This is a genomic window from Pseudomonas sp. FSL R10-0056 (assembly GCF_009600105.1).
In the GTDB taxonomy this organism is placed as follows: domain Bacteria; phylum Pseudomonadota; class Gammaproteobacteria; order Pseudomonadales; family Pseudomonadaceae; genus Aquipseudomonas; species Aquipseudomonas bubulae.
On sequence record NZ_WIWL01000166.1, the window covers coordinates 1 to 56,521 of the forward strand.

A 56,521-nucleotide genomic window follows, 5' to 3' on the forward strand; every position below is an offset into this window, starting at 1 on the left:
GCCCTGACCACGGGGGCCGCGACCGCCGCCCTGGCGCTGCTCGCCGCTCGGGGCATCGGACAGGAGTTTTTGCAGGCCCTGGTTGTACCACTCATAGGACCACGACAAGCCGGTCAGTGCGGCCAGCAGATAAAAGACCATACACCAGGTGCCCGCCACGGCGTGCAGGTCCCAGTTGAAGCTGCGACCTTTTTTCGCCCAGTCCAGGGTCAGCCAGGTGCGCCAGTTAAGCGCCTGGCGCGGCCAGCGCAGGTACAGGCCCGACAGGCAGAAGAACACCAGCATCAGGGTGCAGGCGCCGGTGATCTGGCGACCGCTCTGGCCCATGGCCAGGAAACGGTGCAATTGCAGCATCAGGTCGAAAAAGCCCTGGCCGTTGGCCTCGCCCTGATAGGTACCGGTATAGGGGTCAACATAACGCAACTGGCCACGACGCTCGCCCGGTGGCGGGGTGAAGAAGATGCGTGCAGCGGTGCCGCTGTCCACGCCCACCCAGAGCATGGCGACTTGCTTGCCCTCGGTGGCCTCGACCCTGCGCACCAGCTCGGCCGGTGGCAGCACGCCGCTGTCGAGTTTCTCGACCTTGAGCACTGAAGGGTTGAGCAAGTTCAGCAGCTCGTCCTGAAACGACACCGTGGCACCGGTTATCCCCATCAGGGCCAGAACCAGCCCGGCGGTTATGCCGAAAAACCAGTGCAGCTGAAACAGTGTTTTCTTGAACACAACGACCGCCTTGCTTGCTCAATTGAATTCATCACGGCGCAGTATGCCGTGTACGTCTTTTTACACACAAAAGCCCCGACCATTGAATGGACGGGGCTTGGTTCAGCTCAACTTCGAGTTAGAAGTGGAAGCTGGTGGTCAACAGGGCAGTACGGCCCGCTGCCTGGCTGGCGAAATGCGCAGCGTAGGCTTTGTCGTAGTAGGTCTTGTCGGTCAGGTTTTGTACGTTCAGTTGCAGGTCGATATTTTTGGTCAGCTTGTAGCTGGCCATTGCGTCGTAGCGAGTGTAAGCCGGCACGTAAACGGTGTTGGCCGTGTCGCCGTAGACTTCGTCAACATAGAACGCGCCGCCGCCGATGGTCAGCTTTGGCATCACTTCATAGGTTGTCCACAGGCTGAAGCTGTTTTTCGGGGTGTTCGGCATTTCGTTGCCTTTGTCCGAAACCGCTGCGGTATTGATAGTGCCGTTACGGTTGGCTTTCTGGCCTGGATCAACCAGCTCGCTTTTCAGGTAGCTGTAGCCTGCAAACACTTGCCATTTGTCAGTGATTTTACCGCTGGCCGACAGTTCCAGACCGTCAACGCGGGATTCACCGGCGTTTTCGTAGGTGAACGAGTCAGTCAGGACGCGAGTGTTCTTTTTCTCGGTACGGAAGATGGCTGCAGTCAGCGACAGACGATCGTGGAACACGTCCCACTTGGTGCCCAGTTCGTAGTTGACGGTTTCTTCCGGCTTCAGGTCGCTGGTGATACCGCTGCCTGGAGCAGGTATGCCGTTACCTTCGACCCCTTCACCCACCACGCCGCCTGGCGGGGTAGCCGAGGTCGCGTAGGACAGGTAAACGCTGCCGTTATCCAGTGGCTTCCAGACCAGGCCGGTCTGCCAGTTGAAGAAATGGCTGTCGTTTGAGGCTTTGGTACGACCGCTCGCCGCATTGGTATTGGCGGTGGTGCTGAATGCGTCGTAACGCAGGCCGGCGTTCAACAGCCACTTCGGATCCAGCTCGATGGTGTCGAACACGTAGGCAGCTTTGGTCACACCCACGGTGTTGGTGCCGTAGTAGTTGCGTGATTCGGAGCCACCCCAGACATCATTCGGGTTAGGGTTATCAAGCGAGGTGCATACGCCGCCACTATTGCCTACCATGCTAGGCGTGCATCCGTTAGGTTTTGGATTGCCCTGAATCAGACCATCTGGACCATATACGTTGTAGCTGCTGGCCCGAGTCTCTTCACGAGTGAATTCAACACCTGTGGAGTAGTTGTTCTTGAAACCCATGACCTGGAAGTTGCCGAACAGATCGGTCTGGTTGGTAGTGGTTTCAGTGGTCGAAACCCGGGTGTTGGCGCGACGCCATACGGTACCGTACTGGTTGACGTTGTGCTGGCTGTCGTCCGGCTGGGTGAGAATGTAGTCCTGGCCGGTGTTGCCGTGACGGAAGGTGTTTTTCAGGGTCATCGCATCGTTGAAGTCATGCTCGAACGAGATGGTGCTGATGTCCACGCGGGTCTTGCGGAAGTCACGGTCTTTCAAGCCGTAGAAGTTTTTGCTGTCGCCGCCATCGTCCGGTTTGTCGTGGGCGTGAACAGCGGTCTTGGAGCTGTTGCTGTAGCCGTATGGAATGCCCGAGTCCGGCAGGTCGTTGCTTTCCAGGTGGTAATAGCTGACGTTCAGGCGGTTTTCAGTGCCCAGGCCGAAGGTCAGCGATGGCGCTACGCCCCAGCGGTCGTAGTTGACCGACTCACGGCCAGCGACATTCTGCTCGTGGCTCATCAGGTTCAGGCGGAACGCTGCGGTGTCCAGGAACTGGCGGTTTACATCCAGGGTGTAGCGGCGGGTCTGGTCGGAGCCATAGGTGAAGCCGCCGTTGAGGAAGTCACCCGCCTTGGCGGTCTTGCTCACCATGTTCAGGCTGCCGCCAGCCGAGCCACGACCACCAAAGGTGGAGTTCGGGCCTTTGCTGACTTCGATCGATTCGATGTCGAAGATTTCCCGGGTCTGGCCGCCAGCATCGCGCACGCCGTCCAGATACATATCGGATTGTGCGTCAAAACCACGGATAAATGGACGGTCGCCCTGTGGGTTGCCGCCTTCGCCTGCGCCGAAGGTGATGCCCGGTACGGTGCGCAATGCATCCTGCAGCGAAGTGGCTGCGGTGTCCTGCAGCACTTGCTGTGGGATCACGGTGACAGAGCGCGGGGTATCTACCAGGGGCGCTGTGTATTTTTGGGAGCTGGCTTTTTCGGTTTGATAAGACTGCTCGGTCTGTTCACCGGTAACTGTGGTCGCGCCAAGGGAAATACTGCTGCCCTGTGCCTTGCTGTCAGTGCTCTCGGCAGCCTGAACCATATGGCCTGCCGAGGTCGCGGTAATCGCGACACCGATGGCCGAAGCCAGTAAACGCGGTGAGCTGACGGGTATTTTTATTTGTTGGCGCGACATTTGAAGATCCCTTCCCCCAGAATTTGAGCCGCGAAATATATGGCAAACAATTCTGACTATCAATTGAGAGGCATTACTATTTGCGCTGAATTTACATTCTTTACAAATTGCCTTTACGGTTTTTTCACACTCGTTCGTCTACAGGTCTCTTAACAAAGTTTTACATAGACAATAAGAATCAATACCATTGCCATCCCTTTGCTATCAGGTATTGCGTCATGTTGCTGCATATCCCCGGCTTGTTCTCCCGTGAAGAGGTGCAGCGCATCCGTGAGGCGCTGCAGCAGACGCAATGGGCTGACGGTAAAATCACCGCCGGCTTTCAATCGGCCAAGGCCAAGCACAATCTGCAACTGCCCGAAGACCATCCCCTCGCCAAGGAGATCGGCGCGGCGATGGTAGACAGGCTGTGGAAAAATCCGCTGTATATGTCGGCGGCCCTGCCACACAAGGTCTTCCCGCCGTTGGTGAACTGCTACACCGGGGGCGGCAGTTTCGACTTCCATATCGACAATGCCGTGCGCCAGCCCAAGGGCAGCCCTGAACGGGTGCGTACTGATCTGTCGGCGACCCTGTTTTTCAGTGACCCCGAGGAGTACGACGGCGGCGAACTGGTGATTCAGGACACCTATGGTGTGCAGCAGGTCAAACTGCCTGCTGGCGATATGGTCTTGTACCCCGGTACCAGTTTGCACAAGGTCAATGCCGTTACCCGTGGGGCACGTTTTGCGTCGTTCTTCTGGACTCAGAGCCTGGTACGCGAGGACAGTCAGCGCACGTTGCTGTTTGAAATGGACGGCGCGATCCAGCAACTGACCCGTGACGTTCCTGATCATCCTTCGCTGATCCAGCTCACCGGCACTTATCACAACCTGTTGCGTCGATGGGCCGAGGTGTAATTCATGAGCTTTCAATTACGCCGCGAAGAAGTACTCAATGGTGACCAGCTGAGCGCCATGTTGAGCGAGAACCCGGCCAAAGCGGCCCAGGCCATTTTGATGGCGGCCAAAGAGGGCATCGTCGATGGTCAGGCGTTGCTGGGGCAGATCCTGCTCGACGGCCAGGGCATCGAGCGCGACCCGGTGCTGGCCAAGCGCTGGTTTCAGATTGCGGCCAATGCCGGCCACTTGATGGCCCGCAACATGCTGGGTCGCTGCTGGGAGCATGGTTGGGGCGGGCCCGTCGACTGCACCCTGGCAAGCCTGGAATATCGACAAGCCGCTGAAGCTGGACTGGATTGGGCGCTCTACAACTACGCCAACTTGCTCGCTACCGGTCGCGGCGTAACCCAAGACCAGAACGCGGCGTACCAGCTGTACCGGGTGGCGGCACAGGCGGGCCATGCCAAGTCGATGAACCTGCTGGGGCGTTACCTCGAAGAAGGCGAGCATTGCCCGGCCGACAAAGCCGAGGCCTGTCTCTGGTACGAGCGCTCGGCACGCGGCGGTGATTTTCGTGGCCAGTTCAGCCATGCCTCGGTACTGGCCGAAGACGGCAATATTGATGACGCGTTGCGCTGGTTCGAGCGTGCTCTGAATGGCGGCAATCTGAACTTCTTGCGGGTGACCCTGGGCACCCTGCTAGAGGCTCGGGAACCCCGTATCCGGGCACTGAGCGCTGCCTGGCAAGTGCGTATCGATGCCTTGCAGGGCAACAACGGCTGACCGTGATTACACCGTCAAAGTTAATGCTCGTACGCGGCTTTCAAGCGTGTCCTAGCCAATAACTGTTTATTCGGGTAATTATTCATTTTTATTTTTGTCCCGGTCTTACAGGTACTCGGGTAGTTCTGTTATTGATGGATGCTCTTTGAGAAGTGATGCTGTTCGAACAGGATCATTTTTTAAAGGGAATTAATATGCAGGTTGATAATAAGGCGTTCAGCAACAGTGCTGAGGAGGCCAGATCGCTTGAGAAAATGAGCGCTCTGGAAGCGGCTATCTATTTGCCATCGCATTATATTCAAATGCTGGCCGGTGAAAAAGATTCCGCTGTTTCAAAGGAAGAATTGGGTTTTATTATCCGGCGCAGTGATATTCACAGTGTTCGAGCCTATGTGAGTGAGTCACGCAAGTTACCCGTGGACTACAACAAGATTGTGGCCTGGTTTGGTCTGGACACTACAAGTATTCCGGGGCTAGAACCCGCCAGTATTCAGTCTTTTCATCAACGCGTCGTGCAGCATGCCGGCAGCTGGTCGGCGCTCGAGCGGGAAACAAAGGAACTTGCTCGCCAACTGAACCGGTTCTCGGACAGTTTCATTACCCATGCCAATGGCATCATTGAATTAATAAACAGGCTGGATTCCGATCGGCTGTTCTCTGGTGGGCTGGACGATCTGACGGCCGCGGAAACCGCGCAGTTGGCTGATGGGCTTAGCTCTACAGAACTCAAGGCAGTCACCATCATGCGCGAACATGTAAAGTCGATCAAAAGCAGCACCGATTCCTATATAAAAAGAGCCTACGCAGTGGGGGCATTGGCGGCCGAGTTTGAGCGCGTCCTGTCCGATGAATTGACTCATGAAGTCAATGCCAAACTGGATGCCTATGCCAAAGCGGGCCTTTCCAGGGACCGTGAAACACTGACTGCGCGCATCAAAGAGCTGGACAGCGAAATCGAGCGATTGATAAGGGATTACAGGTCTCAGGTTTTGTACGGGCACTCAGGGATTTTTCTGGGGCCTATCGGCTTGGCTGTCACAGGCGGGATATTCGGGGTAAAGGCCGAAGCAATACGCACACGAAAAAACAAACTGATTGCCGAGCGTGACATTGCCAGGCAAGGCAGCCAGGAGCAAGAGCAACTCGCGATGGTGCTGGATGCCACCCAGCAGCGTTTTACCGACTTGCGCAGTCGCATGCTGGGAGCAGAAGAGGGCGCCAAGCGTCTGGCGCAAGTATGGAGCTATATAAGTAACTACCTGGATGAAGTTGATCATGAATTGGGGTGCGTGGATTCTTTTGGTCGCTTATACAAACTTAAAGTTGATTTTGCACAGCTGCTGAATCCGTGGAAGCGTGTTAAGGATTACAGCGTGCAAATATCCAATGCATTTAATGAGATTATTGAAAAGCGTATTTGAAAAGGAAGTCACAATATGAATGCGGGCGTCGATGAAGTGGAGTATGAAACCCCTGATATGCCAGGTGTTTTCAGCGGGCTAAAAAAGTTTAATGCAGTGGCGGTCAGTCATGAATACGATTTTATTCCATCGTTGCAGGAGCGTTTAAGCCTGGCGGCCAGATGCTTGAGTCGTGGTGCGCGCAGTATTGTCGACAAGGTGCGTAGCCTTGAAGTAATGGTGGACAGTGCGGGTTTTGATGAACTGGCGGAACAATGGGCAGCCATTCACACTCATGGCCCATTAACGCCTGAGGCTCGCACCTCTGCAATCCATATTCTGAATGAAACTTTCACTCAGCGAAGCCGGCGCCTGGTGAGTGCTGTTGCGGCGGCCAAAGCGCAAATAGCATTGCGTACTGCCGAAGGCGAGGGACTGAATCTCGAACACTATTCCGATCCGCTGCTGGCGTATGACGTGGCCAGGCTGGATGAACTGGAGCAACAGGCGATTACGCTGCAACTGGAAGAAGATCAATTGCGTGCGGACAAACAGGTTGTCGTCGCGGCTCTGGAGATCCTTCAGTCCAGGACCTGGCTTGATCATGCAAGGGATTTGCTGCCTGGTATTGAACAAATTCAGGTACTTGTGACAACAGCTGCAGTGGGAAAGGTCGAGGCGGATGTGGTGACTGCCGCCATTGAGCGTATAACGCAGTACCTGGGTTTTATTGACAGTGGGTACAGGATGTTTTCGCTGATTGAAGCACGCAACAAAATCACCGACAAACTGGCTGATTTGAGCATGCGTAAATCCAGGGACAAGTCAGACAGGCGCGTGCTCAAGGAGCGCGCTGAAAAAATAAGGCGTCACGCAGAGCTGGTTGAAGCGCGGGCGTACTGGGTCGACAACATGAAGCGGATTGCCAACGGGTTGACCGTGTTTTCCACTCGGGTCAATGCAGCCATTGATGCAAATGAGCACTCGATGGTGCAAGCCTCGGCAGAGCTGGCGGGTTTTCTGCGTTTCTTACGGCACATCAGCCGATAGGGGCTGCCCCCCGCACGCTTGCGCGGGGGGCCAGTTGTTACAGGTAGAACGATTTCAGCGGCGGGAAGCCATTGAACTCAACGGCGCTGTAGCTGGTGGTATAGGCACCGGTCGACAACCAGTACAGGCGATCGCCGATGGCCAGGTTCAGGGGCAGGCCGTATTTGTAGTTTTCGTACATGATGTCGGCGCTGTCACAGGTTGGGCCGGCGATGACCACTTCTTCCATCTCGCCTTTCTTTTCAGTCCAGATCGGGAACTTGATGGCTTCGTCCATGGTTTCGATCAGACCAGAGAATTTGCCCACATCGGTATACACCCAACGCTCGACGGCGGTGCGCGATTTACGTGCGACCAAAACCACTTCACTGACCAGGATGCCTGCGTTGGCGATCAGCGAACGGCCCGGTTCCAGAATGATTTCTGGCAGGTCGTCACCGAAGTCTTCTTTCAGGAAACGAATGATTTCTTCGGCGTAGGTTTCCAGGCTGTTGGTACGGGTGATGTAGTTGGCCGGGAAGCCGCCGCCCATGTTGATCAGCTTGAGGACGATGCCGTCTTCTTCTTTCAGACGCTCGAAGATCACCTTGACCTTGGCGATGGCTGCGTCCCACACGCTAATGTCACGTTGCTGCGAACCTACGTGGAACGAAATGCCGTAAGGCACCAGGCCCAGGTCACGGGCCAGAATCAGCAGGTCCATGGCCATATCGGTCTGGCAGCCGAATTTTCGCGACAGAGGCCAGTCAGCGGTGGTCGAACCTTCGGTAAGGATGCGCACGTAAATCTTGGCGCCCGGTGCGGCCTTGGCAATGTTGCGCAAGTCGGCTTCGGAGTCGGTGGAAAACAGACGCACGCCTTTCTCGTAGAAATAACGAATGTCTTTGGATTTCTTGATGGTGTTGCCGTAGCTGATGCGGTCCGGGCTGACGCCGCGGTCCATGACTTTATCCAGCTCATAGATCGACGCGATATCGAAGCTCGAACCTTTGTCGCGCAGCAGATCAATGATTTCGACGGCCGGGTTGGCCTTCACCGCGTAATACACCTTGGCGAATTCGAAGCCTGCGCGCAGGTCATCGTAAGCCTTGCTGATCATGGCGGTATCGATCACCACGAACGGTGTTTCCTGGGTGTCAGCGAACGCCTTCATTTTGTTGAAGGTGTCGCGCGCGTAATAGTCTTCGACCTGGATCGACATGCTGGGGAACTCCTGTGGCAAACGTCATCAATAAATGGGTGCAGCTGAACATCCTCCGTATCCCCACTTTGGTTCGCCTACTTCCCAAGGCATGTCCGCCGAAAGCAAATAAGGTAAATGGACCTTGCTGTCTCGTCGTCAGTACTTGAGCCGGATGGATCGTTTCCAGCATGGATGTTCGGCGCGAACTTTAGGGCGTGACTGCGCTTAGATCAACAAAAAATGTCGCAATTTTATAAGCCTTCGTCGTGGGGCCAAAGTGAGCCATTTAAGTAACCGACCTTGATGACGGTGTGATGTTCCCCCAGTGGCTTTTTTGGCCGTTGCCAAACAGACGAAGCCCGCCATTGGGCGGGCTTCGGTAGTTGCATGTTGAAGCAGGGCTTACCTTGGGGGAAGGAACAGGCCAGGTCTCAAAATGCAGTACTCAGGGTCAACGACAGGCTGCGCGGATCACCGTATATGGCGCCAGCGTAGAAGCCGTAGCGGGTGTAGTAGGTTTTGTCGAAGAGGTTGTTGGCGTTCAGGGTAACGGCCGTATCTTCGGTGAGGTCGTATTTGGCCATTGCGCTCCAGATGGCATAACCTGCCCAGGTCACATCGGTGGGGCCGCGGCTCACACCGTCTGTGGGAATGCCTGCCGGAGTAGAGGTGGCGCGAATGCTGGTTTGCGCGGTGACACCGGTACCCACGGTCAAGCGATCAAGAGCACCCGACAGGCGGTAGGTGGTTGAAGCCTTGAACAGGTGCGACGGGTCACTTTGGCCGTCGGCGTTAAGGCGACGAAAGTGCAGATAGGTGTAGCCACCGTAGACATTCCAGTTGGGCGTCAACGCGCCGGAGACTTCGAGGTCGATACCTTCTGTCTCTACGCCGGTGCCGGTCGTGTAGGCCTGGGCTCCGGTGGGCGTCAGGTTGGCGCCATCGGTCACTGCCTTGTTTTCCTGGCGGGTCAGGAAGTAGGCCGCTTGCGCATTGACCTGACCGTCAAACCATTCTCCTTTAATACCGGTTTCATAACTCTGGCCGCGAATCGGCTCGAGCTTGTTGCCGCTGGCGTTTTCTTCGCTTTGCGGGTTGAAGATATCGGTGTAGCTGGCGTACAGCGAGTAGGTGTCGTTGAGGTCATACACCGCCCCCAGGTAAGGCGTGACGATACCGTTTTGTTGCTGATTGCTGCGCACTCCGGCGGTCGACACCGTGGTGCTGCTGTAATCGCTGATGCGCGCGCCCAGGATCACCGACAACGGGTCGGTAATACTCAGGCGGGTGGCCGCATACATGCCTTGCAGGCGGGTGGTGGTTTTGCTGTGCAGGCCGGTTTTGTAAGCGTTGATCCGGTAGTCGCTATCGACCCCGTTGTGCCAGTCGGTAATCGGGAAACCGTTGTTTGCCCGGAACTGGCACCCCAGCGCGCTAGGGCTGGTGCGGTCATCGCTGACCATATTGCAACGATATTGAGGTGACCAGGCGACGGTGCGACTGTCGTTGTAGCCGAACATGGCCTGGTGGGTGCGTCCGAACAGGCTGAAAGGTCCGGTCACGTCGACTTGTGCCGATTGCTGGGTCGTGTCGGTGGAGCTGTGCAGGCCATTGAGAATGGCCCCGGTACCATCCTGGTTCCAGTAACCGCCGAATGCGCCGCCACCTATGGAGTTGACCTTGGCCAGCCCGCGGTGATTCAACGCATCGGTGGTGCTTTGCGCCGCTTTGACGTTGAGCGTCCAGTCATTATCAAAACGATGCTCCAGCGAGCCGAACGCTGTACGCGTGGTGTACTCGCCAAAACTCCAGCTGGGCACCACGTTGGTGCTGCGCGGCAGGCTTGTTTTACTGCCATCGCCGTACCAGATAGGGATGTTCGCGCCCCAGCCGCCGCCCACGATCTTGTAGTACTCATATTGATAGCCGGCACCGAGGGTCGTGGCATCCGTCAGGTCAAACTCGACATTGGCCAGCGCGGCCCGTGAACGCTCGGACTGTTGATCGCGGAAAGAGTTGGCGTCCTCTTGCGTCATGACCAGGCGAGAGCGCAATCGGCCATCTTCAGACAAGGGCAGGTTCAGGTCAGCGCCCAGGCGTCGCTTGTCCCAACTGCCATAGGTGGCGTATGCACTGCCGCCGAACTCGTAGCCAGGGCGTTTGCGGATCAGGTTGACGGTGGCCGATGGGTCGCCGGTGCCGCCCAGCAGGCCATTGGCACCGCGTACGATGTCGATACGCTCGTACATATCCATGTTCAGCGAGCTGCCTGCGCCACTGAAGTCCGAGCCGCCCTGAAACTGCAGGCCGTCGGTTTTCCAGTTGGTAATCGGATAGCCGCGTGCGCGGTACTCGGTGCGTCCGCCCACTTCTGACTTGCTCATGGTGACGCCGGGTGCGCTGTCCAGCACTTGCTCGATATTGGTGATCTGGCGGTCTGCCATTTGTTCCTGGGTGATGGTGGTGACCGATTGTGGCGTTTGGCGCGGGGTGAGTTTCATGCCCGTGGAACTGGTGGTGCTCTTGACGGTGTAACCCAGTTGGCCGGTGTTTTCATCGGCTGATGGCTGGGTACCTTCGACATTCAGGGTGTCCAGTTCAATCGTCCCCGCTATTGCCGGTTGGCTGGCCAAGCCGACCATGGCGCTGAGGCTGATAGCGGCCATGAGCGCGGCCTGGTTGCGGGGTGCATTTCGGCGAGCCGGGGTGGTTAGCATCAAAGGTCGTGCTGAGAGATCCGTCATCATGCCCTGCGTTGTCATTGGTAATACTTCGTATTTGCAGATAATGTTTGGTAGCATTTTAGGTATCACGCCGCCAGGCACTATTACGGATATGTGTGGGTATGTAATGGAATGTAATGAGCGCCATGTTTTACCCACGTCAAAACCTCCCGTGGCCGCCAAAACGCTGTTGGTGGTGGATGACGATGATGAAATTCGCGAGTTGTTATGTGATTACCTGAGTGAGAACGGCGACCATGTGCTGGCAGCAGCCGATGGCCTTGAGATGTGGGCGCAGTTGGAGCGCCAGGCTGTCGATCTGGTCGTGCTGGACGTCATGCTGCCGGGAGAAGACGGCCTGAGTCTGTGTCGCCAGCTTCAATCGCGCCCCGGCCTTAGCGTGATCATGCTTTCCGCCAAGGGATCAGCGCTGGATCGCATCATTGGCCTGGAGGTAGGCGCCGATGATTATTTGACCAAGCCTTTCGAGCCCCGTGAGCTGGTGGCCAGAATCAAGGCGGTGCTGCGCCGGCAAGCACGGGCCGAGCCCATCGCGGATCGCCCGGTCACGACCCACCGCGACTTCGTCGGCTATCGCCTCGATTATGTAAAGCGCCTGTTACACACCCCGGGTGGCCAGACCCTGACCTTGCCGCGCTCCGACTTCAGGGTGTTGCGTGATTTGCTCCAGGCCCGTGAACAAGTGTTGTCGCGTGATCAATTGACACTCAGTGCGATGGGACGAGAATACTCGCCCGACGACCGCTCGATCGACATGTGCATCAGCCGTCTGCGCCAGCATTTCAAGGAGGGGCACGTCCAGATACTGACCGTGCGTAATGAAGGTTACCTGCTAAGTGTCTACAGCCCTGAAGCGGCGGTTTAACCAGGTGCGCGATGCTCTGGTGCGGGGGGTGATGCGCCTGTGGCCCAAAACCCTGTTCGGCCAACTGACGCTGATTCTGGTCAGCGGCACGCTGGCTATTCAATTGTTGTCGAGCAGCATCTGGTTCGACGTGCGCTATGCGCAAGTCCTCGAAGCGCCTGTCCGGTTGATGGCCAGCCGAACGGCACAATTGATTAACCAAGACAGTTGCATTGCGGGGCAACCCCAGACAGCACCGGCCAATTACACGGCCAGGTGCCTGGCCACGAAACCCGATACTCAACCCGGCAATGATCGCGCGGCCCGACGCACGGCTTTGCTGTTGAAACAGGCACTGGCGTATGAGTTGGGATACGCGCCAGCGATTGAGATGATAGAGGTCGACCTGACCGATGCATCCGGTCAGCCGCTGGTCTGGCGCAGCCTTTTTGGCCTGCAAACGGCCACCGCCCATGTGGATTTCGCCGTGCCCCTGGCCGATGGTCATTGGTTGAGCATCGAGGGGCACGAGTTGCAGGGCTGGAGCGGCGAGTCAGCATGGGCGTTAATTGCCGACTACATTCTGCGGGTCTATGTGGTGCGCATTATCGGCGTCATCGGGATGTGCTGGTTGGCTGTGCGACTGTGCCTGCGCCCTCTAAAACGGCTCAGTGACGCCGCCAATGCGTTGGGCGATAACCTTGATCAGACGCCGTTGGCGATTGAAGGGCCTCTGGAAGTCCGCCAGGCCGCCCAGATGTTTAACACCATGCAGAAACAGATTGTCGCGATGGTCAATGACCAGAGTTTTTTTCTGGCGGCAGTGTCCCACGATCTGCGAACGCCCTTGACCCGCATGCGTTTACGCATTGAGCGGTTGAACGATCTCGATCAGCGTGAGCGCTTGAAGCAAAACATTTATCAAATGGACAAGATGATTACTCAGGTACTCGTCTATCTGCAGAGTGCCAACCAACACACATGCCAGTTTATTGATCTCGACAGCGTATTGCGCAACCTGTGTACCGAGTTGTCGACACCCGCCGAGCCATTGCCTGTCAGTGGCCGGGGCGGGATGATCTACGCAAACGGCGTGTTGCTGCACCGTTGCTTGCAGAATTTGCTGGTGAACGCGCAAGCCTATGCCCGGGAAATAACGATTGAGGTCGAGCGCTCGTCAAGCGGTGTGACATTGCGAGTCAATGATCGCGGGCCTGGTATAGCGCAATCTGTTCTGCATTCAGTCACCGATCCGTTCGTACGTGCGGATACCTCACGCAATGATCAATCTGGCGGTTTTGGACTGGGGCTTAGTATCGCCAGGCGTATTGCCGTCAGCCATAAGGGCAGCCTGGTGCTTGGCAATCGTGAAGGAGGAGGTTTGACCGCCTGTATTTTCTTGCCGCTCAGGGAGGGTGAGGGCGCAAGCGCTCAGGCAAAGGCTTGAGATCAACTCAACAAGTCGGAACTTCAAAAGCCTTGATCCGGGGGTAGAGAGATCTATTTAAGTCACCGACCTTGATGCCGAGCTGGTGTACCACACTTCATGAATCAAGCCGCCACGGTTTGGCCCTTGTCGCCGAATCTGGGAGCTCTAGCATGGGCTGACCATTAGAAGGAGCAGCCTCATGTTCGCCGGTTTTAACACAGTACAGCGCCAGGTCAATGGCGTGCAGATTGCCTTCCGGGTCGGCGGTCACGGGCCGGGGTTGCTGTTGATTCACGGGCACCCGCAGACGCACGTGATCTGGCACAAGGTTGCCGGGCAATTGGCCGAGCACTTCACAGTGGTCGTGGCCGATTTGCGTGGCTACGGTGACAGTGAAAAGCCCGAAGCGGTAGCCGACCATAGCAACTACAGCAAGCGTGAAATGGCCCGTGACTCGCTGAGGCTGATGAGCAGCCTGGGTTTCGAGCAGTTTTCGGTACTGGCCCATGACCGTGGCGCGCGAGTTGCCCATCGTCTGGCGCTGGACCATCCGCAGGCGATTAACCGCCTGGTCATGCTCGACATTGCGCCGACGCTGGCCATGTACGCGCAAACCAATGAGGCCTTTGCCCGTGCTTACTGGCACTGGTTCTTCTTGATTCGCCCGGCGCCGTTGCCTGAACGCCTTATCGAGGCCGATCCTGAACAGTACCTGCTCAGCGTGATGGGCAGCCGCAGTGCGGGCTTGCAACCGTTTACGGCCCAAGCGCTGGCTGAATACGTGCGCTGCATCAAACTGCCGGGCGCGGCGCGGGGGATCTGCGAAGACTATCGTGCCAGCGCCGGGATTGACCTTGAGCATGACCGCGAGGACATTGCCGCAGGTCGGTATTTGAATATGCCCGTGTTGCTGTTGTGGGGCGCGGAGGGCACGGTGGGGCGTTGTTTCGACCCGCTTGGCGAATGGCAGAAAGTCGCGACCGATGTGCGTGGCCAGGCGTTGCCGTCCGGGCACTACATTGCCGAAGAAGTCCCTGAACTGCTGCTTGAACATGTGCTGCCTTTTCTGCGCTGAGCTATTCTGTACGCTCTTGCCGCCAAGCCGCTCATGACCATGCCGCCAATAAAATACAGTGCGCCGTTGCCTGAAGACCTGCGGGTCTTCCTCACGGTGGTGCGCAAAGGTGGCTTTGCCGCAGCGGCAGAAGAGCTGGGGTTGTCTCCAGCCTATGTCAGCAAACGTATTCAAATTCTCGAAACTACCCTGGGCAGTCGCTTGCTGCATCGCACCAGCCGCCGTATCGCGCTGACCGATGACGGTGAGCGGGTGCAGCGCTGGGCGGTACGGATTCTGGATGATGTTCAGCAGCTACAGGATGAGCTGTCCGAAGCGCATTCGGCCCCGCGTGGACGCTTGCACGTATGCAGTACTTTCGGTTTTGGCCGCAACCATGTGGCGCCTGCCATTTCCTTGCTGGCCGAGCAGTACCCCGAGCTGGAGATTCGCCTCGACGTGTTTGATCGAGTGGTGAATATCGTCCATGAAGGCTTCGATCTGGAGATTCATGTGGGCGATGACATTCCGGGCCAGCATATCGGGCGCCGGCTGGTGACCAACAATCGCGTGTTGTGCGCTTCCCCTGACTACCTCAAGCGCCGGGGTGTACCTCAACATCTGGAAGACCTGGGGCAGCACGATTGCCTGGTGCTTAAAGAGCGCGACAACGCGTTTGGTATCTGGCAACTGCAAGGCCCGGAAGGCGAAGCCAGCGTGCGCGTCAGCGGGCCGTTGTCGTCTAACAGTGGCGAGATAGTGTTGCAGTGGGCACTGGACGGGCGTGGCGTGTTGCTGCGCTCGATGTGGGATGTCAGGCCACTGCTGGAACAGGGCAGGTTGGTGCAGGTACTGCCTGAATACTGGCAAAGCGCTGACGTGTGGGCGGTGTACCCGACACGGCTGGCTAACTCGGGCAAGCTGCGGGTGTGTGTGGAGTTTTTGCAGACGCAATTGGGGCGCTTGTGACCTCTGCCGTGAGGGCGCTTTTCAGCTCAACCAAGGGTTGGCCTGCAAGTGCCGCTCTTGGAACTCGCGAATCTGCCGACTGCGTTGCAAGGTGCTGCCAATGGCATCCAGCCCCTGCAACAGCGCGGTTTTACGCAGGCCGTCGATCTGGAACTCAACCGTTGAACCATCGGCCAGACAAATGCTTTGGCTCGGCAGGTCAACGGCAATTTCAGCCATATCTGCGTGGCTGACAGTGTGCCCTAGCGCCTGCACCTGCGCCTCTTCCAGGGTAATCACCAACACCCCGTTACGCTGGCAGTTGTCATAAAAGATCCCGGCAAAGCTGCTGCCAATCAAGGCCCGGATACCGAGTTGCTTCAATCCCCAGACCGCATGTTCACGGCTGGAGCCACAGCCAAAATTCGGCCCGGTGACTAAAAAGCGTGCCTCTTGCCAGCCCGGCTGATTAAGGACGAACGCCGGGTTCGGCTCGCCCGAAGGCAGGAAACGCAGGTCAAAAAACAGACCGCGATCCAGTCCGTTGCGATCAATGCCTTTAAGAAACTGCTTGGGCATGATCACATCGGTATCGATGTTGGCCGCGAGCATCGGTGCTGCCTTGCCGCTGACGGTGGTGAAAGGTTGCATGCTCAGACTCTCCCTGACAGTTGGCGAACGTCGACCAGATGGCCGGTAATGGCGGCGGCCGCGACCATCGCCGGGCTCATCAAATGGGTGCGTGCCCCGGCGCCCTGGCGGCCTTCGAAGTTGCGATTGGTACTGGAGGCGCAGCGGTCGCCGGGGGCGAGTACGTCATCATTCATGGCCAGGCACATGGAGCACCCGGACTGGCGCCACTCAAAACCGGCGTCGATAAAGATCGCGGCCAACCCTTCGGCCTCGGCCTGATCACGCACCTGAGTCGACCCCGGCACGATCATCGCCCGCACATGCGTGGCCACTTTCTGGCCGCGCACCACCTGTGCGGCGTCACGTAAATCTTCAATGCGGGCGTTGGTGCACGAACCGATAAAGGCATGGCTGATCACCACTTCATTGAGCGGCGCGCCAGCCTCCAGGCCCATGTAGTTCAAGGCCCGGCGCATGTCCTGACGCAAGATCAAGTCGCTGATCGCCTGCGGGTCCGGTACGCGGCTGCCAATGGCGGCGGCCTGATCGGGGCTGGTGCCCCACGTGACCATCGGTTGCAGGTCAGTGGCGTCCACTTGCACCTCTTGATCGAACTGCGCGTCGGGGTCGCTATAAAGCAGGCACCAATGCTCAACCGCTTGTTCCCACAACTCGCCTTGTGGGGCACGGGGTTTGTCTTTGAGGTAGGCGTACACCTTGTCATCGGGCGCCATAAAAGCACCGCGGGCACCGGCTTCCACGGCCATGTTGCAGATGGTCATGCGCGCTTCGACGCTCAATGCATCGATGGTCGAGCCGGTAAATTCAATGGCATAGCCGGTGGCGCCTGAAGCGCCGATTTTGGCGATCAGGGCCATGATCAGGTCTTTTGACGTCAGCCCCAGGCCCAGCGCGCCCTGGACGGTCACTCGCATGCTTTTCAGACGTTTGTAGACCAGTGTCTGAGTGGCCAGCAGGTGCTCGATTTCAGAGGTGCCGATACCAAAGCCGAAGGCACCCAGCGCGCCATAAGTCGTGGTGTGACTGTCGCCTGCGGCGATCATCATGCCGGGCAGGATGAAGCCTTGCTCGGGGGCGATAACGTGTTCGATCCCCTGGCGCTGGTCGAGCACATCGAACAGCTCGATGCCAAACTTTTCGCAGTTCTGTTGCAGATACGACACCTGCAAAGCGCCGCCTGCATCGGCCATGGCGGCCACGCGCACGGGGGCGGTCGGGTTCACATGGTCAACCACCGCCAGGGCGGTTTCCGGGCGCCACACTTCGCGCCCGGCTTCACGCAAACCACTGAAGGCTTGCGGGCTGGTGTATTCGTTAATGACCTGACGGTCTATGTATAGCAAGACGTGACCTTGATCATCGAGCGCGCACACGGTGTGCGCATCAATGTGCTTGTCGTAGAGGGTTTTGGCATGGGGCATGGTGATGGCTCGCAGCGGGAGGCGTGCGAACCATCATAAGGACGCGGGGAGCACCATCAATGGCGATGCAGTGATGGCTCAGAACATGATTCGTGTTGGATACAACAGGTTGTAGCCGCTGCCGCAGGCTGCGCAACCCGGCGCAGTCTGCGGCAGCGGCTACAGGGCTCAAGCGGAAGCTATTTCAGCCGGTGAAACAATGCTGGTCTTGGCGCCACGCGAACGACCCGAACTCAGGTACGCCGCAATCGATTCTTGCGTCACTTCGCCCTGGAATACGCGTTCGGCGTCCATCACCGGCAACCACGAGCGGTTGAACTCGTACATGCGCGACAGCAGGATGCGCAAATGTTCTTCCGACGCAGCGGTCGCGGTGAACTCCCGCAGGAACTGGCCACAGGTGCCTGTCTGGCGATGCAGGTCACGACGACGTACATACCCCAGTGCCTTGTTGTCGGCACAGGTGACCACCACATAGCGACGGTCCAGTTCGTCCATCAGCTCCAGGGCTTCGGCCACCGGGGTTTCCGGGCTCACCGATGGCGCGTTGTCCGCGGCATCTTCGGCCTTGACCAGCAGCAGGCGCTTGAGGGTGCTGTCCTGGCCGACAAAGTTGCTCACGAAGTCGTCCGCCGGGTGAGCGAGCAGGGTATCCGGGTGGTCCATTTGCAACAGTTTGCCGCCACGGAAGATGGCGATCTTGTCGCCCAGTTTGATCGCTTCGTCGATGTCGTGGCTGACCATGATTACGGTCTTGTTCAGCGCGCGCTGCATCTCGAAGAATTCGTTCTGGATCATCTCGCGGTTGATCGGGTCCACCGCACCAAACGGTTCATCCATCAGCAGCAGCGGCGCATCGGCCGCCAGGGCGCGAATCACGCCGATTCGTTGCTGCTGACCACCAGACAGTTCGCGCGGATAACGGTTGAGGTATTGCTTGGGCTCCAGCTTGATCATGCTCATCAGTTCGCGGGCACGGTCATGGCACTTTTGCTTGTCCCACCCCAGCAGGCGCGGAACGATGGTGATGTTCTCCTCGATGGTCATGTTGGGGAACAGGCCGATCTGCTGGATCACATAACCAATATTGCGACGCAGGGTTACCGGGTCGAGGTCAGTGGTGTCTTCGCCATTGATAAGGATCTTGCCCGACGTGGGCTTGATCAGACGGTTGATCATTTTCAGCGTGGTGCTTTTGCCGCAGCCCGAAGGCCCGAGGAATACGCAGATTTCGCCTTCATTGACGGTCAGGTTTACCGAGTCCACGGCCTTTACATCTTTGCCGTTGCTTTGGAATGTTTTGCTGAGGTTTTGAAGTTCGATCATTTGAGCAGTCCTTTTGGAGTCAGCGAGCGTTGCAGCCATTGCAGAAGCAGGTCGGCGATGATGGCCAGAACACTGACCAACACGGCGCCTACGATCAGCATCGACATGTCGCTACGGCTGATTGCAGCAAGAATAAGTACACCCAGACCACCGGCACCGATGGTGGCGGCAATGGTCATGACGCCGATGTTCATGACCACGGCGGTACGCACACCGGCCAGAATCACCGGCACGGCGATGGGCAGTTCAACCATGCGCAGGCGCTGGCTGAAGGTCATGCCGATACCGCGAGCGGCTTCGCGAATACCCGGTTCCACGCCGGTGAGGGCCAGGAAGGTGTTACGCATGATCGGCAGCAGTGAGTACAAAAACACGGCGGTAATGGCCGGCATAGGGCCAAGGCCCTGGCCGAACTTCGAGTAGAACGGCAGCAGCAGGCCGAACAGGGCAATTGACGGAATGGTCAGCAGCACCGTGGCGCTGGCTTGCAGCGGGCCGGCCAGTGACGGAAAGCGTGTCATCAGCACGCCCAGCGGCACGCCGATCAGGATTGCCAGAATCACGGCAATGCCGACCAGGGTGATGTGCTGCAAGGTCAGATGCAGAACAAGCGACCAGTCCATGTGGGAAAAGGCGTTTAAAAATTCCATGTCTTCTCCTCTTTTCAGTTCAGTGGATGCTGGCGCAGAAAGTCTGCGGCGACTTTGGACGGGCTTTCGTGGTTTACATCGACCCGGGCGTTGAGTTGACGCATGGTTTCATCGTCAAACAGATCGGCCAGTGGCTTAAGCAGCCCCGCAAGGTCGGGGTGCTGATCCAGATAGGCCTGACGCACTACCGGCGCGGCGGTGTAGTCCGGGAAGTAGTGCTTGTCGTCTTCAAGCAATTTGAGATTGAAGGCGCTCAAGCGACCGTCCGTGGTGTAGACCAGTCCGGCAAACACCTGGCCGTTTTTCAGCGCGGTGTAGACCAGCCCGGCGTCCATCTGGCGGATATTGCGACGGGTCAGGTCCATGTCGTAGAGCTTGACCATACCCAGCAAGCCGTCGGAGCGGTTGGCGAACTCGGTGTCCAGGGCCACCAGCGCATTTTTGTTGTCCGGTTCGCGCATTGCCTTGTTCAGGTCGCTGATGCTGTTGATGCCCGGAAACGCTTCGGCCACCTTTTGTGGCAGTGCCAGCGCATAGGTGTTGCTGAACTTGGACGGATGCAGCCAGACCAGTCCTTTTTTAGCATCGACCTCTTTTACCCGGTCGTAGGATTGCTGGCTGTCGAGTTTGTCGGTGATGTGGTTGTAGGCCACCAGCGAAACGCCGGTGTATTCCCACACCATGTCCAGTTGCCCCGACTCCTGGGCCGAACGCGCCAGGCTGCTGCCCAGCCCGCCGGTGACCTGAGCGTTATAGCCCTTGCTGTTGAGGTATTGCGAAGTGATTTCCGCGAGCAGGGTTTGCTCGGTAAACACCCGCGCCCCAATGCGAATCAAGGGTTTTTCCGCAGCCTGGGCAATTCCTGCACACAGCAGGATGCAGCCTAGTAAAAAGCTAATTTTTTTCATGGTTATTCCTTTGCTCAGCCAGACCTTAAGCAGGTCGCAGACCGCGTTCCAACCACTGGCGGCTGATGAGTATCACCAGGCCGTCGAGCAGCAGTGCCAGCAGCGCAGTACAGGCGGCGCCGAGAATCAGTTGCGGCTGATTGTTGAGGGCAATGCCTGGAAAAATCAGGCTGCCCAGGCTGTTGGCGCCGATCAGGAACGCCAGCGGGGCGGTACCGACGTTGATCGCCAGTGCCACGCGCACACCGCCCATGATGATGGGCACGGCGTTGGGCAACTCGACCCGCCACAGCACCTGGCGCGGGGTCATGCCGATACCGACGGCGGCTTCCTTGAGCGAACCCTGGACGTTTTTCAAGCCTTCGTAGGTATTGCGCACAATGGGCAGCAACGAGGCGAGAAACAGGGCGAAGATGGCAGGGCCGCTACCGATGCCCAGGAAACCCAGGGCAATGGCCAGTACCGCCAGAGGAGGCACGGTGTTGCCGATGTTGAAGACTTGCATGAAGCGTTCCGCACGTCCGGCCATTGAAGGTCGGCTGAGGAAAATGCCGGCAGGTATCCCTACAAGGAGGGCGGCGAGCATTGAAGCGAGTACCAGGTACAGGTGGGCTTGCAGGTAGAACAACAAATCATCTTGATAGTGTTCGATAGTGCTGATGCCGATCCAGTGGACCAACAGGGCCAGAAGCGCGATAACGACCGCGCATCCTATAAGCCCTTTTCCATAGCGATTCGCCATAGACGGACTCCTTTTTTTTCAGTCGGCGAACACATCGTCGTGTGGCAAGGCCATTCCTGGCTGCCGGCAATATGTTCGCGAAGAGCAACAGGTGGTGGCGAAAATGCGCCCTCAACACCTGTCATTAGCGCAGCCTCGTCAGGCTAACTTGCTGATATTTCAGCCCCTGACGCTTTGTCGTATCAGGAGAGTGGACGCCTCCACTGTTTAAAAGGTTCACATTTTTTACGGCACATTGCCACCCTTGTCCGACGAGCCACGGTTCCAACGGTGGCTGTAGGCGCCTGATTTGAGCTATAATCCGCGCCCTTTTTTGAATCAATCGTCAGGCGATTTCCCATGACCAACCAGGCCGCCGAAGTCGCGAAACGCCGCACTTTCGCCATTATTTCCCACCCCGATGCGGGTAAGACCACCATCACCGAAAAGCTCTTGCTGATGGGTAAGGCGATTGCTGTCGCCGGTACGGTGAAATCGCGAAAGTCCGACCGCCATGCCACCTCCGACTGGATGGAAATGGAGAAACAACGGGGTATTTCGATTACCACGTCGGTCATGCAGTTCCCGTATCGCGACAACATGATCAACCTGCTCGACACCCCGGGCCACGAAGACTTCTCCGAAGACACCTACCGCACGCTGACCGCGGTCGACTCGGCGCTGATGGTCCTCGACGGCGGTAAGGGCGTTGAGCCACGTACCATCGCCCTGATGGACGTGTGTCGTCTGCGTGACACGCCAATCGTCAGCTTTATCAACAAACTCGACCGCGATATTCGCGACCCGATCGAGTTGCTGGACGAGATCGAAGCGGTCCTGAAAATCAAGGCGGCGCCGATCACCTGGCCGATCGGCTGCTACCGCGATTTCAAGGGTGTCTACCACCTGGCAGACGACTACATCATCGTCTACACCGCCGGTCATGGGCATGAGCGCACCGAAACCAAAATCATCGAAAAGCTCGATTCCGATGAAGCCCGTGCCCACTTGGGTGACGAGTACGATCGTTTTGTTGATCAACTGGAACTGGTTCAGGGCGCTTGCCATGAATTCAACCAGCAGGAATTTCTCGACGGCCAGTTGACCCCGGTGTTCTTCGGTACCGCACTGGGCAACTTTGGTGTCGACCATGTGCTCGACGCGGTAGTTGACTGGGCCCCGAAGCCGCTGGCCCGTGTTGCCAACGAGCGTACCGTCGAGCCGGTTGAAGAGAAATTCACCGGTTTCGTGTTCAAGATCCAGGCGAACATGGACCCGAAACACCGCGACCGTATCGCCTTTATGCGCATTTGCTCGGGCAAATACGAAAAGGGCATGAAAATGCGCCATGTGCGCACCGGCAAAGATGTTCGTATCGGCGATGCGCTGACGTTCTTCTCCTCCGAGCGTGAACAGCTCGAAGAGGCTTTTGCGGGTGATATCATCGGTTTGCACAACCACGGCACCATCCAGATCGGTGACACCTTCACCGAAGGTGAGAGCCTGAGCTTCACCGGTATTCCGCACTTTGCCCCGGAACTGTTCCGTCGCGTACGTCTGCGCGATCCACTCAAGTCCAAGCAATTGCGCCAGGGCTTGCAGCAACTGGCCGAAGAGGGCGCCACCCAGGTGTTCTTCCCGGAGCGCAGCAACGACATCATCCTGGGCGCCGTGGGTGTGCTGCAGTTCGACGTGGTCGCCAGCCGCTTGAAAGAAGAATACAAAGTGGAATGCTCCTACGAGCCGATCACTGTGTACTCGGCTCGCTGGATTGATTGCGACGATAAGAAGAAGCTCGAAGAGTTCAGCGTCAAAGCTGTGGAAAACCTGGCCGTGGACGGTGGCGGTCACCTGACCTATCTGGCTCCGACCCGCGTCAACCTGGCGTTGATGGAAGAGCGCTGGCCGGATGTGAAGTTCCGCGCAACCCGCGAGCATCACTAAGCACTCAGGTGTCTGGTTGATAAAAAAGCGAAGCCCTTGGGCTTCGCTTTTTTTTGCGCAAATTTTGTAACCGCTGCCGCAGACTGCGATCGAGCCCTTAGGAGCGCAAAGGCCTGCGGACCTATTCGCGCCTTGTCCGGTTTATTCGCAGGCACAGCTTCGGGGTTTTTGGTGGGGGTGTCTGCCTTGGTGTATTCGCCCAAACTGGCAAATGGCGAATTGCCTGAGCGCTATGCATTTAGTAGGCCGCTCTCGGATCTGGCACCTGGGCTCAACGACGATCTATCAGCAATTGCTGCCGCCAATGGCAATGTTGATCTGCCAGTGCGTATCAGTTCAAAAACAGCCGCAGATGGGCAGTCTGAAGTTTTTGTCGCTTTGGCGGATGGCATAACTGTGCCGTCGAATGTCAGGGTTGTAGCTGCAACGTTTAACGCACAGCTGAATGTTTACAGCGTAACCACTGAAGATGTACCGCCAAGGACGTTGACCTGGACACCCATCGTCGATCCGGGGAATAGCTCGACTACTTCCCCTGCCGAGCAACCAGTGCCAACGGTTTACACTGGCGCCACTGTCACGCCAGTACGGGTATCTGGCTGGGGGCTGCGGCGCAGGGTGAGGGTGCTGCGGTGCCGTCACAGATTGCTGATCGGCTTCGGGGAAGGGAGTTCAAGAATTTCAAGGCGTTTCGAGAGGCGTTTTGGGTAGAAATAACGAAAGATCCGGTGCTGTCACAGCAGTTTATAGCTCCAAATAGAGCCCGAATGAGCATCGGTAATGCAGCTAAGACCAGGAAAAGTGATGCAGTGGGCAAGCGGTCCTCATTTGAAATACATCATGTCCATGAAGTCGCTAAGGGGGGAGATATTTACAATGTTGAAAATATGTTGATTTTGACCCCTAAGCGTCACCTGGATATTCATAAAGGAGCGAAATGATGGAGCTGAAAAGTAGTTTCTCTGAGTATACGGAAGCCGAGTTCTTGGTGTTTATGAAAGAAATATTCCAGGAGAACATTGCTGAAACTGATGAACGCCTTGACAAGCTTCTGGCGCATTTTGAAAAAGTCACTGAGCATCCTGAAGGTACAGACCTTATCTACTATGCCGCATCTGATTTGGACAGCACTCCAGAAGCTATAACCAAGAAAGTCAGTGAATGGCGAGCCGCCAACGGTAAGCCTGGCTTCAAATCTGCTTGATTTTTGCTTGTTCAGCCCAGCCATCCAGTGATCATGGGTGGCTGGGCTTTTTATTGGCTAAATGTCTACGGCTATCAATTCAACTATCTAACGCACGTGTCTTCAGTAGTCGCTGCCGAAGGCTGTGATCGCGTCCGAAGCAGTTTACGACTGCTACGCAGTCGGACGTAGCCTCGCGCTGCTCGTCAACGGCTACAAGTGAGCGTATGGCCCACCACATAGTATCGACAAACGCGGCTGCGTTACTCCGAATGGGTATATCCCAGCCTGTGAGTTTCTGGAAAAGCTGAAAGGGGCGAACTAGGTTTAAAGGGTGCTTTTCTCATAACAGGATGGAAATCGCGATGAAGCTTTTTCAACGCATTGTGCTGTTGCTCAAGGTGCTGGTGCTGCTGACGGTGAGTGCCTCGGCGGCTTGGGCGAGCAACCCGCTGAGCAGCACGGGGGCCGGGTTTTCAGTAACAGGCGTGCCGGGGCCGACACTTCATGCCATCTACAAGTCGGATTCCGAACCTGGGGACCAGGGGCAGGGCGGCAGTTCGGGGGATGATGACCAGACCGATGGTGATGGCGGCGGTGACGGTGGGGATAACGGCGATGAGGGCGATGAAGGCGATAGCCAGACGTAATGCATTACCTCTATGTGTAGCCGCTGCCGAAGGCTGCGTTCGATTGCGAAGCAATCGTAAAACCTGAGCTTGCGGTATGTCTGTTACTCCGCGGGCCTCGATTTTACGACGGCTGTGCCGCCGAACGCAGCCTTCGTTCCTCGGCAGCTGCTACGGGTCGTGTTTAGCTCTGCAAAAACTGCTCCGCGTGATGGCAGGTAACCTGGCGGTTGTCGAGCAGGCGCAGTACAGGTTCGTCTGTGCTGCACAACTCGGTCGCATACGGGCAGCGCTTGTGAAAGGCGCAACCTGATGGCGGGTTCAGCGGGTTGGGCAGCTCGCCGACGATCTTGATTTTTGGCTTGAGCGGATCGGGGTGGATCGTCGGCGTGGCCGACAGCAGCGCCTGGGTGTAGGGGTGCAACGGCCGGGTGTAGATCTCCTCCTTGGGGCCCATCTCTACCGGGCGACCGAGGTACATCACCAGTACCGTGTCGGCCACATGTCGCACCACCGCCAGGTTATGGGAAATGAACACGTAGGCAGTGTTGAACTCCTGCTGCAAATCCATAAACAGGTTAAGCACCTGCGCCTGGATCGACACGTCCAGCGCCGAGGTTGGTTCGTCCGCCACCAGCACCTTGGGTTGCAACATCATGGCCCGGGCCAGGGCGATACGCTGGCGCTGGCCCCCCGAGAACATATGCGGGTAGCGCTGGTAATGCTCGGGGCGCAAGCCGACCTGTTTCATCATGGCCTGGACTTTTTCGCGGCGCTCGCTGGCGCTCAGGCTGGTGTTGATGAGCAGCGGCTCGGCCAGTTGATCGCCGATTTTCTGCCGCGGGTTGAGCGAGGCGTAGGGGCTCTGGAACACCATCTGCACGTCTTTGCGCAGTTGTTTGCGCTCGGCCTTGTTGGCCCCTGCAACTTCTTGCCCGGCAATTTTCAGCGAGCCCGAGGAGGGCTCTTCAATCAAGGTCAACGCGCGGGCCAGGGTGGATTTTCCGCAACCGGACTCTCCCACCACGGCAAGGGTTTTACCGGCTTCCAGTTCAAATGACACGCCGTTGAGTGCGCGCACCAGCGCATGGCCTTTGAACATGCCACGGGATACTTCGTAGTGACGGGTTAGGTCGCGGGCGGTAAGAACAACAGTCATTACGCCACCTCCTGATTCAAGGGGAAGAAGCAGCGCACCTGGCTGTGAGCCTGTTGCTCCAGCGCAGGACGTTGTTGACGACATTGCTCTTGTACATACGGGCAGCGCGGTGACAGCAGGCAGCCTTTGGGCCGGTCATAGCGACCGGGCACGATGCCGGGCAAGGTCGACAGACGGGCAGCGCCCATGCTGTGTTCCGGGATCGCAGCCAGCAGCGCCTCGCTGTACGGGTGCGCGGGCACATCAAACAGCCCCGGCACGTTGCCGACTTCCACGGCCTGGCCGGCGTACATCACGCATACCCGCTGGGCGGTTTCGGCGACTACGGCGAGGTCGTGGGTAATCAGCACCAGGCCCATGTTCTGTTCGCGTTGCAGGCTCAGCAGCAGGTCCATGATCTGCGCCTGGATGGTTACGTCCAGGGCCGTGGTAGGTTCGTCGGCGATCAGCAGTTTGGGTTCACCGGCAATCGCCATGGCAATCGCCACGCGCTGGCTCATGCCGCCTGACAGTTGGTGCGGGTAGGCGTCCATGCGGCTGGCAGCCCCCGGGATTTCAACTTTTTCCAGCAGCTCGATGGCCCGTTTGCGCGCTGCCTTGGCGGACATTTTCAGGTGCAGGCGCAGCACTTCCTCGATCTGGAAACCCACGGTGTAGCTGGGGTTCAGTGCGGTCATGGGGTCCTGGAAGACCATCGCCATGTCCTTGCCGACGATCTGGCGGCGCTGACGCGCGCTGAGGGTCAGCATGTTCTTGCCGTCGAAGGTCAGCGCGTCGGCGCTGACGATACCAGGGTGCTCGATCAGGCCCATCAGCGCCATCATGGTCACGGACTTGCCCGACCCCGACTCACCGACAATTGCCAGTACTTCGCCTTTATCCACAGACAGGCTCAGGCCGTCTACCACCGGCACGGCCGTAGCGTCGCCAAAACGGACATTGAGATTCTTGATTTCTAACAGTGACATGGGAATCTCCTCAGGCGGCGTTCTTGAGTTTCGGGTCCAGCGCATCGCGCAGGCCGTCGCCCATCAGGTTGATTGCCAGCACGCTGAGCAAAATGGTCAAGCCAGGCAGGCTGACGACCCACCACGCGCGTTCGATATAGTCGCGGGCCGAAGCCAGCATGGTGCCCCACTCAGGGGTTGGCGGTTGTACGCCGAGGCCAAGAAAGCCCAGTGCTGCGGCGTCGAGGATCGCCGAGGAGAAACTCAGGGTGGCCTGCACGATCAGCGGCGCCATGCAGTTGGGCAGCACAGTGATAAACATCAGGCGCGGCAGACTGGCACCGGCCAGGCGGGCAGCGGTCACATAGTCGCGGTTCAGCTCGCCCATCACGGCGGCACGGGTCAGACGCACGTACGATGGCAACGACACCACGGCAATGGCGATCACGGTGTTGATCAGGCCAGGGCCGAGGATGGCGACAATCGCCACGGCCAGCAGCAAGGAAGGCAGGGCCAGCATGATGTCCATCAACCGCATGATGCCCGGGCCGAGAAGGCGCGGAAAAAAGCCGGCAAACAGGCCCAGGATCACGCCCGGAATCAGCGAGATGACCACAGACGACAAACCGATCAACAGCGACAGCCGTGAACCTTCGATCAGGCGTGACAGCAGGTCGCGACCCAGTTCATCGGTGCCCAGTAGAAATTGCCAGTTGCCGCCTTCCAGCCAGACCGGCGGGGTCAGCAGAAAGTCGCGGTATTGCTCACTCGGGCTATGGGGGGCGACCCACGGGGCGAAGATCGCGCAGAACACGATGATGGTCATGAAAATCAGACCCGCCACAGCGCCCTTGTTCCGGGAGAAGGCATGCCAGAATTCTTTGTACGGTGATGGATAAAGCAGGCTTTGATCCACTTCGGTCGTGCTTGGGGAGGTGCTCATGGTCAGGATCTCAGCGCTGGTGACGGATGCGTGGGTTGGCAAAGCCGTAGAGGATGTCGACTACGAAGTTGACCAGAATCACCAGGCAGGCGATTAGCAGGATGCCGTTTTGCACCACGGGATAGTCCCGGGCGCCAATGGCTTCGATCAGCCATTTACCGATACCAGGCCACGAAAAAATGGTTTCGGTCAGGACTGCACCGGCCAGCAGGGTGCCCACTTGCAGGCCGACCACGGTCAGTACCGGGATCAGGGCGTTGCGCAGGCCGTGCACGAACACCACGCGGGCGGGTGACAGGCCTTTGGCGCGGGCGGTACGGATGTAGTCTTCGCGCAGCACTTCAAGCATGGATGAGCGGGTCATCCGCGCGATCACGGCCAGCGGAATGGTACCCAGCACAATGGCCGGCAGAATCAGGTGGTGCAACGCGTCCCAGAAGGCTTCGGGCTCGTCGCTGAGCAGGGTGTCGATAAGCATGAAGCCGGTTTTGGGCTCTATGTCGTAGAGCAGGTCGATACGCCCGGACACCGGGGTCCAGCCCAGGCCCACGGAGAAGAACATGATCAGGATCAGGCCCCACCAGAAGATCGGCATCGAATACCCCGCCAGGGAGATACCCATCACGCCGTGGTCAAACAATGAGCCGCGTTTGAGTGCCGCGATCACTCCCGCCAGTAGCCCGAGGATGCCGGCGAACAACAGGGCGGCGCTGGCCAGTTCCAGCGTGGCGGGGAAAAGTGCGGAAAATTCGCTCCACACGCTTTCACGGGTGCGCAATGACTCGCCCAGATCGCCATGTGCCAGTTTGCTGACGTAGTCGATGTACTGCTCGTGCAGCGGCTTGTTCAGACCCAGGCGCTCCATGGCCTGGGCGTGCATTTCAGGGTCTACCCGGCGCTCACCCATCATGACTTCGACCGGGTCACCCGGGATCATGCGAATCAGGGCAAAGGTGAGCAAGGTGATGCCGAAGAACGTGGGGATCAACAACCCCACTCGGCGGGCAATAAAACTAAACATCGTGTGGTGTTCCTTATCAGCCGGTCAGGCAGGTCCGCCGGGGTTGAGGTAAACCCTGGCGGGTTTTTATTGTTCTACTTCACCTGGGTTGTGGCGAAGTTGTTGTTGGTCAGGGGGCTAAGGGTATAGCCCTCGACGTTTTTGCGCATCGCCGTGAACAGCATAGGATGGGTTACGTTGATCCAGGGTTGGTCCTGATTAAAAATCATCTGTGCCTGTTGATAGAACTCGGCCCGTTGCGAGGGTTCAGTGATACCACGGGCTTTGGTGATCAGGCTTTCGAAGTCCTTGTTGCACCAGCGGGCGTAGTTCTCGCCGTTTTTGGCCGCCTCGCAGCTAAGCAGCGGGGTCAGGAAGTTATCCGGGTCGCCGTTATCGCCGCCCCAACCGGTCGACACCAGATCATGTTCGCCATTTTTGGCGCGCTTGAGCATTTCGCCCCATTCCATGACCCGGATATCCAGCTTGAGGCCGATTTGTGCCAGGTCGGACTGCAGCAACTGCGCACCCAGCATCGGGTTGGGGTTGGTCGGGCCGCCGCCGTTGCGGGTGAATAGGGTCAGTACCGTGCCTTCAGGTACCCCGGCTTCCTTGAGCAAGGCCCGGGCCTTGTCCAGGTCGCGGGGCGGCCGCTGAATGCTGGTGTTGTAGCCCAGCATGGTCGGCGGGTAAGGGTTGACGGCCAGCAGTGCGTTGCCTTCGCCGTGGACGGAGTTCAGATAGGTCTGCTTGTCGAAGGCCATGTCGATGGCTTTGCGTACGCGCACATCGCTCAGGTACTTGTGACTGGTATTCATGGCGATATAGCTGGTCATCAGGGCGGCCAGCTCATCGACCTTGAGGTTGGGGTCCTTGCGGATGTTCTTGAGCTCATCAGGCTTGGGGTACAGCGCGATCTGGCATTCGTTGGCCTTGAGCTTTTGCAGGCGCACGTTGCTGTCGGTGGCGATGGCGAAGATCAGCGCATCACTGGGCGGTTTGCCACGGAAGTAGTCCGGGTTGGCCTTGAAGCGTACCTGGGCATCCTTGTTGTAGCGCACGAAGATAAACGGGCCGGTGCCGATCGGCTTGGCATTGAGGTCGGCGGTTTTGCCGGACTTGAGCAACTGGTCGGCGTATTCGGCGGAGTAGATGGAATTGAACGGCATGGCCACGTCGCGCAGAAACGGCGCTTCAGGGTGGTTGAGAGTGATTTTTACCGTCAGGTCGTCAACTTTCTCGACGCTCTTGAGCAGGTCCTTGAAACCCATGCTTTCAAAGTAGGGGTAACCGACCAGCGACAGTTTGTGCCACGGGTGATTCGGGTCCAGCTGGCGCTGAAAACTCCAGACCACGTCATCGGCGTTCAGGGTTCGGGTCGGTTTGAAATAATCAGTGGTGTGAAACTTTACGTCGGGACGCAGGTGAAATGTGTATTCAAGCCCGTCCGGGCTGATGTCCCAGCGCTCGGCCAGGGCGGGCTCCACATCCGTGGTGCCGGGGGCAAAGTCGACCAGGCGGTTGAGTATGGTCTCGGCCGAAGCATCGGCAGTCACGGCGGTGGTGAACTGGACGATGTCGAACCCTTCAGGGCTGGCTTCAGTGCAGACCACCAGGGTTTTCGCGCTGACACTCACAGTGGTGCAGAGCAGTGCCGCGGCCAGGGCAGTGCGTAGTGGGAATCTTTTCATAGCAACCCTCTCCAGAGTCGGGTGAGCCAGCGTAACGGCTGCGGCTGATTCGTCGAATCAGCCGCAGCCTTCGGGTTTGAGCAGTTTTTTACAGAATGTTGAACGGAATGGTGGTCACCAGGCGGAATTCGTTGATGTTGCCGTCAGACTGGTTTTTGCTGGCGCGGTGCGTGGTGTACGTCGCGCGAATCGCGGTGGCTTTCAGCGGGCCACTTTGGATTGCATAGGACGTGCCAACGCTGTACTCGTAATGGGTTTCGCCGTCCATGTTCTTCACGTCGTAGGCGGTGCCGGTGTACTTGGTGCCATCGATATCCCAGCCGCGGGCGTGGTAGGCGTTGAACTTGAGGCCCGGAATGCCGTACTGGGCCATGTTGATGCTGTAGGCCAGTTGCAGGGATTTCTCGTTCGGGCCGTTGAAGTCCGAGAGCAGGGAGTTGGCCAGGTAGATGCCGTTTGTTTCGTGCAGGTAGTCGAAGTATTCGTCGCCGACGATCTGCTGGAACGACAGGCTCAGGGTGTGGGCCTGGTGGGTCAGGGCAAAGGCCAGGCTGTAGGCGTCGTTGTTGATGTTGCCCAGGGCCTTGCTGCCGGTATCCAGGGTCTTGTAGTAGTTGAAGTTGGTATTCAGGCCCAGGGTGGCGTTGTCGCCCATGTCGTGTACGGCGCCGAAGTAGTACTGGTTCCAGAAGTCTTCAACGTGGGTTGCGTACAGCGTGGTCTTCAGGCTCTTGAACGGCTGGTAGTTGAGGCCGGCGACGCTGGCGCGATCGGTTTCAACCCCGGTTGCGCCGTATTCGCTGCGGAACTTGCTCAGGCTCGACTCGGTACGCGGGGACACGCGGTCAAAGGAGCCGGCATCGAACGACAGGTTGTTGAACTCTTCACTGTGCAGGCCCACCCCTTGAAAGCTGGAAGGCAGTGCGCGGTTACCGATCACGTCGATGGTCGGGCTGCTGAAGTTCTGTCGGCCTACGGTCAGCGTGGTGTTGGAGATGCGGGCGCTGAGGTTGGCCAGGCCCAGCTTGCTCCACTGGCCGACGGCGTCGCCGTCGCTGTGGGTCAGGGTGCGGTTGTTTGGCCCGGCGATGTCCTTGGCGTCGCGATCCAGGGCAATGGCGTTGTAAGCCGCGACCTGGGTGCTGAAGCCTACGGTGCCTTCGGTGAAGCCCGACTTGTAGTCGAGGATGGTGCCCTGTACCCAGTTGATCCGGCGCGGGGTGGATTCACGGGTGCCGTGGTTGTTGTAGCTGAAACGGTCATCGCGACGCTTGAGCTCGTTGGCGTACCAGTTGCGGGTAGTGCCGCCCAGGGTCTGGTCTTCGACAAAGCCCTTGGTCTCGCTTTGAGCGCTGCTGGCTTTGAGTTCGGTCGGCATGAATTCATCGGCATTGGCCATCGCAGTGATGCTGCTGATGGACAAGGCCAATAACGCGCGGCTGGTGAGTTTCATGGTTGAGGCTCCTCTTTGGTTTCTTCTTTTTATGGCCGGTCTTTTTTTGTGATGACTCGGCTGTTGTAAAACGATTTAAAGCATTGCAAACGTTTGCCTGGTGCAGATTTGGCGAAGTTTTAGCGGGCCATGGGTTAAGTGACCTGCTGAAAGAGCGGTGTTGTTTGTGATCTCTGTTGTGGGAGCGAGCCTGCTCGCGAAGGTCGTTGGCGATACCGCGCTGCTCTTGAGGACTTCGCGAGCAGGCTCGCTCCCACAGTGGCACTGTTCTATTGGAGTAATCAGTCCTTGAGGCTGACACCTGAGAAGGCGTTACGGCCAAAGGGGCTGACCGTGAACCCTTCGACTTTGGCGCTCAGCGGCTGGTTGACTGTGGAGTGCGCAATGGGGGTGATCGGCACCTGTTGCTTGAGCAACTGCTGGGCCTGTTTGTAGAGCACCGTGCGCTGATCGCGATCGGTCACGACCTTGGCATTCTTGACCAGGGTGTCGTACTCCTTGTTGCACCACATGGAGTAGTTGTTGCCACCAATCGCGTCGCAGCTGTAGAGGGTGCCGAGCCAGTTGTCCGGGTCACCGTTGTCGCCGGTCCAGCCAATCAGGCTGATGTCGTGCTCACCGTTTTTGGTGCGCTTGATGTACTCGCCCCATTCATAGCTGACGATCTTGACCTTGAGGCCGATCTTGGCCCAGTCCGACTGCAGCATTTCGGCCATCAGCTTGGCGTTCGGGTTGTAGGGGCGCTGTACGGGCATGGCCCACAGGGTTATTTCGGTGCCGTCCTTGACCCCAGCGGCTTTGAGCAGCTCTTTGGCTTTTTCCGGGTTGTAGGGGGCGTCGGTAATGGTTTCGTCGTAGGACCATTGCGTTGGCGGCATGGCGTTGACGGCTTTTTGGCCTGCGCCCTGATACACCGCCTTGAGGATCTCGTCCTTGTTGACCGCCATGTCCAGGGCCTGGCGCACCTGCAACTGGTCGAACGGTTTGTGCTGCACGTTGTAGGCTATGTAACCGAGGTTGAAGCCGGGCTTTTCAATCACCTGCAGCTTCGGATCGGCCTTGAGGCCGGCAACGTCGGCCGGGCGCGGGTTGAGCGAGACCTGGCATTCGTTTTTACGCAGCTTTTGCATGCGCGCCGAGGCATCGACGCTGATCGAGAAAATCAGGTTGTCGAGCTTGACCTGGCTGGGGGCCCAATAGTCCTTGTTGGCGGCGTAGCGGATGTTCGAGTCTTTCTGATAACGCTGGAACACATACGGGCCGGTGCCGACAGGCTTCTGGTTGATATCGCTGGGCTTGCCGCTCTTGAGCAACTGGTCGGCGTATTCGGCCGACAGGATGGCGGCAAAGCTCATGGCCAGGTTTTGAATAAAGGCGGCGTCTACCGAGTTGAGTTTCATGACCACGGTCATGGGACCGGTTTTTTCGACGCTGGCGATGTTCTTGTCCAGGCTCATGCCGTTGAAGTACGGGAACTCGGTGGGGTAGGCCTTGCGGAAGGGATGGTCCGGGTTGAGCATACGGTTGAACGTAAAGAGCACGTCATCGGCATCGAAGTTGCGGGTCGGGGTGAACCATTTTGTGGTGTGGAACTTGACCCCGTCACGCAGGTGGAACGTCCACGTCAGGCCGTCTTCGGAAACATCCCAGCTCGTTGCCAGGGCCGGAACGGCTGCGGTGCCACCTTTTTCAAACTCAGCGAGGCGGTTGTAAATGGGCTCGGCCGCGTCGTTGTCGGTGGCGGTGGTGTACTGCGCGGTGTCAAAACCGGCCGGGCTGCCTTCGGAACAAAACACCAGGCTGTTGGCTGCGTTTGCGAGTGGGCTGCCGGCAAGTACGCCGGCGCCGATCAATACTGATAAAACCAGAGGGTTGCGCATGGCGTTCCCTATCCTTTTTTTATTTTTGAGTCCTGAGCGCGCCTTGATCGAAGGCGTACGGTTCAGGGCGTCGATGCCATCAACTACTGCGCCTCACCCGCTGCAATAGACTGCCCTTGGCCGAAGTTAAGCAGCCGGCGCTCAGCAGTAAATACATGGGATCTGACAATCTTGTAGGAATCGTCTTGGCTTCCTATAGCCTCTGATGTAGTCAGATATGGCTTTAGGCTGTAGGTGATTTCCACCGTCCTGGTAGATAAGTGAATGCAGCCTTGTAGCCGCATTCACCGGTCCTTGTTATTTGCCGACGCTGACCCCGTAGAAGGAGTTCAGGCCAAACGGGCTGATCTTGAAATCTTCTACGTTTTTGCGCATCGGTTGATACACCGTCGAGTGTGCGATAGGTGTCATCGGAATCTGGCTTTTGAGTCGTTGCTGCGCCTGTTGGTACAGTTTTGTGCGCTCTGCAATATCAGTGGTGGCCTTGGCGGCTTTGACCAGTTTGTCGAACTCCGGGTCGCACCATTTGGAGAAGTTGTTGCCTTCCAGCGAGTCGCAGCCAAACAGGGTGCCGAGCCAGTTGTCCGGGTCACCGTTGTCGCCGCTCCAGCCAATCAGCATAGCGCCGTTCTCGCCGCCTTTGGAGCGCTTGATGTACTCGCCCCATTCGTAGCTGGTGATCTTGGCCTTGATGCCGATCTTGCTCCAGTCCGACTGGAGCATTTCAGCCATCAGCTTGGCATTGGGGTTATACGGGCGTTGCACCGGCATGGCCCACAGTACGATCTCGGTACCTTCCTTGACGCCTGCTTCCTTGAGCAGTTGTTTGGCTTTTTCCGGATCGAAAGGTGCGTCCTTGATGCTGGTGTCATAGGACCATTGGGTCGGAGGCATGGCACCCACCGCCAGTTGGCCTGCACCCTGGTATACCGAGTCGATGATCTGCTGTTTGTTCACCGACATGTCCAGGGCCTGGCGGACCTTGAGCTGGGACATCGGGTTTGGCTCGTTGCTGCCCTTGATCTTGTCCATCACGTTGTAGGCGATGTAACCGAGGTTGAAGCCCGCTTGATGGGGCATCTTCAGATTCGGGTCTTCACTCAGGGCCTTGAGGTCGGCCGGACGCGGGAAGAGGGTGACCTGGCACTCGTTCTTCTTGAGCTTCTGGACGCGTACCGAGGGGTCGGTGGTGATGGCGAAGATCAGGTTGTCGATCTTGACGTCTTCTGGCTTCCAGTAGTCCTTGTTGCCGGTGTAGCGGATGTTCGAGTCTTTCTGGTAGCTCTTGAACACAAACGGGCCAGTGCCGATCGGTTTCTGGTTGATGTCGGCAGGCTTGCCTTCCTTGAGCAGCTTGTCGGCGTACTCGGCGGACTGGATGGATGCAAAGTGCATCGCCATGTTCTGGATAAACGCGGCATCGACCGAGTTCAGGGTGAACTTGACGGTCTTGTCGTCGATTTTTTCCACCTTGGCGATGTTTTTGTCCATGCCCATGTCGGTGAAATAAGGGAATTCGGTGGGGTAAGCCTTACGGAACGGCATGTCTTTGTCGAGCATGCGGTTGAACGTGAAAAGCACGTCGTCGGCGTTGAAATCGCGGGTTGGCTTGAAGTAAGGGGTGGTGTGGAACTTGACGCCATCACGCAGGTGGAAAGTCCATGTCAGGTTATCTGGCGAGACATCCCAGCTGGTCGCCAGGCCGGGCTCAACCTTGGTGCCGCCACGTTCGAACTGGCTCAGGCGGTTAAAGATGGTCTCGGCCGACGCATCAAAGTCAGTACCGGTGGTGTACTGGCCAGGGTCAAAACCTGCCGGGCTGCCTTCAGAGCAAAACACCAGGTTGGAAGCAGCGTGGGCGAAAGGTGCACTTGCCAACAGGCTGGCGCCTACTAAAAACGGAATGACCGCGTGTTTGAACATGGTGGCCTCATGATTTTTGTCATTTTTGGTTTGAGGGCGACCTTATGAGTCGACCCGGCGATACTTATGCACAGCCCATACCCAATGCAATATGTGGAAGCAGTTGAAGCTTGAAAAGGTGGGACGATCGTACAGGAATGTCGCTTTTATATAACTTATGACGCATTTGATCGTTTGCGCATGGCATTTCGACTCATTTGCTTACATCTGCGGGGGGCTTTTGCGACCTTCTTGCACTGTTTTAGGACAGTGTTGTTACTAATCAATACCCCTGTGCGGGAAACATTGTTGTGAAGGGCAGCGCTGCTGCAGGTAATCACCTTGAGATTCTAGAACGATTGCAGGCGTTTTCCCGGGGGCATAAAAAAACCCCTGAAACGGTCTGGCTTCAGGGGTTGGCAGGGCGTATCAGGCTTACTGCATCTGCACTTCAATCACGCCATCGGCACTCATGCTGACTTCACTGGTGCCGGCTTCGACTTCCGGGGTAGGCGCCGAGTCCATCGCCGGGGCTGCGGCCTTCATCATCATTGCGCTGCGCAGGTAAGGTTGCGGGTAGCCGTTGGTGTTGAGGTTCAGGTTGACGATCTTGTAACCCTTGCCGCCCAGGGCGTCGGTGGCCAACTGGGCGCGAGCCTTGAACGCATTGACAGCGTCCTTGAGCAGCGCGTCTTCGCTGGTTTTGCGCGTGGCATTGGCGACGGTGAACTGCATGCTGCCCATTTTCAGGGTTTGCATCAGATCGCCGGTGAGCTTGGACAGAGCTGCAAAATCGGTGCTTTCAAGGCGCAGTTCTGCGCGTTCACGCCAACCGGTGATCTTCTGGGTTTTGTTGTCGTAAATCGGGTAGCTGTTGCGATTGCCCTGGCGCAGGGTGACTTCCTTGACGGATTTGGCCTGGCCGATGGCTTTGTTCATCGACGTGGTGATTTCTGCGGCCAACTTGGCGGCGTCGGTATTTTGCGCTTCGGTATAGAGGGTCACGATCATCAAGTCGCGAGGCACTTCCTGGCTGGCTTCGGCACGCAGGGAAATCTGGTTGTAATGAATGTCGTCTGCCAGGGCCGGCAGGCTGGCAAGTGCGCCGATGCTCAGGGTCAAAAGGGCAGCGGTGCGTTGGAAGTTGGACATGGAAGCTCCTTGATTGAGAACAGCAATGGCCATATGACTCTAATCAGTGGCCATCAGTTCGCCCAATTACATTTTCGATACATATGGTCTCCACAGATTGCGTAGCAGCTGCCGAAGGAACGAGGCTGCGTTCGAGCGCGAAGCGGTCGTCAATGCTGAGAACCAGATTTAACTAATAGATCGCAATGTCTGATTTCGCGACTGCTTCGCAGCCGAACGCAGCCTCGTTCCTTCGGCAGCTGCTACGAGGGCGTTTTTTGCGCAGGCTTTTAGCCGCATTTTCATAAAAAACACTGTGGCTGTTTGCCGCACTTTTGCCTGCGGGGCCGCCTGCTTGGTTATACTCCCGGTGATCCGCCTGGAGCGCTCATCAGGAGAGCTCATGCTCGCCCCCGTTCAGTTATTGTCCGCAACACGCCAGAACCTCTGGCGTCTTACGTTTATCCGCATGTTGGTGCTGGCCGCGCAAGCGGGTTCAGTGGGCTTTGCCTATCTGTTCAACCTGCTGCCATTACCCTGGTTTCAGCTCAGCATCACCCTTGGGTTTTCCATGCTGTTGTGCGCGTTTACCGCGATCCGGTTGCGCACCACCTGGCCGGTGACTGAGCTGGAATATGCGCTGCAACTGGCCTGTGACCTGTTTATCCACAGTGCCCTGCTGTACTTTTCGGGTGGCTCGGCCAACCCGTTTGTTTCGTATTATCTGGTGCCGCTGACCATCGCCGCCGTCACGCTGCCCTGGCGCTATTCGCTGGTGCTGACCGGGATTGCGCTGGCGCTGTATACGCTGCTGTTGATGCAGTTCTACCCTATAGATACCGTGCCGTTCTTTCGCGAAAAGCTGCAGATTTATGGCATGTGGTTGAGTTTCGCCCTGTCAGCTGCGGTGATCACGTTCTTTGCCGCCAAAATGGGTGAGGAACTGCGCCGTCAGGAAGAACTGCGCGCCCTGCGCCGTGAAGAAGGCCTGCGCGACCAGCAATTGCTGGCCGTGGCCACGCAGGCGGCCGGTGCAGCCCATGAACTGGGGACGCCGTTGTCGACCATGAGCGTGCTGCTCAAGGAGATGCGTCGCGATCACCTTGACTCGGATTTGCAGGACGATCTGAGCGTGCTGCAGGATCAGGTCAAGCTGTGTAAGGAAACCCTGCAGCAACTGGTGCGTGCCGCCGAGGCCAACCGCCGGCTGGCGATCGAGGTTCAGGACGTTACGCAATGGCTGGATGAAGCCCTGAACCGCTGGCACTTGATGCGGCCTGAAGCCACTTATCGCTTCCAGTGCCTGGGCCACGCGCCGGTTCCGCGCCTGGCGCCGCCACCTGACTTGACCCAGGCGCTGCTCAACCTGCTCAACAATGCCGCCGATGCCTGCCCGGAAGGGCTGGAAGTGACAGTCGACTGGGATGCGGTTGATCTGACAATCAGTATTCGTGACCACGGTCCGGGTGTACCGTTGGCCATCGCCGAACAAATCGGCAAACCCTTTTTTACTACCAAGGGCAAAGGCTTCGGTCTGGGCCTATTCTTGAGCAAGGCCAGCGTGACCCGCGCTGGCGGCTCGGTAAAACTCTACAGTCATGAGGATGGCGGTACGCTCACTGAGCTGCGCCTGCCACGTGTCGCCCGAGGAAATGAAAATGAGTGAAGAAATTCAGGTCGAAGGCGAAGAACTGCCGCATTTGTTGTTGGTAGATGACGACGCCACTTTTACCCGTGTGATGGCTCGCGCCATGAGCCGACGCGGTTTTCGCGTGAGCACGGCAGGTTCCGCCGAAGAGGGGCTGATCCTGGCACAACAGGATCTGCCCGATTTTGCCGCGCTGGATCTGAAAATGGACGGCGATTCCGGCCTGGTCCTGCTGCCCAAGCTGCTGGAACTCGACCCGGAGATGCGGGTGGTGATCCTCACCGGTTATTCGAGCATCGCCACCGCCGTTGAGGCGATCAAGCGCGGAGCCTGCAACTACCTGTGCAAACCAGCCGATGCCGATGACGTGCTCGCTGCCTTGCTGTCCCAGCATGCCGACCTGGAAACCCTGGTGCCGGACAACCCGATGTCGGTTGACCGCCTGCAGTGGGAACACATCCAGCGCGTGCTGGGTGAGCATGAAGGCAATATTTCGGCCACTGCCCGCGCCCTGGGCATGCATCGGCGTACCTTGCAGCGCAAATTGCAGAAGCGTCCGGTGCGACGCTGAACGGGAGCTGTAGCATTTGCATTGCGCCTTGCATGCTGACGGCTACAGCTTCTAACCTGTAACAAGACGTGTCCCAGCGTCGTGGGCCGGTTGTCCTGACCGGCTTGCAGGTTGCTCTTTACTCCGAACGAGCCTGAACGATGAATCAGAACGCCGAGCCTTCTGTAGTGAATGATGCTGTGCGTGGGGATTTCATCCCTCGGGTGTGGCGCCTCATAACCCCCTACTGGCGCAGTGAAGAACGCGCCAGGGCGTGGTTGCTGTTGATCGCCGTAGTTGCCTTGTCGCTGGTCAGCGTGGGCATTTCGGTGTGGATCAACCACTGGTACAAGGACTTCTACAATGCCCTGGAAAACAAGGACGCCAAGGCGTTCTGGAGCCTGATCGGCTACTTCGGCATCATTGCCGCGGCGGGTATTGTCGGCGCGGTGTATCGGCTCTATTTGACCCAGATGCTGACCATTCGCTGGCGCCGCTGGCTTACCGAGCAGCACTTCGCACGCTGGCTGGCCCACAAGAACTATTACCAGCTGGAGCAGGGCGGCTATACCGACAACCCTGACCAGCGCATCAGTGAAGATATCAATTCGTTCACCGACAGCACCTTGACCCTGGGCCTGGGGCTGATCCGTAACGTGGTCAGCCTGGTGTCGTTTTCGATCATCCTGTGGGGCGTTTCGGGCAGCATCGAAGTCTTTGGCGTCACCATCCCCGGCTATATGTTCTGGTGCGCGCTGTTGTATGCCGCCGTGGGCAGTTGGCTGGCGCATCTGATCGGTCGGCGGCTGATTGGCTTGAGCAACCAGCAACAGCGCTTCGAAGCTGGCTTGCGTTTCTCGATGGTGCGGGTGCGCGAGAATGCCGAGAGCATTGCCTTGTACAACGGCGAAACCAATGAGCATGAGCAACTGAGCACGCGTTTCAACAAGGTCTGGAAAAACTTCTGGACGCAAATGAAGGTACAAAAACGCCTGACGTTTTTCACCGCCGGTTACTCGCAGATCGCCATTATCTTTCCGTTTATCGTCGCGGCCCCGCGTTACTTTTCCGGCAAGATCGAGCTGGGTGAGCTGATGCAAATCAACTCGGCCTTCAGCAATGTGCAAGAGAACTTCAGCTGGTTTATCGATGCCTACGTGACTCTGGCGGCATGGCGTGCCACCTGCGACCGGTTGCTGAGTTTTCGTCAGGCCATGACCGACAACGAGCAGCGCAGCCCGGCGATTGATGTGCAGCATCTGGGCGAAAACTTGCAGATCCATGACTTGAGCCTGGATCTGGCCGATGGTCGCCCGCTGCTGCGTGACGCCAGCCTGCAGGTGCAGGAGGGCGAGAGGCTGATGCTCAGCGGTCGCTCCGGCAGTGGTAAGAGTACCTTGCTGCGGGCGATGGGCGGGCTTTGGCCTAGAGGGGGCGGGGCGATCTGCATGCCCCGCGAGCGTGCACTGTTTCTGCCGCAAAAACCCTACTTGCCCATAGGCACCTTGCGCGATGCCCTGAGTTATCCACAGACCGGGGACACCTACACCCTTGAGCGTTATGTAGAGGTGCTGCGTACTTGCCGGCTTGAGCACCTGATTCCCAAGCTTGATGAGATCAATCACTGGCAACGGTTGCTGTCCGGTGGTGAGCAGCAGCGCCTGGCTTTTGCCCGCGCGCTGCTGTATCGCCCGCAGTGGCTGTATATGGATGAATCAACCTCGGCAATGGACGAGGAAGACGAGGCCATGGTGTACCAGGCCCTGATCGATCAACTGCCGGGCTTGAGCATTGTCAGCGTGGGCCATCGCAGCAGCCTGGCGCGCTTTCATCCGCAGCATGTGCGGATCGTGGCGGGGCAGTTGGTTGCACAGTAGAAGAGGCGGGCGCGCGACATGCTAGAGTGCTGCTTCCCGTTTTCTGGAACCTGACATGAGTCTTCTATTTCGCAGTGTTGCCCTGAGCCTGCTGCTGGCCAGCCTGCCTCTGGCGGCGGCTCCTGTGGCCACACCGCTGTTGCACGGGCAGTTTCTGCCTGCCGATGATCTGCAAGTGCGCAGCGAAGTACCCGAGCAACAGCAGTTGATGCTGGTGACTTCGTACTCGGTGGTGGTGGGTAGCCAGCGCCAGTCCAATCAGCAGCCTATCCCGGTGACTTCGCCACTGCTGGTGCGCTTGAAGGGCAAGCCGATGAGCCAGGGCGCTACCGTGCGTCAGGTGCTGATTTCATTTGATGGCGAAAGCAAAAGCCTGAAAAAGCCCGTGTTCGACAGCAAGACGCGAACCCTGAGCTTGTCTTATCCACAGAGCCAGTACCGGGTCGTGATTGATTTGCTGCGCAATGACACGCTTTATGTCCAGTTCTTGACCTATGCCAATGGCCATATTTGGGCCGACTTGCACACCGGCAGCGTGCGCGCACGATAAGCCTTGGGTAAACTGCGGGCCCCGTGAAGTATCAACAGGCTGGAGCCGGACATGCGTAAAGACAAAAAGCAGTTGATTGGTGACGAGATCGGCGACGAGCAGATCAAGTTGTTCCTGGACTTTGAGCCTGTGGACGCTACTTCACCGTCGCTGCACAAACTGATCAAGGCTTATCGTGGCCTGCGCATCGATGACTTCGGGCGCTTCCTGGCTTTCTTCAAGGAAGCTGGCTACGACCTGGATGGCAAAGACGAACAGGGTCAGACGTTCGTGGACATCATCAAGGACCAGCGCAATGCTGACGACTACATCGAGCTGATCAACCAGGCTCGCGGTTGATCCACACCCTGTAGATACTCTGTTGCAGGTCAAGCCCTATTGTGGGAGCGAGCCTGCTCGCGAACGACCTTCGCGAGCAGGCTCGCTCCCACAGCTGCAGTGTTCCTGCAGCTGCTACGGATCTTGTTTCATGTTCTGATTCACGAGTTACCTTGCATTGGGCTTACGCCTTTGCAGTGCCCCGAATCAGGGCAACAAAAAAGCCCCTCGCCCTGAAATAGGGCGAGGGGCTTTTTATGACGCATGAAACGTCAATGTTGCATTAAGCGATACTGGTGCTGGCTGTTTTAGGCGTAACCAGTTTCAGCAGCTCGGAGTTGCGGGTGCTGATTTCGCGGTACAGGTCGGCGTCGGTTTCGAGGACCTTTTCCCGTGCAGGGAAGATTTCCTTGAGCTTGGTCGCCCACTCGCCCGTGGCTTTCTGCGCAAAGCAGCGCTCGATCAGGTCCAGCATGATCGAAACGGTTACCGAGGCGCCCGGCGAAGCCCCCAGCAGAGCGGCCAGCGAACCGTCTTTGGCCGCAACCAGTTCGGTACCGAACTGCAGCACACCGCCTTTTTTCGGGTCTTTCTTGATGATCTGTACCCGTTGCCCGGCAATCTCAAGACGCCAGTCTTCAGCCTTGGCCTGTGGATAGAAACGACGCAGGGACTCCAGGCGTTGTTCCATCGACTGGCGCACTTCGCTGACCAGGTACTTGGTCAGGTCCATGTTGTCGCGAGCCACGGCCAGCATCGGCCCGATATTGCCCAGACGGATCGACATCGGCAGGTCAAGGAACGAACCATGCTTGAGGAACTTGGTGGTGAAACCGGCATAAGGTCCGAACAGCAGCGACTTTTTGCCATCGACCACACGGGTGTCCAGGTGCGGCACCGACATCGGCGGAGAGCCGACGGCAGCCTGGCTGTAAACCTTGGCCTGATGCAGCTTGACCACTTCCGGGTTATCGCAACGCAGCCATTGGCCGCTGACCGGGAAGCCGCCATAGCCTTTGCTTTCTTCGATGCCCGAGGCTTGCAGCAGCGGCAAGGCCGCGCCACCGGCGCCCAGGAATACGAACTTGGCATCAACGTGGCGAGTATTGCCGCTGTTGGTGTCCTTGATGCTTACTGTCCAGCCGTTACCGTTACGCTTGAGGCCGGTGACTTTTTTGCTGTACTTGATCTGGGTGTCCGGTGCACTGGCCAGATGCTTGAGCAGTTGCTGGGTCAGGGCGCCGAAGTTGACATCGGTGCCATGTTCCACGCGGGTGGCCGAGATGAGCTGATCCGCAGGGCGGCCCGGCATCATCAGGGGCATCCACTCGGTCATTTTGGCCTTGTCTTCGGTGTATTCCATGTCGGCAAACGCATGGTGCTTGCTCAGCACGTCAAAGCGTTTTTTCAGGAACGACACGCCTTTTTCACCTTCAACGTAGCTCAGGTGAGGAACCGGGCTGATGAAGGACTTGCAGGAACCGAAGGTGCCTTTTTGCGCCAGGTAGGCCCAAAACTGTTTCGACACTTCGAACTGGGCATTGATATGCACAGCCTTTTTGATGTCGATCGAACCATCAGCCGCCTGCGGCGTGTAGTTCAGCTCACAAAGGCCGGCGTGACCGGTGCCTGCGTTGTTCCACGGGTTGGAACTCTCCGCAGCACCTGAGTCCATTTGCTCAACAACTTCCAGCTTAATGCCGGGGTCGAGCTCTTTGAGCAGTACGGCGAGGGTGGCACTCATGATGCCCGCCCCAACCAGTACTACGTCGACTGCTTCGTTATGCGCCATTAACGCGTCTCCAAAATCTACGGCACCAAATTGACGGCATAGCTGCCAGGTGTCCGGGGCGTGGTTCTGATTAGCCCCGGGCCACTCATGGCCAGGATCGCCATGTCCGATTCTTCGCAATTTCTTGCAACTTTAGCGGACGCCACCAACCGGGCCTTCAAGGTTCATATGAACGCATTTCAGTACTCGGGAGGCAATTCGACTTAATGTCTAGAGCGTCCGTTTGTGCAACCAAATCCGTAAGCGGACAGGCTTTCAGTCTCGTGCTGTGGAGCCGACTTCGATCCTGCTTGGTGAGGCAATATCAGACGCTAATGGTGCATGTTCAGACGCAAAACTTTTCATTTGCTCGCCACACTCTTGTGAAGTTGTGAAACCCGTTTTTTTCACGCTCTCTTGAAGACGTGAACCTCAAAAAAGGGCTACCGCACGCTGGGCACCGAACCAGTGGCCGAGCGTTGTGGCAGCTCTGGCAGACCATGCAGAAAGTGGGGGTTACGCAATGAAATTCAAGCGCGCCAGCTTCACATGATCTGTGTGGGCGGCTCTCTGTGGGCGGTTTTGGGGTGCCAATACAAGCGCATTAGCGATGTTGCGGGGCCCGATCAGGAGACGTCCTTATAATCGGGGGGAGATTGTAGCGAAGAAACGTGGGCAATTGATCCTGTTAAATGACTTTTATTGGTGCGCCGTTCAGAGGCCCGGCAGCGGGTGCCCTGACGAATGCCTTGCGGGCGAGGCAATACGGGCGTTGGCAGGTAGCACCTGGTGCAACCAGTTAAGACGGATTTCTTCGATTTCGACCCAGCTGTCGCCGACCGGCGGTTGTTTGCACTGCTTGAAGGCCTGGCAGCGACCTGCCGAATCCAGGCGGGCGAAGCAGCGCTCGGGGCGGTTGAAGCCGAGCAGGGTCAAGAGCATGTTCATGGCGGCACCTGTTGAGTCAGTCGTCGAGACTATGCCCTGTGCAGGTGACATACGGATGAATTGGCGATGACAGGCGGGTGACGGCAAGCCGCTAGTTCGCAGGCGTCCGGCACCCTATACTGACGGCCTGTTATACCCAGTCCTGGAGAGATAAGCATGTTGCAACGCCTGTTGTTCGGTTTGATTACTGTGACCAGTTTGACCCTGGTCGGCTGCGCCCACAGCCCGCAACAACTCAGCCCGCAACCTAAGCTGACCACCCAGCTTGCGCCAGTGGGTCGTGGCCAGCCGGTGGTTGTGCGTGTGGTGGACGGTCGTCCTTCCCCAACCCTGGGGACCCGTGGTGGCATGTACCCCGAGACCAGCGCGATCAGCGTCAGCAGTGCCGACCTGGTTCCCAAGCTGCAAGCCCAGGCTGAAGCAGCCGTGCGCTTGCTGGGTTTCACCCCGACAGCCAATGCGATGAACGCGCCAACGCTGACCGTGACCCTGGCCGAACTCAAGTATCAGTCGCCCAAGGACACCATGTACGTGACTGAAGCCACCATTGGCGCGACCTTCCGTTCCGATGTGAAGAACGGTGGTCGTACCTACAGCGGCCGTTATGGCGCGTCCCTGGATCAGCGCTTCGGCATGGCGCCGAACCAGGAGACCAACACCAAGCTGGTGAGCGATGTGTTGAGTGATGCCCTGACCCGTGTGTTCAAGGACCCGTCCATCGGTCGTTTGCTCAGCGAGTAAGCCGGCAAAATAAAAAAGCCCGAACTCAGTGAGCTCGGGCTTTTTTGTGTTCGAAACATTCAGGCCGCTTCGGCATACAGCTCCAGGCGGCTGACGCCGGTGAGCAGGTCCGTCTCGGGCAGGTCGGCATGGGCGTGGCCGCTCAGGGCGCAGTAAACCAGCCAGTGGCGGTCTTGCACGTTAAAGGCCAAGCCCTCGATCAATGCCTGTTGTTCGTCGCTGGGCGCGATAAGGTAAAGGCGGTCCTGGTTTTCTGCGTGCAGCATGACAAGCTCCGTGTCGGTGTCGAGGGGCCACAGAGTGGCCTCTCAATATGACGATACGGTGACAGCAGAATTTAAGCCCTTCTGTGGGAGCGAGCCTGCTCGCGAACAACCTTCGCGAGCAGGCTCGCTCCCACGGGTTTATTGGGTTACAGCGCCAGGCCAGCCTTGATCCGATACTGGTTACGCACCGGCATCGCGTATTGCAGCACCAGATACGGACGGTGCTCGGCCGGGCAGGCGTCCAGGCGGCGTTGCCATTCTTCCTGGGCCTTGGCCAGTTCTTCGGCACCGAATACCTCTGCGGCCGTCGGCACTTGTAACTCGGGGTCGTGGTCGCTCCACTGCGCATACGCCAGGTAGTGCGCGGGGAACAGGCGGTAGCCACCGAGGATATGACGATCCATTTCGGCGGCCAGCAATTTGCTGTCTTCGAACAACTCGGTCACCGGCGCCCCGAAGTTCACGTGCACGCGACCCTTGTAGCCGGTAATGCCGTTGGCGATGCTGGTGTCGTCCTCGCCAGGAGCCTTGCTGTAGGTGCCGGTAGTGGCGCGGATAAACAGCTCGCGGGCCTTGGCCTGGTCACAAGGGTCGTATTCGTAGCTGATGGAAACCGGGGTCAGGTTCAATGACTGAATGACCTCGGCAAACGGCTCGTTTTTACGGCTCATATGAAACATCTTGAGGATCGCCGAATCGGTACGGTCATCACCGTCCTTGGCCCGGCCTTCAGCCTGGGCGATCCAGATTGACTGGCAGTCGTTGCGGATCGAGTGGTTGATGTATGCCGACAGCAGTTGATAAGCCGCGAGCTTTTCCCGGCGCCCGGTGATCGAGCGGTGCACGATAAAGCTCTTGTTCAGGCGCATCAGATCGCTGACAAACGGCTTTTGCAGCAGGTTGTCGCCAATGGCGATGCGCGGCGTTGGCAGGCCGGCGTGGTACACGGCGTAATTGACGAACGCCGGGTCCATCACGATATCGCGGTGGTTGGCCAGAAACAGGTAGGCGCTGCCGGATTTCAGTTGCTCGACGCCGGTATAGGTTACGCCGTCGGTGGCATGTTCGATGGTGCGATCGACGTACACCTCGACCTTGTCCTGCAGGGCCGCGACCGAATTGACGCTGGCGAACTCTTTGCGCAGGCGATGAGCTATAAGTGGTTTTAACAGCCAACCGAAAGCGCCAGCCAGGCGCGGAAAGCGAAAGTGGGTCAGGATATCCAGAAACGCCTTGTCGCTGAGCAGCCGGGCCAGCACTGCTGGTACTTCGGCGTCGTCGTAAGGTCGGATGCTATCGAATTGGCCCATCATGCTCTCTTGTTGGAAACGACTAGGGTTGGTACGCAGGGCAGGGCAAAAATAATAGCCCTGCTAATAGACCGGCGATTATACGCACAAGTCACTCTGGAGACCGCGATGCTTGAAACTGAACACTATGAATGCCCCTATTGCGGCGAGCCGGCTGAAGCGGTGCTCGACCTGTCGGGGGGTGATCAGAGCTACATCGAAGACTGCCCGGTGTGCTGTCGGCCGATCCTTTTTCACCTTCAGACCGATGGCCATGAATGGATGCTCGATGTGCATACCGAGAATGAGTAGTGAGTGAAGACCATGCAACGCATCTACGAGCCGGAAAACCTGATGGAAGCCGAACTGTTGCTGGGCATGCTGGCCAGTGAAGGGGTCGAGGCCCGGCTACAGGGCCGTGATCTGGTCGGCGCCACGGGGGAGCTGCCGGTGTTCGGCTTGCTCGGCCTGGCGGTGGCCAATGATCGGGCGCAATACGCACGGGAGTTGATCGATGCGTACAATGCCGCGTCACCGGTGGCTGGTGATGAGCCTGAGAGTTTCCCCGATGTGCTGGATTGCTGATGCCAGCGACGGTTTATTCATTGCTATACAAAAGAAGAGTTGTGCTGCCCCATGTGTGGACGTTTTGCCCTGTTTCGCTGGAACCCTGCATTTGCAGCCTTGCCCGGTTTCCCGGCGGATCAGCAGGCCCAGTGGAATATTTCGCCGAATGATTCGGTATTGATTCTGCGCGCCGGTGCTGAGCCTGGCCAGCGAGAGCTGGCGCGAGCGCGCTGGGGCCTGACCCCGGCGTGGCTGACCGACCTGTCACGGACTCCGGCCCATGCCCGTGCTGAAACCGTGGCCGAGCAGCCCATGTTCCGCGATGCCTTGCGTGAGCGCCGCTGCCTGATCCCGGCCAACGGCTTTTATGAATGGCGCGGCACGACCCGTAAACGCCCCTACTGGCTGACGCCGGGTGAAGGCTCCTCGCTGTTTTTTGCCGGTATCTGGGAGGCATACCCCGTTGAGGGGCATGTGTGGCTGAGCACCGCCGTGATTACACAGGCAGCGGCCAGCCAGCGTCGCCCGCTGATTCTGGATGAGGCCGGCCAGCAGGCCTGGCTTGACCCTCAGACTCCGCTGCAGGCCTTGCAGGCGCTGCTGGCCAGTGCGCAGATGCCGCTGCGAGAAAGACCGCTGGCCAATCTGGTCAACGATCCAAAACTCAACGCGCCCGAGTGCCTGACACCGGGTTGAGATACGATACGCGCCATCTTTATGGAGACTTTTGATGGGTAAGTTAGCGGTAGTGTGCGCCGTGGGCGCCGGGTTGTTGCTGGGTGGATGCCAGGCGGTGAATACCACCAATGGCGGCGCCGTGGGCGTAGAGCGCAAGCAGTACATGTTCAGCATGCTGTCGAGCCAGCAGGTTGACCAGATGTACGCCCAGTCGTATCAACAGACCGTCAGCGAGGCGGGCACCAAGGGCGTCCTGGACAAGACCAGCGCCAACGCCAGGCGCCTGCAGGCGATCGCCAACCGACTGATTGCCCAGGCGCCGGCCTTTCGCCCGGATGCCGCGCAATGGAACTGGGAAGTCAACCTGATCAAGAGTGACGAGCTCAACGCCAACTGCGGCCCTGGCGGCAAGATCATCTTTTATAGCGGGATCATCGAGCAACTCAAACTGAGTGACGATGAAATTGCCGCGATCATGGGCCATGAAATTGCCCACGCCTTGCGTGAGCACGGGCGTGAATCCATGTCCAAGGCCTATGGCATCGAAATCGCCAAGCAGGGTGCTGGCGCCTTGTTGGGCCTGGGCCAGGACAGCCTGGGCCTGGCCGACACGGTGGTGAACTACAGCCTGACCTTGCCCAACAGCCGCAGCAATGAAAACGAAGCGGACCTGATCGGTCTGGAGCTGGCAGCCCGTGCGGGCTACAACCCGAATGCGGCGATCACCCTGTGGCAGAAAATGGCTCAGCAATCACAGAATGCGCCGCCTGAATTCATGAGCACCCACCCGGCTTCAAGCAGCCGGATTGCTGCGCTGGAGGCGGCCATTCCGAAGGTGATGCCGCTGTATCAGCAAGCGCCGAAATCGTGACGCTTGTTGTGGGGGCGGGCTTGCTCGCGATGGCGTCTACGCGGTTCAACTGAAAGACCGCAGTGCCTGTATCGCGAGCAAGCCCGCTCCCACACAAAGTGTGGGTTACACCCAGCCGCTGATCTGCATCGCCTTGTACACGGCCACTACAGCCAGTACTACGAACGCGGTGGCAGCCAGTCTGCGGATCAGGGTCAACGGCAGTTTGTCAGCGGCAAAGTTGCCCGCCAAAACCACCGGCACGTTGGCAATCAGCATGCCCAGGGTTGTACCGATAATCACCAGCCACAGATCCGGGTATTGTGCGGCGAGCATCACCGTCGCCACTTGGGTCTTGTCACCGATTTCGGCAATGAAGAAGGTGATCAATGTGGTCACGAACGGCCCGTACTTGCGTGCGGTGCTGGCTTCGTCGTCGTCCATCTTGTCCGGCACCAGGGTCCACAGCGCGGTGGCGGTAAAGCTCGCGGCGAGGATCCAGTGCAGCATGGCGTCACTGAAGAACGTGCTGAACCAGGCGCCTACAGCACCGGCGGCGGCATGGTTGGCCAGGGTCGCGACCACGATACCGGCGATTATCGGCCAGGGTTTGCGAAAGCGTGCGGCCAGAATAAGGGCGAGCAGTTGCGTCTTGTCGCCGATTTCGGCCAAGGCAACGATTGCAGTAGGGACAAGCAGGGAATCGAGCATCATCAGGTGGTTTCCAGGGGCGGGTCGACACGGCTATGACACGTACAGCCTCCCCGCCCCGGGTAAGGTGTTCGTGTCATAGGTCTTGTCAAACCCCGGTCCGTCTGTGCGGACACCTGGGTCGCATACGCCATGGTCTGTTGACCAAGTATGTTGACGTATGCCGGACGAGCTTGACGCTCGTGGGAGACTACTCCCCTAGGACGGAGCGGATTCTGCCTAGGCAAATCCGATCCGGCAAGCTCTTATTTTTCCGCAGGCTCAACGGCGCTTGGCGCTGTAAATCCGGAAACCCTGGCCCTCGGCCTTGACCGTGCAGGCACCGAAATGCTCTTCGATCAGCGGTTGATATCGCAGGAAGCTGTTGGCGACAATCCGTAGTTCGCCACCTGATTTCAGATGTTTCACTGCTTTTTGCAGCAAGTTTTCGGTGGCGTGGTAATCGGTATGCACCCCCACGTGGAACGGCGGGTTGCTCAGAATCGTGTTCAAACCCATGGGCGCGGCGTCGATGCCGTTGCCGGTAATCACTTCCCCTTCCAGACCGTTGGCCGCCAGGGTCAAACGGCTGCTGGCGGTGGCGAAGGCATCCACGTCGAGCAGGGTGACGTTGTTGTGCGGGTAGCGGCGCTTGACCGCAGCCCCGAGCACGCCCGCACCGCAGCCGAAGTCCAGCACGTGGCCGCTGGGCAACTTGTCCAGATGCTCAAGCAGCAGGGCGCTGCCGCGATCCAGGCGACCGTGGCTGAACACGCCCGGCAGGCTCACGACCTTGAGCGGGCCTTCGGGCAGCGGCAGTTCGTAATGTTGCGCCAGATCGTGCAGTACCGGCACGGGCGGGGCGTTATCCACCGTCACTTGCCACAGCTGGCAATGCCGCGCGCTGTCGAGTTTGCGTGGCTTGCCGAACGGGATCAACTGTTTGGACGCGCCTTCAATGCCACCCTTTTTTTCACCGACCAGAAACACGTCGGCACCCGGCAGGCGGGCGGCCACGGCCTTGAGCACGTAGTCGCTCAGTTCCTTGGACTTGGGCAGGAACACCACGGCGGTGTCGAACGCCCGCTCAGGGATATCGACACCGAACTGCACACGCCCGGCAAAGCGGGCGTCGAGCGCGGCCTGGTCGCCGGCATGCCAGCACCAGCCATGGGCATCGGGCAACTCGCCCAGCAGTTCGTCAGCGGGCAAGCCGACCAATAGCACCGAGCCTTGAAAGTATTCAGGCTGACGAAGCAGTACTTCACTGCGCGGATCCATAATCTGCTCCTCAAAAAGGGGCGCAGTCTATCAACTGACGACCCGCAGCGCTGTACCGTTGAAGAACGCTTCGGCATTTTGCGCCAGTTGGCCGACGATGCGCTGGCGTGCTTCACGACTGCCCCAGGCACTGTGCGGGGTGATGATCAGGCGCGGAATGTCGGCCCCCAGCAATGGGTTGCCGTCGCGTGGTGGTTCGACGCTGAGCACGTCGGTGGCCGCGCCACCCAGATGGCCGCTACGCAGGGCGTCGGCGAGTGCCTGTTCGTCGATCATGCCGCCACGTGCGGTATTGACCACAAAGGCCCCGGGTTTGAGCAGTGCCAGTTCGCGGGCGCCGATAAAATTACGCGTATGCTCGGTGAGCGGGCAGTGAAAGGTCAGCGCGTCGACCTGGGGCAGCAGTTCGTCCAGCGTCAGGCGCCCGGCACGGGCCGGGCGCCCCGGGATCTGGCCGATCAGCACGCGCATGCCGAAGGCTTCGGCCAGTTTCGCGACCGCACTGCCCAGCTCGCCGTGACCGAACAGGCCCAGGGTCTTGCCTTCCAGCTCGACAATCGGGAAGTCCAGCAGGCAGAACTGCTTCGCTTGCTGCCACTGGCCGTCGGCCACGGCCTTGTTGTAATCGACCAGGCGCGTAGCCAGTGCCAGCAGCAGGCCGAGGGTGTGCTGCGCCACCGATGGCGTGCCGTAGCCCTGGCAGTTGGCCACGGTGATCCCCAGGGCTCGGGCGGCCTCAAGGTCGACGTTGTTGGTGCCGGTGGCTGCCACCAGAATCAACTTCAGCTCCGGGCAGGCAGCCAGGGTCTGGGCGTTGAGCAGCGCTTTGTTGCTGATGGCCACACTGACGCCTTGCAGACGCTCGATCACATTGGTTGGCGTGGTGTCTGCGCACAGCTGCAAGTCGCCGAAGCTGCGACGCAGCGGGTCGAGGTCGAGATCGCCCAGGTCCAGTGAGGTGTAATCAAGGAATACGGCGCGCTGAGTGTTAGTCATCAACTGTACCTTTTGTGCTGTGAAATGAAGGCGTAATGTGGCGAGCCTAACAGAAGAAACAATTTGTAATGGAGCCGTGCATGTACTGGACAGAATTTTTGACCGTAGCCTTGATTCACCTGTTGGCGGTGGCCAGCCCCGGGCCTGATTTTGCCGTGGTAGTACGCGAGAGCGTCACTCACGGCCGCCGTGCCGGGATGTTTACCGCGTTTGGTGTGGGCACGGCGATTTTTGTCCATGTCGGCTATTCATTGCTGGGTATCGGCATCATCGTGTCGCAATCGATTGTCCTGTTCAACGCCCTGAAATGGCTGGCAGCGGCTTATCTGCTGTATATCGGCATCAAGGCACTGCGGGCCAAACCGGCCGATCCTGCGGCGTTGGCGGCCAGCTTGCCGGTGGGCGAGCGCACGGCACGCGGGGCTTTCACGTCGGGCTTTGTGACCAACGGCCTGAACCCCAAGGCGACGCTGTTTTTCCTGTCGCTGTTTACCGTGGTGATCAACCCGCACACCCCGCTGTCGATCCAGGCCGGTTATGGCGTGTACCTGGCAGTGGCAACCGGTGTGTGGTTCTGCATGGTCGCGATGCTGTTCAGCCATCAGCGCGTGCGTACAGGCTTTGCCCGCATGGGTCACTGGTTTGACCGCACCATGGGGGCGGTACTGGTGGCGTTGGGCGTGAAACTGGCGTTTACCGAGATGCATTGACACACCTTGGTTCCGTAGCAGCTGCCGAGGAACGAAGGCTGCGTCCGGCAGCAGCTACGGGGAGATGGTCGGGTTCTTGTCAAAATCTGGATTTGCTTCATCCTTGCGGGCTTATTGCAGTGTGCCCACGGAGAAGTATCGATGTCCTCAGTCCACCGGTCCTGGCGCAGCGCCAGGCTGGCGCTGGCAGTCAGCCTTGCGTCGACGTCCGCTTGGGGCGTGAGCTTCAATGTCGGCCCGGTTGAGGGGCAGATCGATACCGAGCTGTCCATCGGCGCCAGTTGGTCCACCGCCAGGGCCGACAGCAAACTGATAGGCGCCAACAATGGCGGCACGGGGCAATCGGCCATTTCGGACGATGGCCGCCTTAACTTCAAACGCGGCGAAACTTTTTCGAAAATCTTTACCGGCATGCACGCACTGGAACTCAAGTACGGCGACAGCGGCCTGTATGTGCGCGGCAAGTATTGGTATGACTTCGAGTTGCAGGACGACAGCCGCCCCTTCAAGCCCATCAGTGACTCAGGCCGCCGAGCCAGCGCGCAATCGGCCGGCGCGCAACTGCTCGATGCGTTCGTTTACCACAACTACGCCATTGCCGATCAGCCCGGCGCAGTCCGCTTGGGTAAACAGGTGGTCAGTTGGGGCGAAAGTGCGTTTATCGGTGGCGGCATCAATGCGATCAACCCCACCGACCCTGCCGCCTATCGTCGGCCTGGCACTGAGTTCAAAGATGGCCTGGTGCCGGTCAACCTGTTCTATCTCTCGCAAAACCTGACCGACAACCTGTCGGCTGAAGCCTTTTATCAGCTGGATTGGGAGCCGTCCGAAGCGGACAACTGCGGGACGTTTTTCTCCCGGTCAGACGTGATGGCTGACGGCTGCAGCGGCAATTACCGGGTCATGAGCAAGCGTTCGGCACTCGATGTGGCCGACCTCGCCGCGCTGACCGGTGCCGGGGTTGAGGTGAACGAGGAGGGCGTGCTGGTACGCCGTGGCGCCAATCGTTATGCGCGCAACAGCGGGCAGTTCGGGGTGGCCATGCACTATGTGTTCGAGCCGCTGGGCACCGAGTTCGGTGCCTACTTCATGAACTACCACAGTCGCGACCCGATCCTCAGCGCCAGCGCGGCGCCGCAGTCGGCCTATAACGCGGCAGCAGGCGCCGGAGGGCTGGCGCCGATGGTTGTTGCCGGCAATTCGGGCTATTACGTTGAATACCCTGAAGACATCCGCCTTTACGGCCTGAGCTTCTCCACCACTTTATCCACAGGCACGGCCTGGAAGGGCGAGTTGAGTTACCGTCCCAATGCGCCGGTGCAACTCAACAGCAACGACTTGCTGTACGCCAATGTCACGTTGCTGCCCGGGCTTGCCGATGCATCGCCACTGAGCGTCACTCCCGGCGCAGATGTGCAGGGCTATCGGCGCAAGGAAGTCACCCGGTTCCAGACGTCCCTCAGCCATGTGTTCGACAACGCGATGGGTGCCGATCACCTGACCGTGACCGGTGAAGTGGGGGTGACCCGGGTTGGTGGCCTGGATAGCCCTTCAGGGCTGCGTTACGGGCGTGATCCGGTGTTTGGCTCTGAAGGTAATGACGGCTTCACCACGGCCACCTCCTGGGGCTACCGTGGACGCGCCGTGTGGGAATACAGAAGCGTTGTTCCCGGGGTGAACCTCAAGCCCAATCTGGGCTGGTCCCATGATGTCAGCGGCTATTCGCCGGGGCCCGATGCCAGCTTCGAAGAGGGCCGCAAAGCCATCTCCCTGGGGCTGGAGGGTGACTATCAAAGCACCTACACCGGCAGCCTGTCGTACACCAATTTTTTTGGTGGGCGCTACAACACCCTCAGTGACCGCGACTTTGTGGCGCTGACGATGGGTGTGAAGTTCTAGGCCGGAATTTGTTGGGAGGCGTTCGGGCGACTATTGTTTGTGGGGTGCGAATGTTTACGACCCAAGGAATTTTTACCGTTGGTCGTGTTCCAAGATTTATAAAGGTCTAATGCCAATGGCCTTTGCCCCTAGAAAGATTGATCAGGAGCTTCACCATGTTCATTTCGCGTCGTTTGATTGTTGCTGCAAGTGCGGTGGCCTTGCTGGCTGGCTGCGCTACGCCTAACCCGTATGACAACCAGGGCCAGGGGTCTTCCGGGACGGGCTTGAGCAAGACTGCCACCTACGGTGGCCTGGGGGCTCTGGCGGGTGCTGTGGCGGGTGCTGCCATCGACCATAACAACCGTGGCAAGGGCGCGCTGATCGGTGCTGCCGTGGCAGGCCTGGGTGCAGCCGGTTATGGCTATTACGCCGACAAGCAGGAAGCAGCCCTGCGTGCGAGCATGGCCAACACGGGCGTTGAAGTTCAGCGTCAGGGCGACAACATCACCCTGGTGATGCCAGGCAACATTACCTTCGCGACCAACTCGGCCAACATTGCGCCCAGCTTCTATCAGCCGCTGAACAACCTGGCGAATTCGCTCAAGCAGTTCAACAACCAGAACCTGATCCAGATCGTGGGTTACACCGACAGCACCGGTAACTACAACTACAACATGCAGCTTTCCCAGCAGCGTGCGCAAAGCGTAGCGACCTACCTGACGTCTCAAGGTGTGAGCGGCCAGTACCTGTCAGTCAAAGGTATGGGCCCGGCTGATCCGATTGCCAGCAACGCCACCGCAGATGGCCGCGCACAGAACCGTCGCGTACAAGTGACACTGGCGCCAATCCCGGGCATGCAATACCAGCAGCCGGGTCAGGTGCAGCAGTACCCTTGATCATTACCTCGTAGCAGCTGCCGAAGGCTGCGTTCGGCTGCGCAGCAGTCGTAAACCCTGAGTGCGGGGTTTGGCTGATATTGCGACGACTTCGTCGTCGAACGCAGCCTGCGGCAGCGGCTACGGGGGGGCGCAAGACACACAACAAAAAGCCCCGCGATCCTTGCAGATCGCGGGGCTTTTTATTGGGCATCCGGCTGGGGAAATTACTTCTTCAGGCCGTAATGCTCATCCAGCATGCCAGGACCGTTCGGGCTTTTTGGTGCGTAGTCCAATGGCGGCTCGGTGCTGTGCGGCGGGGTGATGCGCTCGCGATGCGGTTGTGGCACATCCGGGTGCAGGGCAGCCAGCAGGCGTTGGCGAGTCTGCTCGTCCAGGGCCAAACGGTTGGCGCCCTCGGCGAGGTGTTCTTGCACGTCCTGATAGCTCTGTGTGAGTTTCTTCACCAGGTTGGCGGTGGTGTTGAAGTGGGTAACCACTTCACTTTGGTAACTGTCAAAACGTTCCTGGATGTCGTCCAGCTGACGCTGCGTGCGGTTAGGCACGGCATTGGGCAGCAGACGAGCAACCAGAAAACCAATGGCGACACCGGCAACCAGGGCGAGAGTCGGCAACAACCAAATCAAGAGCGAGTGTTCCACGAGTCCTTCCTCTATAAACGGCTTTGCTTTACGTTAACGGCTCGGACCTGCGCTGTATACCGCGATGCACTCGCAAATATGTCAGACAGAATCTATCAGCTAGACGAGTCGACCCAATCTGAGGTCACGGAGTTCCCTCTTGCTTACCCGCGAAACCCCTGTAGTAATTGCTGGCCCGGTCGGCCAACTGGAAGCCTTGTACCTTGATTGTGCTGAGCCAAAGGGCCTTGCGCTGCTGTGCCATCCCAATCCGGTACAGGGCGGCACCATGATGAATAAAGTGGTTTCGACCTTGCAACGCACTGCCCGCGATGCTGGCCTGATTACCTTGCGATTTAATTACCGCGGC

Annotated in this window: 54 protein-coding genes and 1 riboswitch (1 of these 55 cut by a window edge); of the genes, 27 read left to right on the top strand and 27 right to left on the bottom strand. The window is 58.3% G+C overall.

All coding sequences use genetic code 11. The features are described from left to right. Both GHO42_RS08505 and GHO42_RS08510 read right to left on the bottom strand, forming a co-directional pair. Positions 1–723: PepSY-associated TM helix domain-containing protein (locus GHO42_RS08505; RefSeq protein ID WP_371928119.1), on the bottom strand; the 723-nt coding region annotated here is incomplete at its 3' end. Between the two features lie 118 nt (positions 724–841). Further along, a complete protein-coding gene (locus GHO42_RS08510; protein WP_133144777.1) occupies positions 842–3,166 on the bottom strand; it encodes a TonB-dependent siderophore receptor in 2,325 nt (774 codons plus the stop codon). A gap of 218 nt (positions 3,167–3,384) precedes the next feature. Here GHO42_RS08510 and GHO42_RS08515 point away from each other — a divergent pair, with 218 nt between their 5' ends. The 4 genes from GHO42_RS08515 (at position 3,385) to GHO42_RS08530 (ending at position 7,280) form a co-directional block, all read left to right on the top strand. Further along, complete coding sequence (locus GHO42_RS08515; RefSeq protein ID WP_095001596.1) at positions 3,385–4,065, top strand: Fe2+-dependent dioxygenase; 681 nt, start codon at positions 3,385–3,387, stop codon at positions 4,063–4,065. A 3-nt stretch (positions 4,066–4,068) separates the two neighbouring features. Further along, positions 4,069–4,830: a tetratricopeptide repeat protein gene (locus GHO42_RS08520; RefSeq protein ID WP_095018272.1), complete on the top strand. Its 762-nt coding sequence runs from the start codon at positions 4,069–4,071 to the stop codon at positions 4,828–4,830. A gap of 155 nt (positions 4,831–4,985) precedes the next feature. After that, on the top strand, positions 4,986–6,251 hold the full coding sequence (locus GHO42_RS08525) for an alpha-xenorhabdolysin family binary toxin subunit A (protein WP_256670600.1): 1,266 nt from the start codon (positions 4,986–4,988) through the stop codon (positions 6,249–6,251). Positions 6,252–6,266: 15 nt separating this feature from the next. Next, the gene (locus GHO42_RS08530; protein WP_133144779.1) at positions 6,267–7,280 is read left to right on the top strand and encodes an alpha-xenorhabdolysin family binary toxin subunit B; all 1,014 of its coding nucleotides are present in this window, start codon (positions 6,267–6,269) and stop codon (positions 7,278–7,280) included. 37 nt (positions 7,281–7,317) lie between these two features. On the opposite strand, the gene GHO42_RS08535 is transcribed toward GHO42_RS08530, so the two are convergent. Both GHO42_RS08535 and GHO42_RS08540 read right to left on the bottom strand, forming a co-directional pair. Continuing rightward, a complete protein-coding gene (locus GHO42_RS08535) occupies positions 7,318–8,481 on the bottom strand; it encodes a type III PLP-dependent enzyme (RefSeq protein WP_095001593.1) in 1,164 nt (387 codons plus the stop codon). A 413-nt stretch (positions 8,482–8,894) separates the two neighbouring features. Continuing rightward, a complete protein-coding gene (locus GHO42_RS08540) occupies positions 8,895–11,129 on the bottom strand; it encodes a TonB-dependent siderophore receptor (RefSeq protein WP_153328069.1) in 2,235 nt (744 codons plus the stop codon). Positions 11,130–11,313: 184 nt separating this feature from the next. Between GHO42_RS08540 and GHO42_RS08545 the strand changes: the two genes are divergently transcribed. The 4 genes from GHO42_RS08545 to GHO42_RS08560 all read left to right on the top strand — a co-directional run bounded on the left by GHO42_RS08545 (position 11,314) and on the right by GHO42_RS08560 (position 15,503). Further along, complete coding sequence (locus GHO42_RS08545) at positions 11,314–12,072, top strand: response regulator (protein ID WP_095001591.1); 759 nt, start codon at positions 11,314–11,316, stop codon at positions 12,070–12,072. Positions 12,073–12,091: 19 nt separating this feature from the next. Next, positions 12,092–13,498: an ATP-binding protein gene (locus GHO42_RS08550; protein WP_165484596.1), complete on the top strand. Its 1,407-nt coding sequence runs from the start codon at positions 12,092–12,094 to the stop codon at positions 13,496–13,498. Between the two features lie 181 nt (positions 13,499–13,679). Continuing rightward, a complete protein-coding gene (locus GHO42_RS08555) occupies positions 13,680–14,555 on the top strand; it encodes an alpha/beta fold hydrolase (protein WP_133144782.1) in 876 nt (291 codons plus the stop codon). Between the two features lie 39 nt (positions 14,556–14,594). Beyond that, positions 14,595–15,503, top strand: a complete 909-nt coding sequence (locus tag GHO42_RS08560) for a LysR substrate-binding domain-containing protein (RefSeq protein ID WP_205125793.1) — start codon at positions 14,595–14,597, stop codon at positions 15,501–15,503. A gap of 21 nt (positions 15,504–15,524) precedes the next feature. Here GHO42_RS08560 and leuD read toward each other — a convergent pair whose 3' ends face one another. From leuD to GHO42_RS08590, 6 genes are all read right to left on the bottom strand, one after another. Further along, a complete protein-coding gene (gene leuD, locus GHO42_RS08565) occupies positions 15,525–16,139 on the bottom strand; it encodes a 3-isopropylmalate dehydratase small subunit (protein WP_095001587.1) in 615 nt (204 codons plus the stop codon). Continuing rightward, positions 16,136–17,557: a 3-isopropylmalate dehydratase large subunit gene (leuC, locus tag GHO42_RS08570; protein ID WP_095031994.1), complete on the bottom strand. Its 1,422-nt coding sequence runs from the start codon at positions 17,555–17,557 to the stop codon at positions 16,136–16,138. Before leuC ends, leuD begins: the two co-directional genes overlap by 4 nt. A 168-nt stretch (positions 17,558–17,725) precedes the next feature. Continuing rightward, complete coding sequence (locus GHO42_RS08575; RefSeq protein WP_095001585.1) at positions 17,726–18,883, bottom strand: betaine/proline/choline family ABC transporter ATP-binding protein; 1,158 nt, start codon at positions 18,881–18,883, stop codon at positions 17,726–17,728. Beyond that, entirely contained in the window at positions 18,880–19,533 is a 654-nt protein-coding gene (locus GHO42_RS08580; RefSeq protein ID WP_095001584.1) for an ABC transporter permease, read from the bottom strand. Before GHO42_RS08580 ends, GHO42_RS08575 begins: the two co-directional genes overlap by 4 nt. 14 nt (positions 19,534–19,547) lie before the next feature. Further along, positions 19,548–20,441, bottom strand: coding sequence for a glycine betaine ABC transporter substrate-binding protein (locus GHO42_RS08585; protein ID WP_133144783.1), 894 nt, complete (start codon positions 20,439–20,441; stop codon positions 19,548–19,550). Positions 20,442–20,466: 25 nt separating this feature from the next. Then, entirely contained in the window at positions 20,467–21,183 is a 717-nt protein-coding gene (locus GHO42_RS08590) for an ABC transporter permease (RefSeq protein WP_095001582.1), read from the bottom strand. A gap of 339 nt (positions 21,184–21,522) precedes the next feature. On the opposite strand from GHO42_RS08590, the gene GHO42_RS08595 reads away from it, so the two are divergent. The 5 genes from GHO42_RS08595 (at position 21,523) to GHO42_RS08610 (ending at position 24,939) form a co-directional block, all read left to right on the top strand. After that, positions 21,523–23,106 carry a peptide chain release factor 3 gene (locus GHO42_RS08595; protein WP_016779471.1) on the top strand — a complete coding sequence of 528 codons (1,584 nt, stop codon included), beginning with the start codon at positions 21,523–21,525 and terminating at the stop codon, positions 23,104–23,106. A gap of 324 nt (positions 23,107–23,430) precedes the next feature. Next, positions 23,431–23,817 (top strand): S-type pyocin domain-containing protein, encoded by a 387-nt coding sequence (locus GHO42_RS26280; RefSeq protein ID WP_345789305.1) that lies wholly within the window; start codon positions 23,431–23,433, stop codon positions 23,815–23,817. Beyond that, positions 23,739–24,047 carry an HNH endonuclease signature motif containing protein gene (locus GHO42_RS26285; RefSeq protein ID WP_306106498.1) on the top strand — a complete coding sequence of 103 codons (309 nt, stop codon included), beginning with the start codon at positions 23,739–23,741 and terminating at the stop codon, positions 24,045–24,047. Before GHO42_RS26280 ends, GHO42_RS26285 begins: the two co-directional genes overlap by 79 nt. After that, entirely contained in the window at positions 24,047–24,310 is a 264-nt protein-coding gene (locus GHO42_RS08605) for a bacteriocin immunity protein (RefSeq protein WP_133145186.1), read from the top strand. The genes GHO42_RS26285 and GHO42_RS08605 overlap by 1 nt, the downstream gene beginning before the upstream one ends. 344 nt (positions 24,311–24,654) lie before the next feature. Next, the gene (locus GHO42_RS08610) at positions 24,655–24,939 is read left to right on the top strand and encodes a hypothetical protein (protein ID WP_178102596.1); all 285 of its coding nucleotides are present in this window, start codon (positions 24,655–24,657) and stop codon (positions 24,937–24,939) included. 163 nt (positions 24,940–25,102) lie between these two features. Here GHO42_RS08610 and GHO42_RS08620 read toward each other — a convergent pair whose 3' ends face one another. The 9 genes from GHO42_RS08620 to GHO42_RS08660 form a co-directional block, all read right to left on the bottom strand. Then, positions 25,103–26,077, bottom strand: a complete 975-nt coding sequence (locus GHO42_RS08620) for a peptide ABC transporter ATP-binding protein (RefSeq protein ID WP_153328065.1) — start codon at positions 26,075–26,077, stop codon at positions 25,103–25,105. Continuing rightward, on the bottom strand, positions 26,077–27,045 hold the full coding sequence (locus GHO42_RS08625; RefSeq protein WP_095001578.1) for an ABC transporter ATP-binding protein: 969 nt from the start codon (positions 27,043–27,045) through the stop codon (positions 26,077–26,079). Before GHO42_RS08625 ends, GHO42_RS08620 begins: the two co-directional genes overlap by 1 nt. A 10-nt stretch (positions 27,046–27,055) precedes the next feature. Continuing rightward, positions 27,056–27,967, bottom strand: coding sequence for an ABC transporter permease subunit (locus tag GHO42_RS08630; RefSeq protein WP_095001577.1), 912 nt, complete (start codon positions 27,965–27,967; stop codon positions 27,056–27,058). Between the two features lie 10 nt (positions 27,968–27,977). Continuing rightward, complete coding sequence (locus GHO42_RS08635; RefSeq protein ID WP_095001576.1) at positions 27,978–28,988, bottom strand: ABC transporter permease subunit; 1,011 nt, start codon at positions 28,986–28,988, stop codon at positions 27,978–27,980. A gap of 74 nt (positions 28,989–29,062) precedes the next feature. After that, positions 29,063–30,658 (bottom strand): ABC transporter substrate-binding protein, encoded by a 1,596-nt coding sequence (locus tag GHO42_RS08640; protein WP_153328063.1) that lies wholly within the window; start codon positions 30,656–30,658, stop codon positions 29,063–29,065. An 88-nt stretch (positions 30,659–30,746) separates the two neighbouring features. Beyond that, complete coding sequence (locus GHO42_RS08645) at positions 30,747–32,111, bottom strand: OprD family porin (RefSeq protein WP_095024053.1); 1,365 nt, start codon at positions 32,109–32,111, stop codon at positions 30,747–30,749. A gap of 281 nt (positions 32,112–32,392) precedes the next feature. Continuing rightward, positions 32,393–33,991, bottom strand: a complete 1,599-nt coding sequence (locus GHO42_RS08650) for an ABC transporter substrate-binding protein (RefSeq protein WP_095001573.1) — start codon at positions 33,989–33,991, stop codon at positions 32,393–32,395. Positions 33,992–34,288: 297 nt separating this feature from the next. Then, entirely contained in the window at positions 34,289–35,914 is a 1,626-nt protein-coding gene (locus GHO42_RS08655) for an ABC transporter substrate-binding protein (protein ID WP_095018283.1), read from the bottom strand. Between the two features lie 414 nt (positions 35,915–36,328). After that, positions 36,329–37,045, bottom strand: a complete 717-nt coding sequence (locus GHO42_RS08660) for an SIMPL domain-containing protein (RefSeq protein ID WP_095001570.1) — start codon at positions 37,043–37,045, stop codon at positions 36,329–36,331. Positions 37,046–37,427: 382 nt separating this feature from the next. On the opposite strand from GHO42_RS08660, the gene GHO42_RS08665 reads away from it, so the two are divergent. From GHO42_RS08665 to GHO42_RS08685, 5 genes are all read left to right on the top strand, one after another. Further along, positions 37,428–38,690 (top strand): ATP-binding protein, encoded by a 1,263-nt coding sequence (locus GHO42_RS08665; protein ID WP_133144784.1) that lies wholly within the window; start codon positions 37,428–37,430, stop codon positions 38,688–38,690. Continuing rightward, positions 38,683–39,243, top strand: coding sequence for a response regulator transcription factor (locus GHO42_RS08670; RefSeq protein ID WP_016779485.1), 561 nt, complete (start codon positions 38,683–38,685; stop codon positions 39,241–39,243). The genes GHO42_RS08665 and GHO42_RS08670 overlap by 8 nt, the downstream gene beginning before the upstream one ends. Before the next feature lie 140 nt (positions 39,244–39,383). After that, positions 39,384–41,099 carry an ABC transporter ATP-binding protein/permease gene (locus GHO42_RS08675; RefSeq protein ID WP_153328062.1) on the top strand — a complete coding sequence of 572 codons (1,716 nt, stop codon included), beginning with the start codon at positions 39,384–39,386 and terminating at the stop codon, positions 41,097–41,099. Between the two features lie 55 nt (positions 41,100–41,154). Beyond that, on the top strand, positions 41,155–41,649 hold the full coding sequence (locus tag GHO42_RS08680) for a hypothetical protein (protein WP_095001567.1): 495 nt from the start codon (positions 41,155–41,157) through the stop codon (positions 41,647–41,649). Between the two features lie 51 nt (positions 41,650–41,700). Continuing rightward, positions 41,701–41,988 carry a PA4642 family protein gene (locus GHO42_RS08685; RefSeq protein ID WP_095001566.1) on the top strand — a complete coding sequence of 96 codons (288 nt, stop codon included), beginning with the start codon at positions 41,701–41,703 and terminating at the stop codon, positions 41,986–41,988. Between the two features lie 262 nt (positions 41,989–42,250). Here the strand turns inward: GHO42_RS08685 and mqo are convergent, their stop codons facing one another. Beyond that, positions 42,251–43,759: a malate dehydrogenase (quinone) gene (mqo, locus tag GHO42_RS08690; protein WP_153328061.1), complete on the bottom strand. Its 1,509-nt coding sequence runs from the start codon at positions 43,757–43,759 to the stop codon at positions 42,251–42,253. 693 nt (positions 43,760–44,452) lie between these two features. Next, a complete protein-coding gene (locus GHO42_RS08695; protein ID WP_095018287.1) occupies positions 44,453–44,686 on the bottom strand; it encodes a hypothetical protein in 234 nt (77 codons plus the stop codon). A gap of 156 nt (positions 44,687–44,842) precedes the next feature. Between GHO42_RS08695 and GHO42_RS08700 the strand changes: the two genes are divergently transcribed. After that, positions 44,843–45,427, top strand: a complete 585-nt coding sequence (locus tag GHO42_RS08700; protein WP_095001563.1) for a YajG family lipoprotein — start codon at positions 44,843–44,845, stop codon at positions 45,425–45,427. Between the two features lie 59 nt (positions 45,428–45,486). Here GHO42_RS08700 and GHO42_RS08705 read toward each other — a convergent pair whose 3' ends face one another. Further along, a complete protein-coding gene (locus tag GHO42_RS08705) occupies positions 45,487–45,693 on the bottom strand; it encodes a hypothetical protein (RefSeq protein WP_016779492.1) in 207 nt (68 codons plus the stop codon). A 146-nt stretch (positions 45,694–45,839) separates the two neighbouring features. Next, positions 45,840–47,006, bottom strand: a complete 1,167-nt coding sequence (locus GHO42_RS08710) for a 1-acyl-sn-glycerol-3-phosphate acyltransferase (protein ID WP_095020337.1) — start codon at positions 47,004–47,006, stop codon at positions 45,840–45,842. 105 nt (positions 47,007–47,111) lie between these two features. Here GHO42_RS08710 and GHO42_RS08715 point away from each other — a divergent pair, with 105 nt between their 5' ends. The 4 genes from GHO42_RS08715 to GHO42_RS08730 are packed head-to-tail and all read left to right on the top strand — an operon-like array spanning position 47,112 to position 49,098. Beyond that, positions 47,112–47,294: a CPXCG motif-containing cysteine-rich protein gene (locus GHO42_RS08715; RefSeq protein WP_095001561.1), complete on the top strand. Its 183-nt coding sequence runs from the start codon at positions 47,112–47,114 to the stop codon at positions 47,292–47,294. A 12-nt stretch (positions 47,295–47,306) separates the two neighbouring features. After that, entirely contained in the window at positions 47,307–47,567 is a 261-nt protein-coding gene (locus GHO42_RS08720; protein WP_095001560.1) for a putative signal transducing protein, read from the top strand. Between the two features lie 51 nt (positions 47,568–47,618). Continuing rightward, a complete protein-coding gene (locus tag GHO42_RS08725) occupies positions 47,619–48,245 on the top strand; it encodes an SOS response-associated peptidase (protein ID WP_095001559.1) in 627 nt (208 codons plus the stop codon). A 34-nt stretch (positions 48,246–48,279) separates the two neighbouring features. Further along, positions 48,280–49,098: a M48 family metallopeptidase gene (locus GHO42_RS08730; protein ID WP_095001558.1), complete on the top strand. Its 819-nt coding sequence runs from the start codon at positions 48,280–48,282 to the stop codon at positions 49,096–49,098. Between the two features lie 105 nt (positions 49,099–49,203). Here GHO42_RS08730 and GHO42_RS08735 read toward each other — a convergent pair whose 3' ends face one another. The 3 genes from GHO42_RS08735 to GHO42_RS08745 form a co-directional block, all read right to left on the bottom strand. Continuing rightward, positions 49,204–49,788 carry a TMEM165/GDT1 family protein gene (locus tag GHO42_RS08735; RefSeq protein ID WP_086799543.1) on the bottom strand — a complete coding sequence of 195 codons (585 nt, stop codon included), beginning with the start codon at positions 49,786–49,788 and terminating at the stop codon, positions 49,204–49,206. 91 nt (positions 49,789–49,879) lie between these two features. Then, positions 49,880–49,999: riboswitch (yybP-ykoY riboswitch) on the bottom strand. A gap of 50 nt (positions 50,000–50,049) precedes the next feature. Further along, a complete protein-coding gene (locus tag GHO42_RS08740; protein WP_095001557.1) occupies positions 50,050–51,048 on the bottom strand; it encodes a class I SAM-dependent methyltransferase in 999 nt (332 codons plus the stop codon). Positions 51,049–51,078: 30 nt separating this feature from the next. Then, positions 51,079–52,044 carry a 2-hydroxyacid dehydrogenase gene (locus GHO42_RS08745; protein WP_095031988.1) on the bottom strand — a complete coding sequence of 322 codons (966 nt, stop codon included), beginning with the start codon at positions 52,042–52,044 and terminating at the stop codon, positions 51,079–51,081. A gap of 80 nt (positions 52,045–52,124) precedes the next feature. On the opposite strand from GHO42_RS08745, the gene GHO42_RS08750 reads away from it, so the two are divergent. The 3 genes from GHO42_RS08750 to GHO42_RS08760 all read left to right on the top strand — a co-directional run bounded on the left by GHO42_RS08750 (position 52,125) and on the right by GHO42_RS08760 (position 55,531). Next, on the top strand, positions 52,125–52,754 hold the full coding sequence (locus GHO42_RS08750) for a LysE family translocator (protein ID WP_016779501.1): 630 nt from the start codon (positions 52,125–52,127) through the stop codon (positions 52,752–52,754). A 141-nt stretch (positions 52,755–52,895) separates the two neighbouring features. Continuing rightward, positions 52,896–54,653: a DUF1302 domain-containing protein gene (locus tag GHO42_RS08755; RefSeq protein ID WP_133144786.1), complete on the top strand. Its 1,758-nt coding sequence runs from the start codon at positions 52,896–52,898 to the stop codon at positions 54,651–54,653. A 155-nt stretch (positions 54,654–54,808) separates the two neighbouring features. Further along, positions 54,809–55,531, top strand: coding sequence for an OmpA family protein (locus GHO42_RS08760; RefSeq protein WP_095001554.1), 723 nt, complete (start codon positions 54,809–54,811; stop codon positions 55,529–55,531). A gap of 206 nt (positions 55,532–55,737) precedes the next feature. On the opposite strand, the gene GHO42_RS08765 is transcribed toward GHO42_RS08760, so the two are convergent. Then, positions 55,738–56,172 (bottom strand): YhcB family protein, encoded by a 435-nt coding sequence (locus GHO42_RS08765; RefSeq protein WP_016779504.1) that lies wholly within the window; start codon positions 56,170–56,172, stop codon positions 55,738–55,740. 139 nt (positions 56,173–56,311) lie between these two features. Here GHO42_RS08765 and GHO42_RS08770 point away from each other — a divergent pair, with 139 nt between their 5' ends. Beyond that, positions 56,312–56,521, top strand: the beginning of a protein-coding gene (locus GHO42_RS08770) for an alpha/beta hydrolase (RefSeq protein WP_095001553.1). 426 nt of this gene lie beyond the right edge of the window; 210 of the gene's 636 nt are visible here — the first part of the coding sequence; its start codon is at positions 56,312–56,314; its stop codon lies beyond the right edge, outside the window.

Excerpts from the sequence above, each read along its gene's own strand:
- GHO42_RS08730 (WP_095001558.1), top strand. The coding sequence starts at position 48,280 with ATGGGTAAGTTAGCGGTAGTGTGCGCCGTGGGCGCCGGGTTGTTGCTG.
- GHO42_RS08590 (WP_095001582.1), bottom strand. The coding sequence starts at position 21,183 with ATGGCGAATCGCTATGGAAAAGGGCTTATAGGATGCGCGGTCGTTATC.
- GHO42_RS08580 (WP_095001584.1), bottom strand. The coding sequence starts at position 19,533 with ATGGAATTTTTAAACGCCTTTTCCCACATGGACTGGTCGCTTGTTCTG.
- GHO42_RS08605 (WP_133145186.1), top strand. The coding sequence starts at position 24,047 with ATGGAGCTGAAAAGTAGTTTCTCTGAGTATACGGAAGCCGAGTTCTTG.
- GHO42_RS08700 (WP_095001563.1), top strand. The coding sequence starts at position 44,843 with ATGTTGCAACGCCTGTTGTTCGGTTTGATTACTGTGACCAGTTTGACC.
- GHO42_RS08625 (WP_095001578.1), bottom strand. The coding sequence starts at position 27,045 with ATGTCACTGTTAGAAATCAAGAATCTCAATGTCCGTTTTGGCGACGCT.
- GHO42_RS08530 (WP_133144779.1), top strand. The coding sequence starts at position 6,267 with ATGAATGCGGGCGTCGATGAAGTGGAGTATGAAACCCCTGATATGCCA.
- GHO42_RS08650 (WP_095001573.1), bottom strand. The coding sequence starts at position 33,991 with ATGCGCAACCCTCTGGTTTTATCAGTATTGATCGGCGCCGGCGTACTT.
- GHO42_RS08675 (WP_153328062.1), top strand. The coding sequence starts at position 39,384 with ATGAATCAGAACGCCGAGCCTTCTGTAGTGAATGATGCTGTGCGTGGG.
- GHO42_RS08755 (WP_133144786.1), top strand. The coding sequence starts at position 52,896 with ATGTCCTCAGTCCACCGGTCCTGGCGCAGCGCCAGGCTGGCGCTGGCA.
- GHO42_RS08665 (WP_133144784.1), top strand. The coding sequence starts at position 37,428 with ATGCTCGCCCCCGTTCAGTTATTGTCCGCAACACGCCAGAACCTCTGG.
- GHO42_RS08685 (WP_095001566.1), top strand. The coding sequence starts at position 41,701 with ATGCGTAAAGACAAAAAGCAGTTGATTGGTGACGAGATCGGCGACGAG.
- GHO42_RS08630 (WP_095001577.1), bottom strand. The coding sequence starts at position 27,967 with ATGAGCACCTCCCCAAGCACGACCGAAGTGGATCAAAGCCTGCTTTAT.
- GHO42_RS08725 (WP_095001559.1), top strand. The coding sequence starts at position 47,619 with ATGTGTGGACGTTTTGCCCTGTTTCGCTGGAACCCTGCATTTGCAGCC.
- GHO42_RS08635 (WP_095001576.1), bottom strand. The coding sequence starts at position 28,988 with ATGTTTAGTTTTATTGCCCGCCGAGTGGGGTTGTTGATCCCCACGTTC.
- GHO42_RS08760 (WP_095001554.1), top strand. The coding sequence starts at position 54,809 with ATGTTCATTTCGCGTCGTTTGATTGTTGCTGCAAGTGCGGTGGCCTTG.
- GHO42_RS08610 (WP_178102596.1), top strand. The coding sequence starts at position 24,655 with ATGAAGCTTTTTCAACGCATTGTGCTGTTGCTCAAGGTGCTGGTGCTG.
- GHO42_RS08510 (WP_133144777.1), bottom strand. The coding sequence starts at position 3,166 with ATGTCGCGCCAACAAATAAAAATACCCGTCAGCTCACCGCGTTTACTG.
- GHO42_RS08555 (WP_133144782.1), top strand. The coding sequence starts at position 13,680 with ATGTTCGCCGGTTTTAACACAGTACAGCGCCAGGTCAATGGCGTGCAG.
- GHO42_RS08595 (WP_016779471.1), top strand. The coding sequence starts at position 21,523 with ATGACCAACCAGGCCGCCGAAGTCGCGAAACGCCGCACTTTCGCCATT.
- GHO42_RS08515 (WP_095001596.1), top strand. The coding sequence starts at position 3,385 with ATGTTGCTGCATATCCCCGGCTTGTTCTCCCGTGAAGAGGTGCAGCGC.
- mqo (WP_153328061.1), bottom strand. The coding sequence starts at position 43,759 with ATGGCGCATAACGAAGCAGTCGACGTAGTACTGGTTGGGGCGGGCATC.
- GHO42_RS08520 (WP_095018272.1), top strand. The coding sequence starts at position 4,069 with ATGAGCTTTCAATTACGCCGCGAAGAAGTACTCAATGGTGACCAGCTG.
- GHO42_RS08670 (WP_016779485.1), top strand. The coding sequence starts at position 38,683 with ATGAGTGAAGAAATTCAGGTCGAAGGCGAAGAACTGCCGCATTTGTTG.
- GHO42_RS08560 (WP_205125793.1), top strand. The coding sequence starts at position 14,595 with ATGCCGCCAATAAAATACAGTGCGCCGTTGCCTGAAGACCTGCGGGTC.
- GHO42_RS08745 (WP_095031988.1), bottom strand. The coding sequence starts at position 52,044 with ATGACTAACACTCAGCGCGCCGTATTCCTTGATTACACCTCACTGGAC.
- GHO42_RS08640 (WP_153328063.1), bottom strand. The coding sequence starts at position 30,658 with ATGAAAAGATTCCCACTACGCACTGCCCTGGCCGCGGCACTGCTCTGC.
- GHO42_RS08575 (WP_095001585.1), bottom strand. The coding sequence starts at position 18,883 with ATGATCGAACTTCAAAACCTCAGCAAAACATTCCAAAGCAACGGCAAA.
- GHO42_RS08750 (WP_016779501.1), top strand. The coding sequence starts at position 52,125 with ATGTACTGGACAGAATTTTTGACCGTAGCCTTGATTCACCTGTTGGCG.
- GHO42_RS08655 (WP_095018283.1), bottom strand. The coding sequence starts at position 35,914 with ATGTTCAAACACGCGGTCATTCCGTTTTTAGTAGGCGCCAGCCTGTTG.
- GHO42_RS08695 (WP_095018287.1), bottom strand. The coding sequence starts at position 44,686 with ATGAACATGCTCTTGACCCTGCTCGGCTTCAACCGCCCCGAGCGCTGC.
- GHO42_RS08620 (WP_153328065.1), bottom strand. The coding sequence starts at position 26,077 with ATGACTGTTGTTCTTACCGCCCGCGACCTAACCCGTCACTACGAAGTA.
- GHO42_RS08525 (WP_256670600.1), top strand. The coding sequence starts at position 4,986 with ATGCTGTTCGAACAGGATCATTTTTTAAAGGGAATTAATATGCAGGTT.
- GHO42_RS08680 (WP_095001567.1), top strand. The coding sequence starts at position 41,155 with ATGAGTCTTCTATTTCGCAGTGTTGCCCTGAGCCTGCTGCTGGCCAGC.
- leuC (WP_095031994.1), bottom strand. The coding sequence starts at position 17,557 with ATGCCCCATGCCAAAACCCTCTACGACAAGCACATTGATGCGCACACC.
- GHO42_RS08645 (WP_095024053.1), bottom strand. The coding sequence starts at position 32,111 with ATGAAACTCACCAGCCGCGCGTTATTGGCCTTGTCCATCAGCAGCATC.
- GHO42_RS08705 (WP_016779492.1), bottom strand. The coding sequence starts at position 45,693 with ATGCTGCACGCAGAAAACCAGGACCGCCTTTACCTTATCGCGCCCAGC.
- GHO42_RS08660 (WP_095001570.1), bottom strand. The coding sequence starts at position 37,045 with ATGTCCAACTTCCAACGCACCGCTGCCCTTTTGACCCTGAGCATCGGC.
- GHO42_RS08740 (WP_095001557.1), bottom strand. The coding sequence starts at position 51,048 with ATGGATCCGCGCAGTGAAGTACTGCTTCGTCAGCCTGAATACTTTCAA.
- GHO42_RS08735 (WP_086799543.1), bottom strand. The coding sequence starts at position 49,788 with ATGCTCGATTCCCTGCTTGTCCCTACTGCAATCGTTGCCTTGGCCGAA.
- GHO42_RS08715 (WP_095001561.1), top strand. The coding sequence starts at position 47,112 with ATGCTTGAAACTGAACACTATGAATGCCCCTATTGCGGCGAGCCGGCT.
- GHO42_RS08545 (WP_095001591.1), top strand. The coding sequence starts at position 11,314 with ATGGAATGTAATGAGCGCCATGTTTTACCCACGTCAAAACCTCCCGTG.
- GHO42_RS08720 (WP_095001560.1), top strand. The coding sequence starts at position 47,307 with ATGCAACGCATCTACGAGCCGGAAAACCTGATGGAAGCCGAACTGTTG.
- GHO42_RS08710 (WP_095020337.1), bottom strand. The coding sequence starts at position 47,006 with ATGATGGGCCAATTCGATAGCATCCGACCTTACGACGACGCCGAAGTA.
- GHO42_RS08535 (WP_095001593.1), bottom strand. The coding sequence starts at position 8,481 with ATGTCGATCCAGGTCGAAGACTATTACGCGCGCGACACCTTCAACAAA.
- GHO42_RS08540 (WP_153328069.1), bottom strand. The coding sequence starts at position 11,129 with ATGGCCGCTATCAGCCTCAGCGCCATGGTCGGCTTGGCCAGCCAACCG.
- GHO42_RS08585 (WP_133144783.1), bottom strand. The coding sequence starts at position 20,441 with ATGAAAAAAATTAGCTTTTTACTAGGCTGCATCCTGCTGTGTGCAGGA.